The organism is Caballeronia udeis (genome assembly GCF_001544555.2).
Classification (GTDB): domain Bacteria; phylum Pseudomonadota; class Gammaproteobacteria; order Burkholderiales; family Burkholderiaceae; genus Caballeronia; species Caballeronia udeis.
The window spans coordinates 1-57,671 of sequence record NZ_FCOK02000016.1 but is presented as its reverse complement, the minus strand read 5'-3'; the positions used below and the strand labels follow the sequence as shown (position 1 = coordinate 57,671).

Here is a 57,671-nt window from a genome sequence, read left to right as displayed (position 1 = left end):
GCCGTAGTCAGCGCGCTCACCCACCCCGATGGCGTGGTGGTCGTGACCATGGCGGACAGAGAGGCGAAGAACATGTTCTCGCCCGCCCTGGTCGACGGTCTGAAGGAAGTCTTCACACACATCGAGCAAAATCCGTCGTGCAAGGTGGTCGTGCTGAGCGGCTATGACAGCTACTTCGCCACCGGCGGCACTCGCGAAACGCTTTTGGCGATTCAGGAAGGCCAGGCGCAATTCACCGACGAAAAGGTCTTCCAGCTGCCGATGGACTGCCCGGTGCCGGTGATCGCAGCGCTGCAAGGGCATGGCATCGGCGGCGGCTGGTCGTTCGGCATGTTTGCCGACGTGGTCATGCTCAGCGAGGAAAGCCGCTATCTGAGCCCCTACATGGGTTACGGCTTCACGCCGGGAGCTGGCTCGACGCTGGTGTTCCCCCACAAGATCGGCCATGACCTGGCACGTGAAACGCTCATCAGCGCACGCGAAATGTCGGGTCACGAGCTGCAGATGCGCGGGCTGCGGTGGCCCGTGCTGCCGCGGCGCGAGCTGGTCGCTGCTGCGATCGGGCTGGCCCATCGCATGGCGCGCCAGCCGCGTGAACGCCTCAGCAATCTCAAGCGCCAATGGACGCATGGATTGCGCGCGGCGCGCGAGGACGTGTATCAGCGCGAAATCGGGATGCACGAGCAGACCTTCGTTCGCAACGCCGGCACGTTGGAGCGGATTCAGGCCAGGTTCGGTGACGAACCGGTACAGCCGACGCCCAGCATGCCGACGGCATCGGCATCGGCATCGGCATCGGCCGTGAGGCAGTCGGCATCCATCATCGAGCAGATCAGGCAGATGCTCGCGCAGGAGCTGTTCCTGCAGCCCGGGGAGATCGACGACGACGCGCAGTTCATCGACCTCGGCCTGGACTCGATCACCGGCGTGACATGGATTCGAAGAATCAACGCGCACTTCGGGACGGATATCGAGGCCACCAAGGTCTACAGCCATTCGAACCTGAGCGCGCTTGGCAGTTACGTCGCCAGCGTGGCGAACATCGCAAACGAGACGAGCACGCCTGCGCAGGCCGACAATCCGGTGCCTGCGGTTGCATCGGTTGTTTCCGTTGCTGCCGTTGCGTCGACTACCGCCAGCGATACGCGCGCTGAGGTCATCGAGACGCTCAAGCGGTTGCTCGCGAGCGAGCTGCATTTGCACCCGGACGAGATCGACGAGTCGGCGCAATTCATGGACGTTGGCCTTGACTCGATCACCGGCGTGACTTGGGTGCGCAAGATCAACGAGCGCTACGGCATCAATATTGAAGCCACCAAGGTCTACAGCCATCCGAACCTGGTCGAGATCAGCGCCGTGGTGCGGCAGGAGGCCGATCGTGCTGGAACGCTTGCGCCGGCAGCGGCGATGCAAGCGGCCATGGTGCCTCCCGCAGCCGGGCCGGTTGCGAGCGCGCCAATAGCAATGTTGGCAGCGCCGGCGGCAAGCCGCACCACGCTTTCGCGGCCGGTGCTGAAATCCCTGCGCGGCGCGCACACGGCCAAGCTTCGCCTCGCATCACAGCCGGGCACCGATAAATCGTTGCAGCCGATCGCCGTGATCGGCATGGCCGGACAGTTCCCGAAAGCGCGCGACATCGAGGAGTTCTGGCGCAACCTGGAGTCGGGCCGCGACTGCATCGACGAGATCCCGGATGCCCGCTGGCGCTTGCGCGACTTTTACCAGGAAGGTGCCGCGGTGCCGGGCCGCACCAATAGCCGCTGGCTCGGTGCATTGGACGAGTACGACCTTTTCGATCCGCTCTTTTTCAACATCTCGCCGACCGAAGCTGAGTGCATGGATCCGCAGCAGCGCGTGTTCCTCCAGTCGAGCTGGCATTGCATCGAGAACGCTAGCTACAGCGCACAGACGCTGTCGGGCAGCCAGTGCGGTGTATTCGTTGGCTGCGGCCCGAGCGACTATCACGTGTCGGCAACCGAAGAACGGCTCAGCGCGCAGGGCTTCACCGGCGCGGCGACGTCGATCCTCGCTGCCCGTATCTCCTATCTTCTCAATTTGCGCGGCCCGTGTTTGTCCATCGATACCGCGTGCTCGTCTTCGCTCGTCGCCATCGCGACGGCCTGCGACAACCTCAACGCCGGCAACTGCGACCTGGCGCTCGCGGGCGGCGTCTATGTGATGGCCGGGCCATCCATGCACATCATGACCGCGCAGGCCGGCATGCTGTCCCCGGACGGGCGCTGTTTCAGCTTCGATCAGCGCGCCAACGGCTTCGTGCCGGGCGAAGGGGTGGGCGTGTTGATGCTCAAGCGCCTGGCGGACGCGGAGCGTGACGGCGACCGCATCCAGGCGGTGATCCACGGCTGGGGCGTGAATCAGGACGGCAAGACCAACGGCATCACGGCGCCGAACGAGGACGCGCAAAGCCGTCTGCTCAGCTCCGTCTATCGCAAGTTCGACATCGACCCGGCCGGCATCGGGCTGGTCGAGGCGCACGGCACGGGCACGAAGCTCGGCGACCCGATCGAGGTCGCGGGGCTGAAGGCGGCGTTCAAACCCTTTACTGCCGACACCGGCTTCTGCGCGCTCGGCACGGTCAAGAGCAACATCGGCCATTGCCTCACGGCGGCGGGCGCAGCCGGCATCATCAAGCTGGTTCTGGCGCTGCAACACAAGCAACTGCCGCCGACCATCAACTACCGTCAGTGCAACGAGCACATCCAGTTGAAGGGCAGCCCGTTCTACGTCAACGACCGGTTGAACGCCTGGAAGGTCGAGGGCGGGCGCCGCCGCCGCGCGGCAATCAGCTCGTTCGGCTTTGGCGGCACCAACGCGCACATCGTGCTCGGCGAATATGCCGCACCGGCCGCGGCGACACCTGCCGTGCCGGCGCTCGTGCAGGACGGGAAGATCATGGTGCCGCTGTCGGCACGCAACGAAGAGCAACTGCACCAGAAAGCGCATGATCTGCTCGCGTTCATTCGCCGGCGCAACGGCGCGATCGATCTGGCCGAGCTTGCCTACACGTTGCAGGTGGGACGCGTTGCGATGGGCGATCGTCTGTGCGTTTTGGCGGCCACGACCGAGGCGCTGGCGGACAGGCTTGACGCTTACCTCACGGGCGGGTTGGTTGCCGATGATGTCTATCAAGGCCAGCTGAAGCGTCACAAGGAGGCCATCAAGCTCATCGCGCAAGACGACGAGATGCGCTCGATGATCATCGGCAAGTGGGTCAAGGAGCGCAAGCTGACGAAGCTGGTCGATCTCTGGGTCAAGGGGCTCGATGTCGATTGGAACCTGCTGTACGGCGAAGCGAAGCCGCGGCGCATCGAGCTGCCCAACTATCCGTTCGCCAGGCAGCGTTTCTGGATTCAAGCGGCCAAGGCGCGTGCGCAAGACGTTTTGCATCCCTTGGTGCACCGCAACGTCTCCTTGCTGAGCCGGCAGCGCTATCTGTCGCTGTTTAGCGGCGACGAGTGTTTCTTCGATCAACGCGTCAACGGCGAGAAGGTGTTGTCGGCGATGGCCATGATGGAAATGGCGACGGCGGCCATCGAGGCGGCAACAGCCGACCTCGGCCACGCCAGGGTTGTCGAATTGCGGCAGATTCGCTGGGCTGACCTCGCGATCGTCGCGAGCGTCGAGGGCACGAGCAAGGTCGCGATCGACCTATACGCGAACGATGACGGCAGCGTAAGTTTCGACATCCAAAGTGCCGGTGTCGAGGGCGCTTTCCCGCCGCGCGTGTACGCGCAGGGTGAGGCCTGCCTGCTCGAGCCGCTTGCACCTGTGCGGGTCGATATTGCGGCGCTTATCGCGCACGGTACGCGCGAGCGCAGGGAGCCGGCTGCCGTTTATGCGGAGTTGGCGCGCGCGGGCATCGCTGTCGGCCCGGCGCTGCGGGGATTGAAAGCGCTTTATTGCGGCGATGACGGGCTGGTTGCCGAAATCGTCCTGCCGGCTGCCGCCGACCCCATCGAGGGCGGCTACGCGATGCATCCCGGTGTGATCGAAGGCGCGGTGCAGGCCGCCATGGTCTTCGCTGCCACCCGTGACTTGCCGATGCGTCCGATGTCTTTGGACTCGCTGACGGTAGCGTCGAGCTGTCGAGCGCAGATGTTCGCCTGGGTGCGCGATGCCGCTTCGGTATCGAACGGGCCACACACGCATCACTCGACGCTGGATGTCGATCTCGTCGACGCCGAGGGCTGCGTGTGCATCGCGATGCGCGGCTTGACGCTCGCGCCGGCCGTCGCGGGCGAGCCAGGCGAGGCTGGCGTCTTGTCGATGAAGGTGCCCGTCTGGAAGCGCGTCGCCGATATCAGCGTCGCGGCCGCTGACAAATCCGGCGAGCGGATTGTGGTCGTCGGCGCGAGCGCGGCGCACGCACCGGTTCTCGAACGCCAGTATCGTGATTCGGCGCTGCGCTTCGTGGACATCGGCGCGCACGACGCCGTGGCCGGCATTGCGGATAAATTGGCTGGCATCGAATTCGATCGGCTGATCTGGATCGCGCGTGCACACGATGCTCCGACCCTGACCGAGGAATCGATCATCACCGATCAGGACCGCGGGATCATGCAAGTGCTCACCATCGCACGCGCGCTCGTTGCGTTGGGTTTTGAGCAGCGCGCGATCGAGTGGGACCTGTTCACGCTCGACGCCTTGACGCTTGAAGGCGACGCCGCCGCTAATCCCGCCCATGCGGGCTTGCAGGGATTTAGCGGTGCCCTCGCCGAGACCTACCCGTTCTGGAAGGTACGCCTGCTCGATCTGCCCGGGCTGACCGACACGACAGCAGCGGCCTTGCGCCGCGCGCCCGTCAACGTGAGCGGCGCAAGCTATGCGCTGCGCGACGGCCAATGGTTCAATCAGCAACTCGTCGCGCTCGAGCCGCAGGCTGCGGGCCCATCGCCGTATCGCACGGGTGGCGTTTATGTCGTGATCGGCGGCGCCGGCGGCATCGGCGAGATCTGGAGCCGGCACGCCATCGAGCAAAGTCAGGCGAACGTCATCTGGATCGGGCGGCGTGTGCTCGACGAGTCAATCCAGCGCAAGATCGATCGCCTGGCGGCGCTCGGCAAGGCGCCGGAATACCTCCAGGCCGACGCCAGCCGTCCGGGCGAACTCGAAGCCGCCTACCGGTATATCAAGCATCACTACACGGCCATTCATGGCGTGGTCCACTCGGCGGTGGGCGCGTTCGACCAGAGCCTGAAGACGGTATCGGAGGCCGACTTCCGCTCGATCCTGTCGGTGAAGATCGATTTGAGCGTGAGAATCGCGCAGGTCTTCGCCAGCGAAGCGCTCGATTTCGCGTTGTTCTTCTCCTCGAATGCCTCGTTCGTACGAGGCGCGGGGATGAGCGGATACGCGGCCGGCTGTTCATTCAAGGACGCGTTCGCGACGCGCTTGGGGCAGTTGTGGCCGTGCGCCGTCAAGGTGGTCAACTGGGGTTATTGGAACGTGGGCGCCGGCGAGGCCATGTCCGACGAGATGAAGGACTACTTCCGGCAGACCGGCTACCGGCCGCTCACGCCGCAAGAAGGCATGCAGGCGCTGGACGCGTTCATCGTCAGCGACGTCCGGCAGATCTCGATCACGAAATCGGCTGATCCGGCCGCGAGCGACGAACCGATGACCCGCGCAACCGTTAGCCGGGCGCAAGCGCCTGACGCGGCTCCAGTGCGGTTTCCCGCATTGACGGAAGAACGCGGCGTCCGCCCTGCAAACGCGGACACGCTGCTGCACGAGCGGACAGTGCAGTTGTGCAAACAGTTGATCGGCCGGGCGCTGAAGATGCAGAGCCACCAGCTGGATGCGACGGAGCCGCTGGCGAGCTATGGCATCGACTCGATCGTCGTCGGCCTCGTCAACCAGCAGATGCAGCGGCATTTCGGTGAGATTGGCGCCACGTTGCTGTACCAATTCCGCACCATCGACGCGCTGTCGGATCATCTGGTCGAAACGCAGCGCGACAAGCTCGAGCGGTTGTTCGAACTCGATCGTCCCGGATCAGCCGGGGCCGTGCCTGCCGCCGCTCCATCCGCACTTGAGCGCGGCGCGGGGCTTGCCGTTCGCGCCGGCGCGCGTATCCCGTTGCCGGGCCACGCACCGAGCCGCAAGCAAGCGGATCGCCGCGCCGGGGAGACGCGCGGATCTATCGCTATCGTCGGTATCAGCGGGCTCTATCCCAACGCGTCGAACCTGCGCGAGTTCTGGGAGAACCTGAAGGCGGGCCGCAACTGCATCGGCGAAATTCCTGCCCGACGCTGGTCGCTGGACGGCTTCTACGTGCCCGATGAGCACAAGGCCGTCGAAGAGAGCAAGAGCTATTGCAAGTGGGGCGGTTTCGTTGACCAGTTTGCCCAGTTCGACACCCTGTTCTTCGGCATCCCGCCGCGCGAAGCGCTCAACATGGATCCGCAGGAGCGTATGTTCTTGCAAGCCGCGTGGTCCGCATTGGAAAGCGCCGGCTACACGCGTCGCACATTGCGCGAACAATTCGGCGGGCGAGTCGGTGTTTTCGCCGGCATCACACGGGCCGGGTACAACCTCTATCGGACCACCAGCGCCAGCTCGGAAAAGTTCTGGCCGCGCACGTCGTTTGCCTCCGTTGCCAACCGCCTGTCGTACTTCCTGGACATCAACGGCCCGAGTCTGCCCGTCGATACGATGTGCTCGTCTTCGCTGACGGCCATTCACGAGGCCTGCGAGCATATCGCCAATGGCGATTGCGATCTCGCCTTCGCAGGCGGCGCCAATTTGTATCTGCACCCGACGAGCTACGTGGACATGTCGTCCCAGCACATGCTGTCGCCCAACGGCAAGTGCAAGAGCTTCGGCGAAGGCGGCGACGGCTTTGTGCCTGGCGAGGGGGTGGGCGTGGTCTTGCTGAAGCCGCTCGAGCGCGCGATCGCAGACGGCGACATCATCCACGCTGTCATTCTCGCGACAAACGTGAACCACGGCGGCAAGACGAGCGGCTACACGGTGCCCAATCCCGTGGCCCAGGCGGAGCTGATTCGCCGTGCGATCGACAAGGCCGGCATCAGCGCCCGCGAGGTGAGCTACATCGAGGCGCACGGCACGGGAACCGAGCTTGGCGATCCGATCGAGATCTCCGGATTGCAGCAGGCGTTCGCGCCCGACACCGCCGAAACGGGCTACTGCGCGATCGGCTCGGTCAAATCGAACATCGGCCACCTGGAGGCGGCGGCCGGCGTGGCTGCGCTCACCAAGGTGCTACTGCAATTCAAGCACCGGCAGATTGCGCCGTCGCTGCATGCCCGTGCGCTGAACCCGCACATCAAGTTCGATGCGACCGCCTTTAGAGTCAGCCAGACGCTCTCATCGTGGGAGCCGCCGGTTGTCGACGGCGTAGCGCGACCGAGAATCGCCGGCATCTCGTCGTTCGGCGCGGGCGGTGCGAATGCGCACGTCATCGTGCGGGAATACCGGCCCGCGCACGTGGAATCGTCGTCCGCTTTTGATGCGCATGGCGGGTCGTTCGTGATTCCGCTGTCGGCCAGGACACCTGAACAACTGCTGCAAAAGGCGAGCGACCTGTTCGAGTTCCTGAGCCTGCCGGACAGTGAGACCGATCTCGCGGCAATCGCTTACACGCTGCAGATTGGACGCGAGCCGATGGAGGAACGGCTTGGCTTCGTGGTGAGCTCGGTCGGCGAGCTCACCCGGCAGCTTACCGCGTACGTGTGCGGTGACGACGGTGCGCATGGCGTCTATCGCGGGCAGCCTCAGCGCAGCAACGACGGGCTGAGCCTCTTCGTCCAGGACGGGGACGTGGCGGAAGCGATCGAGAAGTGGATTGCGCACGGCAAACACGCGAAGCTCGTCGAGCTCTGGGTGAAGGGCGTGGAGTTCGACTGGAACCGGCTCTACGGCGCTACCCGGCCTCGTCGCGTCGAGTTGCCGACGTATCCGTTCGCGAAGGACGAATACTGGATCGACAGCGTTACCCCGGCGGCGGAGCCTCGCGCGCCTGTCCGGCGCGACGTGCAGGCGGCCAGGGACTTCGGCCGCATCGAGGAGATCATCAGGATGATCGATGCCTCGGCGCTCGACGCGGGCGAGGGTGCGCGGCTACTCAAGAGTCTGGTGTGAAGGTTCCGCGCGGCCTGGCGTTCCGGCGACGGAAGGAGCGCGAGGCCGCGCGGCGGAAATCATCAATGCAAGCGCGAGCGCCCCGTGCAGATGGGTCTCGCGCCAATGAGAGCTGATACATGATGGATTTCATCGAGTATGTCGTGGCGGAGTTAAAGGTCGGGCGGTTGTCGAGGGACAACGTGCTCGATTTGATCAAGCAGTTCTCGCTGAACACGGACGCCGCGGGCACGCAACCGTCCGTGTTGCACCCGCTGCTGCATCGAAACGTGTCGGATATCTATCGCCAGTGCTACGGGTCGTCATTCGACGGCACCGAGTTCTTCCTCAATGATCATCAGGTGGTCGCCGACGGGCAGGCGAGCGTCAAGGTGCTGCCGGGCGTGGCTTATCTGGAGATGGTCCGGGCTGCTGCGGCCGATGCCATCCCGGAGCTCTCCGGCGCCGATGGGGTTCAGCTCGACGACGTGGTATGGCTCAAGCCCATCACGGTGAGCGAGCGCAAGGACGTGCTGATCGTCCTCTATGCGGCTGATGCGGTGTCCTCCGCCTCCGGTGCGCTTGCGATCGAGTTCGAGATTCTCGGAGTCGAACCAGGCGCCGATGACGAGGACGAAGAGGTTGTGCACTGCCGCGGCGTGCTCAAGCGGGCAACGCGCGACGTGCCTGAGCGCATCGATCTCGAGGCATTGCGCGCGCGCATGGGGGCGGGCCGGCTCGACGCGGGCGTTGTCTATCCGGCCTATCAGGCGATGGGCATGCGTTTCGGTCCCGCGCATCAGGCCGTGGAGTGCATTTTCCAGGGAAATGAGGAACTGCTCGCGCACCTGCGGCTGCCTGCGACTCTCGACGGCACGCAGGACGCCTACGTGCTTCATCCGAGCCTGACGGACGGTGCGCTGCAGGCCGCGATCGGGTTCCTGGGCGATTTGCGGCAACTGCCGAACCGGCCGTCGCTGCCGTTCGCGCTTGACGTGCTGCGTGTCGTTGCCGCTTGCCCGTCGCAGATGTACGCGTGGATACGGCGCTCGCCGGGCTCGCGCCCGGGAGACAAGGTCAGCAGGCTCGACATCGATCTGTGCGATGGAGAAGGCAACGTTTGCGTTGAGCTGCGCGGTTTCGCTTCGCGCACGCTTGGGGCCGACGCTGCGCTCGCGGCGCGCGAGAAAGGGCTTGTCCTTGTCGTCGCCGCGCCCGTATGGCGCCCGAGTGCGCTTGCCGCGCAGCAGACGACCTTCGCCGCCCGGCATCACGTGCTGTTGTGCGATCTGCCCGCAGTGTCAGCCGACGAGCTTCGGGCGGCGATGCCCGAGGTTGCGTGCCGCGATCTCGCGGCGCACGCCGCGAATGTAGCCGATCGCTACACTGCATCGGCGTTGGCCTTGTTCGATGCGATCCGCTCGATCATGTCCGACTTGCCGGAGGCGGGCGCATTCATCCATCTGGTGGTGGCCGACACGCTCGATGGCAGGCTGCTGGCCGGATTGTCGGGTTTGCTGAAATCGGCTGCGCTCGAGAACCCTGCGCTGCAAGCGCAACTGCTGCTTGTCGGCGAACGCAGCTCGGTGCAAGAACTGGCGGCTCATCTGCGCTGGGAAGCGCGTCAAGGGGCCGACGCAATGGTCCGTTATGCGCAGGGCGTGCGTCATGCGCTCGCCTGGGAAGAGCTTGATGACGATGGGAAAGAGGCGCCCATTGCCTACAAGGATCACGGCGTCTATCTGATCACGGGCGGCCTGGGCGGGCTGGGGATGCTGTTCGCGAAGGAGATCCTGCAGCAGACGGCGCATGCCAGGATCGTGCTGACGGGCCGCGCGGACTATTCGTTAGCCGTGGGCGACAAGCTCAGCGCGCTGGCGCCCGATGCCGCGAGTCGCGCACGGGTGTTCTACAGCAGCCTGAACCTGATGGATGCGGCCGATGTGTGTGAGGCAGTGGCCGGCATCGTGAAGACTCATGGTCGTCTCGACGGCATCTTGCATGGTGCGGGGATGATTCGCGACAGCCTGCTCGCGACGAAGAGCGCCGGGGATTTCGCGCATGTGCTGGCGCCGAAGGTATTGGGTACGGTCAACCTCGATCTGGCGAGCCAGCATGTGGAGCTCGATTTCCTCGCGCTCTTCTCGTCTGGCGCCTCGGTGGCGGGCAATGCCGGACAGGCTGACTACGCTGCCGCAAACGGCTTTCTCGATCAGTTCGCCAGCTATCGCAACGGGCTGGGCGAACGCGGCTTGCGCCGCGGCCGGACGTTGTCGATCAACTGGCCGTTGTGGCGCGACGGCGGTATGCGCATGCCCGAGCGCGATCAGCAAGTCATGCGCGAGGTGGGCGGGATGGAGGCCATGCAGACGAGCGTCGGCATGACTGCGTTTTACCGGGCTCTGGCGTCGTCGCAAGCGCAGACTGTCGTCATCGCGGGCGACCTTCGGAAGATCCGCGCGATTCTGCATGGCGAGCCGATCGCACCGGGCGTGCAGGTCGCCGAACAATCGGTTGATCCGGCTGTCCCCGCGCCTGCGCCTGTCGATCCGGCGGCGCGCGATCTGAGGGGTGAGACACAAGACTATCTGCGCAAGCAGTTCGCGGCACTCTTCAAGCTGCCGCGTCACAAGATCGATCCGCACGCGTCGCTCGACAAGTACGGCATCGATTCGATTCTGGCGATGGACCTGATTCGCCAGCTTGAGAAGACCTTCGGGCCGCTCTCCAAGACGCTCATGTTCGAATACCAGAGCGTGGATGAGCTGACCGACTACTTCATGCGCTCGCACGCTGCCAGGCTGGTCGAGTTGTTCGCGGCGCCGGCTGCGGCTGCAGTGGGCCCGCAGCAAGCCCGGATCGATTCGCAGGCACCGCAAACGGGCGCGCGGCGGCGTGCGCCGCGCGGCTTCGCCCCCGTCGCTGCCGCCAAGGCCCGCGCGGGTGTCGTGCACGATGAACCTATCGCCATCGTCGGCTTAAGCGGGCGCTACCCGAAAGCCGTCGATATCGACGCTTACTGGTTGAACCTGAGCAACGGCGAGGATTGCATCACGGAAGTCCCGCCTGAGCGCTGGGACTGGCGCGAGTACTACAGCGACGATCGCAGCACGCCCGGCGCCCATTACAGCAAGTGGGGCGGTTTTATCGAAGGCGTCGACGAGTTCGATCCGCTCTTTTTCAACATCCCGCCGGTGGACGCCGAGTTCATCGATCCACAAGAGCGCCTGTTCCTGCAGCATGCGTGGATGGCGATCGAAGACGCCGGCCAAGCGCGCGCGAGCCTGCAGATTCCGCACGAGTCCGGCCTTGCTGGACAAGTGGGTGTGTATGTCGGCGTGATGTACGGGGAATATCAGCTCTTCGGCGCCGAAGCCAGCCTGCGCGGCCGGCGCATTGGCGTGCCGGTCAGCTACGCCAGCATTGCGAACCGCGTGTCCTATCTGCTCAACCTGCACGGGCCGAGCATGACGGTAGACAGCATGTGCTCGTCGTCGCTCACCGCGATTCATCTGGCGTGCCAGGACTTGAAGCTCGGGCGCACGTCGCTTGCGATCGCGGGCGGCGTCAACGTCACGATCCATCCCAACAAGTACCTGATTCTCAGCGCCGGCCAATACATTTCGAGCGACGGCCACTGCCAGAGTTTCGGCGAGGGTGGGGACGGCTACATTCCGGGCGAGGGCGTCGGAGCAGTGGTGCTCAAGCGCTTGTCGGAGGCCGAGCGCGACGGCAACATCATCTATGGCGTGCTCAAGGGCAGTGCCTTGAACCACGGCGGCAAGACGAACGGGTACTCGGTTCCCAATCCGAAGGCGCAGGCCGGCGTCATTCGCCAGGCTTTGAAGGAAGCGGGTGTTGACGCCCGCCATGTCAGCTACATCGAAGCCCACGGCACCGGCACCCGGCTCGGAGATCCTATCGAGATCACCGCGCTCAATGACGTGTTCCGCGAATACACCGGCGAGCGGCAGTATTGCGCGATCGGGTCGATAAAATCGAACATCGGCCATTGCGAATCGGCAGCCGGCATCGCCGGACTGACCAAGGTGCTGCTGCAGATGAAGCACCAGATGCTCGTGCCGTCGCTGCATTCTTCGGCGCTGAACCCGCATATCGATTTTGCGTCTTCGCCTTTCGTGGTCAATCAGACGCTGCGCGCTTGGGAGCAGCCGGAAGTCGACGGGCGGCGGCAGCCGCGGATCGCGGGGCTTTCCTCGTTCGGTGCCGGTGGTTCGAACGCGCACCTGGTCATCGAGGAGTATTTGCCGCCTGCGCGCGATGACGGTGCCGCGCCGCTCGGGCAAATTTTGGTTCCGCTCTCGGCTAGAACGCCGGAGCGCCTGAAGCAAAAGGCGCGCGAGCTGCTCGCATGGATCGAGCGGCGCAAAGAGGCCGCTGGCGAGCCGGCAATCGATCTGCCGTCGCTCGCGTACACACTGCAAATCGGCCGCGAGGCGATGGATGCGCGTGCGGCTTTCATCGTCGATTCGGTTTCGCATCTGGCTGAAAAGCTTGGGGCGTATTGCCGCGACGAGCAGGACATCGAGGACTGCTTCAGCGCCCAGGTGGGAGAGGACCAGGACGGCTTGTCGGCGCTCAGCCACGATGAGGACATGATCGAGGCGGTTGACAAATGGATCGCCCGCGGCAAGCACTCGAGGCTCGCCGAGTTGTGGGTCAAGGGCTTTGCGCTGGATTGGCGCAAGCTGCACGGCGCACGCAAGCTGCGCTTCATTTCGCTGCCGACCTATCCGTTCGCCAAAAACCGTTACTGGATCGCGAACCAGGCCGGCACGGGCGCGCTGCAGGCCGCGGCGAGTGCGGCGCTGCATCCGCTGCTGCATACGAATATCTCGGATCTGTTCCAGCAGGGTTACGCGTCGCAGTTCAGCGGTCACGAGTTTTTCCTCGCCGATCACCAGATCGATACCGGCAGCGGCGCGAAGCGCAAGGTGCTGCCGGCGGTGGCCTACCTGGAAATGATGCGCGCGGCGGCCGATCTCGCCGTGCCGACGCAGGGCGAGCCGCGCGTGTGGGAAATCCGCGATGTGGTTTGGTCTCAGCCGGTTGTCGTGGACAAGCCGACGCGCGTATCGGTGCTGTTGTCGCCGGCGGGCGAGGGTGGCGTCGAATTTCGCGTGATCAGCGTCAACGAGGGCGCCGAGGAGCCCGTCGCGCATTGCAGCGGACAAGCCGTGCTCGCGCAATTGCCGGCTGAGGTACGCACGCACGACATCGAAGCGCTGAAGGCCCGGATGAGCCGCGGCACGCTTGACGCTCGCGCGCTCTACGGTGCCTACCGGACAATGGGTATCCATTACGGCCCCACGTTCCAGGGTGTCGCCGCGATCCATCGTGGAGAGGATGAGCTCATCGCCGAGCTCGCCTTGCCGGGCAGGCACGACGACGGCGCGTTCGTGCTGCCGCCGGGCCTGATGGATAGCGCATTGCAGTCATCGCTCGGCTTGATCGACGACCTGACTCACCTGCCTCGCGCGCCGTCCGTTCCGTTCGCGCTGGACGCGCTCGTCGTACTGTCTGCCTGCACGCCGCGCATGTTCGCCTGGGTTCGCCGCGTGAGTGGCACCGAGGCGCGCAATGGCATCGTCAAGATCGATATCGACCTGTGCGACGCAAACGGCAACGTCTGCGTTTGCCTGCGCGGCCTGACCTCGCGCGTGATGCAAGACGGCGCGGCACAGAGCCGGATCGGCGCGCTGATCGCGCAACCCGTATGGGAGGCCGTCGCTTCCGACGCCTCCGCTTTGCTGCCCGCCAATGAATATCGAACGCATCAGGTCGTGCTTTGCGATCTGCCGAATGTCGATGCGAATCGGCTGGTTGAGCGGATGCCCGGCGCGAAGGTCGTGCGTCTCGAGCTGGCCGATGCTGACGATATCGCCGGGCGTTATCGCGTCGCCGCGCTCGCTTGCTTCGACGAGCTGCAAGTCATCCTCAAGCAGCAGCCTCGGGACAAGGTGCTGTATCAACTCGTGATCGGTGGCGGCGAACATGCGTTGCTGGCCGGTCTCGCCGGCCTGATCGACACTGCGCGTCTGGAGCAGCCGAATTTGTGTGCGCAACTCGTGCTGACCGAGGCGTCGGCTGACGAGAGCATGATCGCTCACCAGCTACAGCGCGCCCGTCATAGTGCGGCCGAGTCGCTGCTCAAGTTCGATCGCGGCGCCCCGAGCGGCTTGCGCTGGCAAAACGAGACCGTACGTGAGGCGAACCCCGCAGCGTTCAAGGACCAGGGCGTCTACCTGATCACAGGTGGCCTGGGTGGCTTGGGGTTGCTGTTCGCACGGGAAATCCTGAGCCGCGCGCAAGGCGCAACGGTCATCCTCAGCGGGCGCTCGGAATTGAGCGAAGCGCAGCGCACGTCCCTGGCTGCACTGGCAAGCGAGCTCTCCGTCGCGCCCGAGTGCATTGTCTACCGCAAGCTGGACGTGGAGCGGCTCACCGAGCTGGAAGCGCTGGTCGCAGGCATCATCGCGCAGTTCGGTGCGCTCACCGGCGTGATCCACAGCGCCGGCATGGTCCGCGACGGTCTCATCGTCAACAAGACTGCCGAACAATTTACCCAGGTGCTGGCACCGAAAGTTGCCGGCACCGTGCACCTCGATCTGGCGACCCGGCATCTCGAACTGGACTTCCTCGCGTTGTTCTCTTCGCTCGCCGCGGTGCGCGGTAATGTCGGCCAGGCCGACTATGCGGCCGCGAACGGCTTCATGGACCGGTTTGCGGCGCACCGCAATCGCCTGGTCGAGGCGGGGCAGCGACACGGCCGCACGCTCGCGATCAATTGGCCGCTGTGGCGCGACGGCGGCATGCACATGGATGCGGATGCCCTGGCGATGCTGACGCGGGCGTCAGGCATGGTAGCCATGCAGACGGCGACGGGTATCGACGGTTTCCATCAAGCGCTGGCTTCGCAAGCGGGGCGGGTGTTGGTCGTGGAGGGCGACGTCGAGCGGCTCGCGCGATTGCTGAGCGGCCCCCGCGCGCCAGCGCCAACGCCTGCGAGCGCCGATGTTCCTGTGCCCGCTGAGCCGGGCATGGACACCCATAGTGACGAGCGCGCATTGCGGGAGGCCGCGCAACGCTATCTGATAGGCGAGTTCTCCGGCGTGCTGAAAGTGCCGGCGCATGAGCTGGACGCGCGCGCGCCGCTCGAGCGATACGGCATCGATTCGGTGCTGACGATGAAGCTGACACAGCAGATCGAAAACCGGTTCGGCGTGCTGTCCAAGACCTTGCTGTTCGAATACCAGACGATCGCCGCTCTTGCCGGCTATCTGGCGCGCACATTCCCGCAGGCTTTGCGCGACAGGGCAGACGCAGTGGCGCCGCGGACCCCGGCCGAACCATCGCGGCTGCCGCCAACGGCGCCGGGCGCACTGCGTCTTGCGCCCTCAGGCGTGGCGAAGGCTCGCTTCGCCGCGCCGACTGCAGAGCGCGGTGGCGACGTCGCCATCATCGGCATCGCGGGCAAGTATCCGCAGGCTGACAATCTGCGTGAGTTTTGGGAGAACTTGCGCAACGGCCGCGACTGCATCACGGAGGTGCCGCGCGAGCGCTGGGATCACGCGCGCATCTTCCATCCCGAGCGCAATCAGCCAGGCAAGACCTATGCGAAGTGGGGCGGCTTCATCGACGGGGTCGATCGATTCGATGCGCTCTTCTTCGGCATCTCGCCGAAAGAAGCCGAACTGATGGACCCGCAAGAGCGTTTGTTCATCGAAACCGTATGGGAGACCATCGAGGACGCGGGCTACGGCAAGGATGGCATGAAGGAGCACAACGTCGGCGTCTATGTCGGCGCGATGTGGGGGCAGTACGAGCTTTATGGCGTGAGCTCGGGGGACGCCGGCGTGCCGAGCTCGTCGTTCGCCTCGATCGCCAATCGCGTGTCGTACTTCTTCGATTTCCACGGGCCGAGCCTGGCCCTCGACACGATGTGCTCGTCCTCGCTCACGGCGATCCATCTGGCCTGCGAAGACATCCGCAAAGGCACCGTTGACGTGGCGGTCGCGGGCGGCGTGAATGTTTCGATCCACCCGAGCAAGTACGTGAGCTTGAGCCAGGGCAACTTCGTCTCGACCGACGGCCGCTGCCGCAGTTTTGGCGCAGGCGGCGACGGCTACGTGCCCGGCGAGGGTGTGGGCGCGGTGCTGCTCAAGTCGTTGGATCGGGCCATCGCCGACGGCGATCAGATCCACGCTGTCGTGAAAGCCGGTTCGATCAATCATGGCGGCAAGACCAACGGTTACACCGTACCGAACCCGGTTGCGCAGGCCTCGCTGATTCGCGAGACCTTCGAGAAAGCGCGGATCGCACCGCAGAGCATCGACTACATCGAAACGCACGGAACCGGCACTTCGTTGGGCGACCCCATCGAGATCACGGGACTGGTTCGGGCATTCGCTCACGCGTCGGGCGGCGCGCAGAACCGGCAGGAGAACTGTCCGATCGGCTCGGTCAAATCGAATATCGGCCATCTCGAGTCGGCGGCCGGCATCGCCGCGCTGACGAAGGTGGTGCTGCAGTTCAAGCACGAGCAACTGGTGCCGTCGCTTCATGCCGAGACGCTGAACCCGCATATCGATTTCGACGCCACGCCGTTTCGCGTGCAGACGGCGCTCGAGGACTGGAAGCGCCACGATGGCCAACCGCACCGCGCCTGCATCAGCTCGTTCGGCGCAGGCGGCTCGAACGCGCATCTGATCGTGGAAGCCTTTACCGACCCGCGTGTGTCCCCGCGCGCAGCCGGGCAGCCCGAGGCTTTCCTGATTTCGGCCAGGAGCCGGACGTCGCTTGTGGCTTATGTCGAGAAGATGCTGGCCTTTTTCGAAGAAGATCGCGACCTGTCATGGCGCGACATCGCCTACACGTCGCAAGTGGGTCGCACGCCCATGCAGGAGCGGCTCGTCGTGCTTGCCGCCAGCGCGCAAGACTTGCGCCAACAGCTGCTGCAATGGCTGCGCAATGCCAGCAGCAGCGCGAGCGCACAGGCGCTGGAGGATGTCTACGAAGGCAGCACGCGCGGCGCACAAGCCGGCGCGAGTGCGCTGATCGAAGGCGATGCCGGAGATGCCTTCCTGCGCCTCACGCTTCAAAAGCGCGACCTCGCCAAGCTCGCGAAGCTGTGGGTTTCGGGCGTTGAAATAGACTGGGCGCAGTTGCACCATGGAGCAGGTGCGAGGCGTGTTTCGCTGCCCGGTTATCCGTTCGTGAGGGAGCGGTACTGGATTGATGCGCAGCCTCATCTTCCGAGCGATGGCGCCAGCCACGCCGAGGCTGACGCGGTCCAGCCGCCTCAGCTGCTGCATTATCGAACCACCTGGCACGCGGCTCACCTGAGCGATCTGGACGCCGGGCGTCGCATGACGGGCGCGCTGCTCTTGCTGGATGTCGGCGACGAGCTGGCTGCCGAGATGGTGCGAGCCCGCGAGGGGCAGGCGGCGGTCGTGGTTCAGAGCACGGCAAGCTACGCTCAGACCGGACCTGACCGGTTCACTGTCGACCCGGCGAGCGAAGCCGATTTCGATCGGCTGATGGACGTTTTGCAACAGAGCGGCTTGGTACCGCAAGCCATTGTCCACCGCGCGCTTGACCACGGTGGCATCGATCGGCAACTGGACCAGGGCGTGGGCACGCTGCACGGCCTCGTCAAAGCGCTGATGCACCGCAAGCCGCAGCACACCGTGCATATCGTGTCGTTGCAATGGCGCACACGTGAGTCAGGCGATGGGGCGCTGCACGCCGCGTTGGGAGGCTACCTGCGCAGCCTGGCCCACGAGCACCCGAAGTTTGCCGGCAAGACGGTTGTCATCGGCGACGTCGTATCGGTTGCCGAGATTGCGCAACGGGTGTGGGCTGAACTCGGCGACACGCGCTGGCGTGACCGGGAGATCCGCTACCTTGCCGATGGCAAACCGGGTGGCTCGAGCGTACGCCGTCATGTCAGGCAGATCGAGCGCTACGTGCCCGCTCGTCGTGACGCCGCTGCAAACACGCTCATCAAGCACGGAGGCGTCTACCTCGTGACCGGCGGCCTCGGTGGCCTCGGCTATATCATCAGCACGCACCTGGCGAAGAGCTGCCGCGCCAAGCTGGTCCTTACCGGCCGCTCGGCGCTCGATGCCGAACAGGAACGCAAGTTGGCGAACCTGCGAGCACAAGGGGCGGACGCGATCTACCTGCAAGCCGACGTGTCGGCGCGCAGTGACGTCGATGCGGTGCTCGCCGGGACGCGACGCAAGTTCGGGCGGATCAACGGCGTTATTCATAGCGCGGGCGTGCATCGCGACGCGCTTGCGTTGAACAAGACGCGCGAGCAGATGGCATCCGTCTTCGCCGCCAAGATCACGGGCACGGTCCATCTCGATCTGGCGACGCGTGAAGAGCCGCTGGACCTGTTCGTGCTGTTTTCCTCGATCGCCGGCGTGTTCGGCAACGCGGGCCAGACCGACTACGCCTACGCGAACCGCTTCCTCGACGAGTACGCCGACGCTCGCCAGGCGCTGGTCGGCTTGGGGGAGCGCCACGGCAAGACGTTGTCGATCAGCTGGCCGTTCTGGGAAGACGGCGGCATGCGGATAGCGCCGGCTGAGCTCGACTTGATGCGTCGTCGCACCGGCACGAGCCCGTTGCCGACCGACCTCGGCCTTGAAGCCTGGGAGAGCGCACTGCGCTCGCCGCTCTCACATTGCATCGTGCTCTTTGGCGACGCGTCGCGAATCGATGCCTACGCTACGCCGGGGCCATCGGGCAAGGCAAGCGCGGCTGAGGCTGGGGCTGAGGCTCACGCTGATCGCGCGCTCGACGTGCCGTATCGCGCAGCGTCAGACGATCAGTCGCTGAAGGAGGCGACCGAGGGCTATCTGAAGGCGCTGCTGAGCAACGAGATCAAGCTGCCTGTCGATCGCATCGATGCCGAGGAGCCCTTCGATTCCTTCGGTGTGGATTCGATGATGATTGGCCGGATGAACAGCGCGCTCGAGCGCGACCTCGGCGAATTGCCGAAGACGCTGTTCTATCTATACGCGAGCATCGACGAACTGGCGAGCTACCTGAGCCGGGAGGCATCGCGTGCGCTGATTGCGCTATTGAAACCGGCGCCGCGCGAAGAGGCCAGCGTTCCGGCGGGGCGCCCCGCGGAGCAATCGAACCCGCGCGCCGCCATGGTCACGGCGCCGGACGAGAAGATCGCCATCATTGGCTTGCACGGCCAGTTCCCCGGCGCGGCCGATCCGGCTGCGTTCTGGGAGCATTTGAAGGAAGGTCGCGATCTGGTCAGTTTGGTGCCTGAGACGCGCTGGGACGCGCACGCGTTTTTTGATGAAGACCCGGACAGCGCGAAGAACGGCAAGATCTATAGCAAGTGGGGTGGCTTTCTCGACGACGTCGACAAATTCGATGCGCCGTTTTTCAGCATCGCGGCCGACGATGCACGCGTCATCGACCCGCAGGAGCGCTTATTCCTGCAATCGGTCTGGGCCGCTATCGAGGATGCGGGTTACACGCGCGAGAGCCTCAAGCAGCGCTTTCCCAAGAGCGAGAGCAAGAGTGCTGACGTAGGCGTGTTCTGCGGCGTCACGACCAACTCGTATAACGTGCTGGCCCCGCAAGAATGGCTGCGCGGCAACATGGCCGCGCCGGCCTCGATGCCCTGGTCGATCACGAACCGCGTGTCGTACGTGTTTGATTTCCAGGGGCCGAGCATGCCCGTCGACACCGCGTGCTCGTCGTCGCTGGTAGCAATGCATCTGGCTTGCGAAAGCCTCAGGCGCAGCGAGTGTCAGGTGGCGATCGCCGGCGGCGTGAACCTCTACTTGCATCCGTCCAAGTACCACGCGCTCTGCCACCGGCGCATGTTGGCGCGCGGGGCGCAGTGCCGAAGCTTCGGCGCTGGCGATGACGGTTTCGTGCCGGGCGAGGGCGTGGGTGCCGTGGTGCTCAAGCCGCTTTCCAGGGCGATCGTGGATGGGGATCGTATCTACGGCGTCATTGCCGCGAGCGCTTGCGAGCATAGCGGACGCTCCAACGGCTATTCGGCCCCGAACCCGAACTCGCAGGCGAGCCTGATCGCGCAGACCATGCGCAAGGCTGACCTGCATCCCGAGTCCATCAGCTATGTGGAAGGGCACGGCACGGGGACACAGCTTGGCGACAATCTCGAAGTGGCCTCGCTCAGCCGGGCGTTCCGCGCTCACACGGACAAGCAGCAATTTTGTGCCTTGGGCTCGGTGAAGTCGAATGTCGGCCACTCCGAGTCCGCAGCGGGCATCACCGGCGTGACGAAGATCCTGCTGCAATTCCTGCATCGGCAACTTGCGCCGACGCTGCATTCGCGCGAAGTCAACCCGAACATCGATTTCGATGGATCGCCGTTTCGATTGCAGCACGAGCTGACGGCTTGGGAGCCGGCGGCCGGCACGCCGCGGCGCGCAATGATCAACTCGTTCGGTGCCGGCGGCGTCAACGCCTGCCTGATTCTGGATGAGTACGTGCCGGCCGGACGCACCGTTGCGCCGAGTGACGGCGCATTGCACCTGATCGTGCTGTCGGCGAAGAACGAGCAGAAGCTGCGCGAAGTGGCCGGGCGTTTGCGTGCGCATCTCGCGAATGAGGCTGACGCCGATCTGGCGGCGCTGGCCTACACGTTGCAAACCGGACGCGAGTCGTTCGAAGAAAGACTTGCCATCGTCGTGTCACACCGGGATGGGTTACTTCGCGAGCTGGAGACCTTCTGCGAAGGCGCGCAATCGTCCGCGGCGCTGCTGCGGGGCCGGGTCGAGCCGCATCGACGCAAGAAGATTTCGCGCAAACCAGAGGAATACGATCGATTGAAATCGTTGCATGTGAATGGCGGGTGGCAAGCGCTCGCGAAGGAATGGATCGAGGGACAGGAGATCGACTGGAACGGTTTTCATGCCGAGCGCCCGGCCAAGCTGTCTTTACCGACTTATCCGTTTGCGAAGGAGCGCTACTGGGTATCCGACGCAGCGCCGCGGCCAATTCCGGCGGCACGCCCGCAGGCCGTGCTGATCCAGACCCAACTGCATCCCTTGGTATCGGAAAACGCTTCGACACTGAAAGAGGTGTGCTTCTCGTCGTGGCTGTCCGGCGACGCCTACTACGCGCGGGACCATCGTGTGAACGGCAAGATGATTTTCCCCGGTGCAGGGTATCTGGAAATGGCATGCGCGGCCGGCACCATCGCGGGTGAACAAGCGGTCGTGGTTATCGAGGACATCGTGTGGAACCAGCCGTTGCCGCTTGCCGCTGGCCGGCAACTGGTCAAGACCGTGCTGAAGCTCAACGGAGACAACGCCGGGTACGTGATCGTCTCGTTCGACGAGGACGACGAGCGCATCGTGCATTCGGAAGGGCGGCTCGAGTTTGGTGCGAGAAGCCGGCGCGGTGACGAGGCGCCCATGGCGATTGCCGCGTTGAAGGCGAAATGCAGCAAGACGTTGCAAGGCGCGGTTTGCTATCAACAACTGGAGCAGTTCGGCTTCCGATATGGGCCGAGCTTCCAAACCATAGATGAGCTGCATCTGGGTGCTGGTTTTGCGTTATCCAAACTGCGGGTGGCTGATGCGCTCGTGGCCGACTTCGAGCAGTACCACCTGCATCCGACGCTGATCGACGGAGCACTGCAGACGGTGCTCGGCGTGGCCGGCGAGGGGCGCCCGGACGTACCGCATCTGCCTTTCGCGTTGGGCAGGGTGGAAATTTTTCGACCGCTCTCGCCGAGTTGCTACGCGTACGTCGAGCCAACGCCCGGCACCGAAGCGCATCCATCTGGCATCAGGCAATTCGATATTCGGCTCATGAACGAAAGCGGCGAGGTGCTCGTGAAGCTGAACAAGCTTTATGTCAGGGCGCTTCTCAAGGGACCGGCAGGTCGTTCCGACGAATTCGACAACGCACTGATGATCGATTGAATGACGAAGGATACGAAAGACAAGCGAATGGAGAAGCCATGTATCGAGACTTGACCGGCGGCTGCGAAGTGCCGGCGACCGTGGTCGTACTGCACGTCGCGCACGAGCGCATGAAGAACAACAATTACCTCGTGGTCGATCCGGTCACGCGCCAGGCAGTGCTCGTCGATCCGGCTTGGGAGATCGGCAAGATCGAGGCGGCGCTCGCGGCCGAGCAAGCCGTGCTGTGCGGGATCTTGATCACGCATTCGCATCCCGACCATATCAATCTTGCGAAGCCGTTGTCGGAGCTGTACGGCTGCCCGATCTGGATGTCGAAGCGTGAGATCGAGGTGTCCGGATTCAGGGCTGAACGCCTGGTCGGCATCGACGAGACGCCGTGGGTCGTCGGCAATTTGACGATCACCCCGCTCCTCACGCCGGGGCATACACCCGGATGCGTCTGCTACCAGATCGGTGAGGAGCTTTTCACGGGCGACGTGCTGTTCGTCGAAGGGTGCGGGATCTGCCAGGACGTCGCGTCCGCGCATGCGATGTTCGACAGCCTGAGCATGCTGAAGAGGCGGCTTTCGCCGCTGACGCGGATCTATCCCGGCCATACCTACGACAAGCCGCCGGGCCTGACATTCGACGAGGTGTTCAAGCGCAACATTTATTTGCAGTTCCGCGACAAGGACAGCTTTGCCGCGTATCGCCTGCGAAAAGGGCAAAGCGCGAAGCAGCTGTTCGCGTTTCGTTAGCTATCGGTGCTGTAATCAAGACTATGAGAGGAAGATCGTGAGCCTAGTTGGAATCGAAGCGATGAATGTGTTTGGCGGCACGACCTGCCTGAATGTGTCCAAGCTCGCGCAGCATCGCGGCCTGGACATGAGCCGGTTCGAGAACCTGCTGATGAAGGAAAAGTCGGTCGCCCTGCCGTACGAGGACCCCATCACCTTTGCCGTCAATGCGGCGAAGCCACTGATCGATGCGCTGTCGCCCGAGGAGCGGGACCGCATTGAGATGGTCATCACCTGCACGGAATCGGCGTTCGATTTTGGCAAGTCGATGAGCACCTATTGCCACGATCTGCTCGGCTTGAATCGCAACTGCCGCCTCTTCGAGCTGAAGAACGCCTGCTACTCGGGCGTGGCCGGCTTGCAGATGGCGGTCAACTTCGTGCTGTCGCAAACGTCGCCCGGCGGCAAAGTGCTGGTGCTTGCCACGGACGTCTCGCGCTTCATGGTCGAGGAGGGCGGTGAAGCGCTGTCGGCGGACTGGTCCTTCGCCGAGCCGAGTGGTGGATCGGGCGCGGTGGCGATGCTCGTGAGCGATCGGCCTTACGTGTTCCAGATTGACGTTGGCGCCAACGGCTACTACGGCTACGAAGTGATGGACACGTGCCGCCCGTCGGCCGATACGGACGCAGGCGATACGGACTTGTCGTTACTGTCCTATCTGAACTGTTGCGAGAACGCCTACCTCGAATACCAGAAGCGCGTGCCGGGTGCCGAGTTCGCCAAGACGTTCACCTATATCGCGTATCACACACCATTCGGCGGTATGGTCAAAGGTGCGCATCGCAACATGATGCGCAAGCTGGCGGCGGCCAAACCTGCTGACATCGAAAGCGATTTTCAGCTTCGCGTCACGCCGGGCCTGACGCATTGCCAGCGCGTGGGCAACATCATGGGGGCGACGGCGGCGCTCTCCCTGGCGAGCACGATCGACACCGGTACTTTCGACACGCCGCAGCGAATCGGCGTGTTTTCGTACGGCTCGGGCTGCTGCTCAGAGTTCTTCAGCGGCATCGCGACCGACGAAGGCCAGCAACGCCTGCGCGAGCTCAAGATCCGCGAGCGCCTGGATAAGCGCTACGAGCTGACTATGGCGGAGTACGACAGCCTGCTTGAGCGCAGCCGGAAGCTGAAATTCGGCACGCGTAACCTGACTTCGGACATCGAGTTCGTGCCCGAGGCTCGTCGCGCGCTCGGTACGCCGGTCCTGTTCCTGAAAGAGATCAAGGAATTTCACCGGGAGTACGAATGGATCTCCTGAACCGCGTGTACGAGACCGTCCGCGTTCGCTTCGATGAAGAGATCTGTTTCTTGCAGATCCATCGTCCCGAAGCGAACAATGCGATCGACGCTCGCCTGGTCAGTGAGCTGACTGACGCGCTTATCGCGTGCGAAGCATCGGCCAAGATCGTTGTGCTCGAAGGGCTGCCTGAGGTGTTTTGCAGCGGCGCCGACTTCAAGCAGATCCAGGGACGATTCGACGGTGCCGGAGATTATGAAGAGCAGGATCCGGGGCTGCTCTACGACCTGTGGCATCGGCTTGCCACGGGACCTTACATCAGCGTGGCCCACGTTCAAGGTCGCGCCAACGCAGGTGGCATCGGATTCGTCGCTGCCTGCGACCTGGTGCTGAGCGACGACAAGGCCAGCTTCAGTCTGTCGGAGTTGCTGTTCGGATTGATGCCGGCTTGCGTGCTGCCGTTCCTGATCCGGCGCATTGGATTGGCGAAGGCCAACTATATGACGCTGACGACCCAGCCGGTTTCGGCCAGGCAGGCGAAGGAGTGGGGCCTCGTCGACGCTTGTGAGGAGAACATCGCCGGCCTGCTGCGCACGCATTTGCTGCGCTTGCGGCGCTTGAACAAGCAGGCCATCGTTCGCTACAAGCGCTATGCCTGCGGACTCGCCGATGCGCTGGAGGCAGCCAGGCCGATGGCGCTGGCTGCCAACGTGGAGGTTTTCTCCGATCCGGCCAATCTCGAGAAAATCTCGCGCTTCGTGACGGCAGGAAAATTTCCCTGGGAGGGGCAATGATGTCGGAGCCCGTCGTCGGAATCGAGGAGCTCGAAGCGGGGATCGTGCTGGTCCGGATGCAGGACCGGATCAACAAGAACACGTTTACGAGCGAGCTGATCGACGGGCTGACCCAAGCGTTCGCGCGCATCAGCGAGCGCACCGATTGCAAGGTCGTGGTGCTAAGCGGCTACGACAGCTACTTTTCGAGTGGCGGGACGAAAGAGGGCTTGCGCGATCTGTTCGAAGGCAAGTTCAAGTTTACCGACAAGGACCTTTACAGCCTGGCGTTGAAGTGTCCCGTGCCCGTGGTCGCTGCGATGCAGGGGCATGGTATCGGTGGCGGCTTCGTGCTGGGGATGTTCGCCGATCTCGTGATCCTGGCGCGCGAGAGCATTTACACGGCCAACTTCATGAAATACGGGTTCACGCCCGGCATGGGGGCGACGTTCATCCTGCCCATCAAGCTCGGCATTGCGCTCGCACAGGAAATGATGCTGAGCGCGGCGAACTACCGGGGTGAGGAACTGCAAAAGCGCGGCGTTCCGTTCTCCGTGCTACCGCGCGAACAGGTGCTGCCACATGCGGTGGCGCTGGCGAGGAGTCTCGCCGAGAAGCCGCGGGCGTCCCTGGTTGCGCTCAAGACTCACCTGGCCGCGCCGCTGCGGGAGCAGTTGCCCAGGTTTATCGACGAAGAGCTGGCGTTGCACGAGCTGACATTTCATCAGCCCGAAGTCAAGGAGCGCATCGAAGCGCTATTTGGAAAGTAGTGTTCCACCGTGTTGTCAACCATTAGAGAAAATCGGAGAGCCATACCATGAGTCAAGACCAAGTTTTCGACATCATCGTTAAACATACGCGTGAAGTGCTTCCGAATCTGGAAAATCACACGTTTCAATCCAGTGACTCGCTGCGCTCGCTCGGCGCCAATTCAGTGGACCGTGCCGACATCATCATGATGACGCTCGAATCTCTGTCGCTGAATATCCCGCTGATCGAGGTAGCCAAGGCGGAGAATATCGGCGATCTGGCGGGGATTATCCATGCCAGGGCCTGATCGGGCCGATCTGGTCGTAAGCGGCGTCGGTGTCGTCTCGGCGATCGGGCAGGGGCAGGCGGCGTTCATCGCCGCGCTGCTCGAGGGCCGGCACCGCTTTGCAGTGATGCAGCGGCCCGGCCGGCAGCTGCCGGCGACGGGTGACGAGCCGCCGACGTCGTTTCTCGGCGCCGAGATCGACGCGCTCGAGATGCCCGAATCGATGCCCACGGCGCTGTGGCGAACCGCTTCGCTCTCGGGCCAAGCGGCGTTGGCGGCATTGCACGAGGCTTGGCACGATGCGAACCTTGGCCTGATCGCACCGGAGCGCGTCGGTCTTGTGATTGGCGGTTCGAACTTCCAGCAGCGCGAACTTGTGCAAATCCACGATGCCTACCGCGAGCGAGCACGGTATTTGCGCCCCACCTATGCGCGTTCGTTCATGGACAGCGACGTGTGCGGCATGTGCACGGAGGCGTTCGGCATTCGCGGCATGGCGTACACAGTGGGTGGCGCATCGGCCAGTGGGCAACTGGCGGTGCTCGAAGCCATCGAAGCGGTACGTGGCGGCCGCGTCGATGCGTGTATCGCGATCGGCGCGCTCATGGATATTTCCTCTTGGGAGTGCCAAGGATTTCGCTCATTGGGCGCGATGGGCTCCGACCGTTTCGCGGAGCACCCCGAGTTGGCTTGCCGGTCGTTCGATCGTGATCGCGACGGGTTCATCTTCGGCGAATCGTGTGGCGCGCTCGTGGTGGAGCGTGGCGACATGCCGAAGCGCGAGGGCGTGAAGCCTTACGCGCGGCTTGCCGGCTGGGCCATGCGGATGGACGGCAACCGCAATCCGAATCCCTCTCTCGAAGGCGAAATCGCGGTCATTGAGGGTGCGCTCGAACGAGCCGGGCTGACATCGCGGGATATCGACTATGTCAACCCGCACGGAACGGGCTCGACGATCGGCGACATCATTGAATTGCAGGCTTTGGGCGCGTGCGGCCTGGACCACTCCTATCTCAACGCAACCAAAACGTTGACGGGACACGGGCTGAGCGCTGCCGGCGCGGTTGAGCTGATCGCGGTCTTGCTGCAGATGCGCGCGGGCGCGCTGCATCCCACGCGCAATCTCGATAACCCCATCGAGCCGGGCTTGAACTGGGTGCGCCAGCAGGCCATACCCCATACGATTGAGAACGCGCTGAACCTGAGCATGGGTTTCGGCGGTATCAACACCGCGGTTTGCGTGCAGAAGTACTGATCAATTACCGACCATTCAACTAGCGGAGAGAGAAGTGATGAAAGCGTTTATTTTCCCCGGCCAAGGTTCGCAGTCCAAGGGAATGGGCGAGCAGCTGTTCGACCGGTTCAAGGATCTGACCGGAAAGGCGGACGAAGTGCTCGGCTATTCAGTCAAGGAGCTGTGCCTCGAGGATCCGCGCGACGAGCTGAATAACACGCGATTTACGCAGCCGGCACTTTATGTCGTGAACGCGCTGTCGTATTTCAGGAAGGTTGAAGATACCGGCGAGACGCCCGACTTCCTGGCAGGGCACAGCCTCGGCGAATTCAACGCGCTGATGGCGGCGGGATGCTTCGATTTCGAAACGGGCCTGAAGCTCGTCAAGAAGCGCGGCGAGTTGATGGGAGAGGTGTCCAATGGTGCGATGGCGGCTATCCTCAACGCGAGCAAGGAGGAGATCGATCGCATCCTGAGCGAGAATGGATTGACGAGCGTGAGCGTAGCGAACTACAACACGCCGTCGCAGCTTGTGATCTCTGGCCTTGTCGAAGAAATCACGCGGGCTGAGCCGCTCTTCCAGCACGGCACGATGCGCTACTACCCGCTCAACACGAGTGGCGCATTCCACTCCAGGTTTATGGAGCCGGCGCAAGAAACGTTCGCGGCATTCCTGGCGTCGTTCGAATTCGCTACACCGAAGATTCCCGTGATATCGAACTTCTCGGCGCGGCCTTACGAGGGCGGCCAGGTTATCGAGTGCTTGTCCAAGCAAATCACCAGCACCGTGCGCTGGTGCGAGAGCATTCAATACTTGCTGGCGCTAGCTGCCGAGCGCGGCAACGAGATCGAGTTCGAGGAGCTGGGAAATGGCGACGTCCTGACCCGCCTCGTGTACACGATCAAACTGCAAACGCCGCCCGCTCGCGCTGCGGAAGTGGAACCGCAGAAAAGCACGCAGGCCGACACCACAGCGGATGCCGCGGGCGACAAGACGGCGCCGGCCGGGCGGACGAGCGCAGCCGAGAAAGTCGCGGCATGGAACCAGTGCCATCGGATCGGCGTGAAGGTGAAATCGTCGCTGGCGGACTACCCGGATTTGGAGACGCGTACTGAAGCGGTGGTGTTGTTCGGCCACCGTGCCGCGGTCTACATGAAGGGCTACAACGGCTACTTTGACCTGGACGAAGTTGTTGCGGCTTGAGCGCGGGCATCGTGGACGCGCCCAATGACGCATGCGAGCTTGGCCTCGATATCGACGTATGGCTCACGTTTTACGATGAGATCACCGACGAGGCGCTGCTCGCGCGGCTACGCAGCCTGTTGAGTGAGGACGAGCGGCGGCAGGAGGCGCGCTACCATTTTGCCGATGATCGGAAACGCCATGTCGTGACGCGCTCGCTCGTCCGCAGCGTGCTGTCGCACTATGCGGACGTAAGCCCTGCAGATTGGACGTTTTCGGCCAACGCGTTTGGGCGCCCGCAGATCGCAGGCGCGCAAGCGGGTAAGGAGGCGCTGCGCTTTAACGTGTCGCACACGCGCGGCCTCATTGCGTTGGGCGTAACACGCGGCCGCGAGCTGGGCGTCGATGTGGAGCACGTGAGCGCCCGCCGGATCGGTACCGGTATCGCGGAGCATTTCTTCTCGCCGCGGGAAGCGGCTGCACTGACGCAGGTCGCTCCCGAGCGCCGTCAGGAGCGTTTCTTCGAATACTGGACGCTCAAGGAGTCGTACATCAAGGCGCGCGGCATGGGCATGTCGATTTCGCTCGACCAGTTCAGCTTCCACTTCCCGCATCCGGGCGCGGTGCGCCTCGAGATGCAGCCCGAACTGGGTGACAACCAAGCTCGCTGGAGCTTCTGGCAATACCGTCCCGCGCGCGACTACCTGCTTGCGATTTGCGCCGAGCGTCTGGGCGGCCAAGCGCCCAGAGTGCGCATTCACAAGACGGTGCCAACCGTCGCTGTCGAGTCCTTGACGCTTGCGTTGCTGAAATCGACTGAACCGATAGCAGAGTGAAAGATCAGCGCGCTTGAAGCAACGCCGCGAGGTGCTTCCGATCCTGCCCGAAGGGGGTCAGGATGGCATGCGCCGTCGATGCGCTTGCGGGAGGCAGCGCGTATTTGACGAACGTCGCCATGGTCCCGGACGGACCGACGTCAATGTATCGATAGGTGCCCTGGCTTTCGAGCTGCGCGATCGTCTCGCGCAAGCGAATCTGATTGCGAACCGCGCGCCAAAAGAAATCTGGCGGCAATTCGGAGAGCACCGCGGCTTGATCGCAGCACACGAGCGGTAAGGTCAAGGTGCCCTTCACGCATGGAATGGAGCGCATGAATGTCGTGAACGGCGCTTGCGCTTGATCGATCCAGCGCGAGTGGAAGGCAAAGGAGACCGCGAGCCGTTGATGCATGATTTCGCGAGTGCGCAATTCGCTCTCGATCGCATGCAGATGCGCTTGCCGCGCCGCGACCGCGAAATGCGTGGCGAAATTGTCGGCGGCGAGTTCGCTCGTTGCCGCGAGTGTGCTATTCGAATACAGGGCCCGGTCGGCAAGTACGGCAATCATGCCACCGCGCTCACACGTGTCTTCGAACGTAATAGCCTGCTGGATCACAGCCGCCAATGCATCTTCGACGCTCATACAGCCGGCCAGCGTCGCGGCCGCGAACGAGCCCAGGCTTGCCCCGAGGGTCAGGTCGGGCGCTATTCCCTCGCCGAGGAGGCACTGTGCGAGCGAATACTCGATCATGAAGATCGCGGGGTGAGTGAGCAGGGTGCGGTCGAAGATTTCGTCCTTGCCTGCCGAATAGATCGCGTCAATGATGGGCCCGCCGGCCATTTCCTGAGCAAGCCGGTCGAGTCGCGTCATCCAGTGGCGGAAAACGTGATGGGTATCGAACAATTCTCGCCCCATCTGGAAGTAATGCGATCCTTGACCCGAAAACATGAACACGGTCTTCAGGACCGACATTGAATGCTCCTTATCTTTGTCTGTGAAGCGTGAGCGCTGCCAGCTTGGCACGCTCGCGAAGAGTGCCGGAGACGTTTGGCAGCCGAAGCGATGGCCGGGGCCTTGTGGATCAGCTCGTTGTTCTCGAGCGCCTCGATCATGAAGAGGGCGAAGTCGACGCGGCACGTGATGTTGCTCGCGAGGATGAGGTCGCCTACATGGCCACTCCAGGCGGGCAGGCCTTGGCTTTCGCCTTCTTCGAGGTTGCTGCCGCGCACGACGGTCCAGCGCGCTTCGCTCGCGAATACGCGCTTGCAAGCCTCGATTTGGTCGTCGACGTCGCCGATGTGCATCATCCGGCCGATCCAGCCACGGATTACCACGAGCGCGGTGAATAAGCGTGAGTGGACCTCCTTGCCGTCCGCGCGGATGTGCCAGCCACAGGAAAATACGAGGCGCGCACCGGGCTTGGCGAGATCGAGTACGGCTTGAGCTGTTCCCGCCGAGTACTGCTGGACGTCCCAAGGCACGAGGACGGTCAGCACGGCGTCACACCCATCGACCGCCTTTGCGATAACCTTACGGTCATTCGTGGCACCGGGAACGATCGTGATGCGCTCCTTGAACTTGTCGAGTTTCGGAATGCTGACTTCACGGCAAACACCGACTACTTCATCGCCTCGATCGAGCGCGTGCTGCACCAGGCATTGGCCGAGTTTCCCGGATGCGCCAACAATGCAAATCTTTTTCATGGAGATCCTTATTGCTTGGGTGCGTAGGTCCGGCAGACCGGTTCATGCCACAACGGCGTTCGGACAATGAGCCGTTCGATCGACTCGAGAACACTCTGAGCCGCTAATGTAGCGTTGGTGTTTTCGCCGCTTGTTTCCCACACGAAACGGAGCGCGAACAGGCGAAGTTCCCTCTGTTCGCATCAAGCCGCGATGCTTCGCGCAGGGCGCGTGCAGGCGAAAACCGTTTGATATCGTCTCACCTGTGATCTGAAACGGGGCACAGCAAAAAGGGGGGCCAAGCATGCGGCACGCTTGGTTGCTCTTAAGCTGCGTTCGATGCCTGTGTTCCGAACCTGATCCTTCGGCGCGATAGCAAAGTGGTTATGCACCGGCTTGCAAAGCCGTCGACGCTGGTTCGACTCCAGCTCGTGCCTCCAGATGTCTTTGTGCCACGTGAGGATGAGTCATGCAGCTTTTCGATGACGCCGCTCGCTTTCACATCTTCGGCGTGCACTGTTGCCGGGAGTTCAGTCTGCTGGTCGACTACATTATTGACGATCCCGACCAGCATAAATCGGCCGTCCTGCAACACGTTCAGCGTTCGTCGGATAGCGGGTTGCTGAGTTGGAACGCACGCGAATCGTTGCAGGAAGACGACGTGTTCGGAATCGAATGTGTGGGTGGACGGCAAGCAGCCGAGAAGGCGGTCGAATTCTGGCGTGCGTACTTTCGCGCGCTGGGTGAAATCGTCATCGACGCCGGTCACCTCTGTGATTCGCTCATCTGAGCGCTTCTCTTCGGAATAGAAAACTCGGCGCCAATACGTGCTGTGGTGCCGTCGTGCCTCATATAAGCACTGAGTCTATTAAAGGAGCCTGTAATGGGTCGAGTGAATGGCAAGGTGGTGATCGTGACAGGTGCGGCGCGGGGAATGGGCGCCGCGCACGCGCGCCGTTTGGTAGAGGAAGGTGCAAAAGTCATGCTGACTGACGTGCTCGATGCAGAAGGGGAAGCGACTGCTTCCTCGCTAGGCGAGAGCGCACGCTATCTTCACCACGACGTGACTAAAGAAGGCGAATGGCAGCGTGTCATCGACGAGACCGAGGAAGCGTTCGGCCCTGTCTCTGTACTGGTCAACAACGCCGGCATTGCCGCCTACACTCCGATCGAACTGATGGAAGAAAGTGACTATCGGCGCATCATCGATGTTAATCAGATCTCCGTCTTTCTCGGCATGAAATCCGTCATTTCGTCAATGAAGCGCGCTGGCGGCGGCTCTATCATCAACATGTCGTCAGTCTCCGGCCTGGTGGGCACGGGCTACGCGGTCGCCTACACGGCATCAAAATTCGCGGTGCGCGGCATGAGCAAATCCGCTGCTATCGAGCTTGCTCCCCATAACATCAGGGTCAATTCAGTCCATCCCGGTCTGATCAATACACCGATGACTGCCCAGACGCCGGAATCTGAAGCGGCTATCGGCCGTTTTATTGCAGGAACTCCCGTTCGTCGAGCGGGCGAACCCGATGAAGTTGCCAACATAGTTCTTCTTCTTGCGAGTGATGAGTCGCGTTTTTCAACAGGCGCTGAGTTCGTCGTCGATGGCGGTGTCAGTTGTCAGTGAATCGTCAAAAGGGCCAGTATATTTCGTGGTTTGCTACAAATATCCGTAAGCGGTCAGCGAAGCACGTTCCTCCCGCCGACTTGCGTTATTGTTTTTCCAGAAACGGCTTTGCTTGATTTCGATTGCAGGTCGCTACAAGTTGCGGCGTCAATTTTCCCGATACGCGGGCAGACTATCCCGTTTAAGCCGCAGCCTGAAGTGGATTATGAGCTGACGTCGCGCAGCTCATAATCCGAGCGTCGTATCTCCCCGTGATGGCTTCTCGGGGCAGCCGAGGAAGTAGTGACACCTTTCGCGAAGCTCTATGAGGGCTCGCGTTCATCGCGGTGGTTCATGAGGCGCTCTTGCTCAACGCAAGAGCGCCACCACAAAGCTTGTCGCGGCTAAACACATTCTCCATGACCGGGATTTGCGGGTTAAAGGTCTCGATCGGGGCGCTCAAGCTTGAAAATCTCGAAGGTTTCGGTTTCACGACGGTCTGTAGTGACCTCGATGAAAATGGCGATTTTCATGTCCACCCTTGCGATCGAATTCTGGCGTGCCTGTTTTCGCGCCCTGGGAGAAATTGTCCTCGAAGCAGACCATCCCCGGGACGGGAGTGTCAAAACCATGGGGTATTGGCGGAGAACGTCTAAATTTGCGAAATCAGGGTCGCTGGAGGCTGAGACGCTGATGACGGTCTGTACAGCATCTGGGGGCGGGCTGGAGTCGAACCAGCATGCATAGCTTTACAAGCCGCTCCATGACCGCTTTGCTATCGCGCCGTTGAACCGGGACAGGCGGCACGCTTCGAATTACAGCGTACGGTCCGGATTGAATCTTCCGTCCGATAGAGAGTGCGGAACAAGGCACTTCTATCCATCCCCATTTTATCAAACGCATTCGCAAAATCGATGGCGAGGCGCGAAGTGTGGCGGACGCCAGCGAATTTCACCATGTTCGTGCTCCCGGCAGAGGCTTCGCTCGCGCTTTAAAAAATTATTCGGCTGACGCTATATTGACCAAACCGCCGCCGGACGGAGCGGCTGGAAGCTTTGATGGAGGATTGGTTTCCGTTGCCGCGCGAACGCAGCGCGTTCTCCGGGATGCGCTGGTCCCTTCAAACCCCGATGGGAAGACGATGAAGAAGATCTGCATTATCGGTGCGTCCGGCAAGCTCGGACAACACATGGTTCAACATGCACTGGACCGTCGTTATGAGGTGGTCACCGTATGTCGCGAAAAAAGTGTCGCAAAGCTCGATCGCTTCAAAGATCGCATTGCCATTGTGCCGGGCGCGACTGACGACCGCGACGTCATCAAACAGGCTGTTGCCGGATGCGACGGCGTGCTGACCGTATTGGTGCCGTGGGGGATGGATCATTATTCTTCGAACACCGCGCAGGCCGTGCTTGACCTGGCGCCAGAGCACGCGCGCCTCGTCTTTTCGTGCGGCTGGCACATCACGCGGGATGGCCGTGACGTCTATCCGCTGTCGATAACGCTGGCGGTGAACGTCGGTGGCTGGTTCGGCCGCTTGCTCCGCGTGGGAGACGTCAACGACCAGGTGGAGGCGTGCCGCCGTATCTTCTCAAGCAACAGGCCCTGGACGGTTGTACGAGCGAGCAATCTGGAGGAGGGCGAGAGCCAGGGTTTGCCGGTTTGGAGCCAGCATGTCGGCGACCCTAAGCTAAGCAGCAACATGACGCGCCGCGTTGATTTCGGGCTGTTCATGGTCGAGGCGCTGGAGAGTGATGGACTGATTCAGCAGGCGCCCGCGATCGTCGGCCGGCGCACGCCGTCCGCGCTCGCGGCGGCGGCCAGCGTGTAGCGGTGATTATGTCTGGCAACGGTATTTTTTTTATTCACGATTCCATCTGAAATTCCGGATGCACCACCTGACGCAATTGATTGATCTTCCGGGAATAATTCAGGGTGGGTGATCGTTGCAAGCTGATGTCACGGCCGCAACTTCTTATGATTTTCGTTTGGTTTATTAACTACACGATTTTTATGTTTTGTAAGCGACTGCTAGCCAAGTTGTCCAATAGCAGATAAAGATAAAAACGCTTGGCAATAGTGATGCCGTGACGTACATTGGTATGGCGAATTAAAATATCCTTAATTCTGACTTATTTGCCATTGATAATTCGCAGGTGAACAGATTTAATTTGTTCTGCATTGCCCGCCAGCAACCCGCCAGCAGGAAGAAAAATTGACTCAGTTTATTCTGTATTGCTCACCAGCAGGAAGCAAAATTGACTCACTGTCGTTCTACGTCTGGGCTTAAGCATGATGCCGAGGACATTACCGCCCGCATAGTCCGATACATGCAAAGCATGATCGCTTTATAAATTCCGTCCGGCAGTGCGGGTAATTAGATTTTCCATTCCCTTACGTTTACGGAATTTGAATGTTTAGCGACTTCTATTTCCCACTGATTTCCTGTCTCGCCTCTCCCTCGAAGCCACCTGGTATTTGGCCGAAAATTCGGGATGGGAGAATCCTGTCCGCATCGGCGGACCTTGGACGCGTGGTACAGGACTGCGGCGTTGAGAACGGCGCGGCTTATTGCGTGCAATTGCATGCGGATCTGGAACTGGTTATGGGGATGGATTCCGATGCGGAAGAGTCGTATCGCCAGGCACGCAAGATCAGTCAGGCGTCGAAAAGCGAGATCCGCGTGTTGTCGGCGCGAAACACCGGTTGGCAGGCACTCTACCGCAGGCGCTTCGGCACCGCGATGGCATGTTTCCTGCGGGTAGCGAAGGAACCGGGTGTTGATCTGCCGCGCCGCATCGAAGCGCTGTTTGGGACGATGAGCGTGTTGTTTGAACTAGGCCATCTGAACCAGGTCGGCTGCATGCTCGACGAGATCGAACTTGAGGTAGACAAGTTGCGCGAGCTGGAAGATACCAGGAGCGCGTGGTGTGAAACCGTACAAACGATGCGCGCGGACCTGACACTTCAGTGTTCGCTGCGCCATGCGCCGCAACTGTCCGATCATGTGTATTGGCACTCGGGGCAGTTGTGTGATCCAGGGCCGCTCCATGCGAAGCCCGGGCTCGTTGCCGAGCGTCTCCTGCTCGAGCACGACATCCGCTTGCCGGTGCTGTGCGGCCGGCTCGAATACAAGGAGTCGCTGGGCCGGCTCGTCCGCGGGCAGGGAGATGCGATCACTCCGCTGCTCGCGCATCTCGACTGGGCGGACGCGAACAGCCTGACGATTTACCAGCGCACCGTGCGCTTCGAGATCGCACTCGCGAGCCTGATCGCCGATTTGCCGCAGGTGGCCCAGATGGTGCTCGGGTCGATAGCCAATGAGAGTCATATCGGGTTCGATCATCGGCACCTGGAAGCTCTTTACTGCCTGGCAAAGATAAATCAGGCGCAAGGCCGCGTTCACCATTCGCGACAGCTCTATATCAAGTATGCGATGGTCGCGATCCACTGCGCGCGCGAGGGCGCAGCCGAACTGGCACGCGGAAGCCATCAGCGGCGGGGCGTGGCAGTCGCCGATGACGTTACCGCGCGCCTGCCGGCCAAGTACCGGCGAGCGTATCAATACCTCCTGAACAATCTGGAGCGTAGTGATCTGTCGATCCACGAAATTGCTGCAGAGATCGGCGTGACTGTGCGGGCGCTGCAAAACACGTTCAAAGCGCATCTTGGTGCGACGCCGAGCGAGATCATCCGGCAGCAGAGGATGAAGCGGATTCAGCAGGAACTGGAGGACGATCGCGGCGGAGCTGGACAAAAGGTGCACGACGCAGGGAACCGCTGGGGCGTGCCGAATCGTTCGACGCTGCTCAACGCATACAAGCGGCAGTTCAACGAGGCTCCGTCCGATACGTTGAATCGCAGGGAACCCGCCAGCTTGACCATTGATTCGTCATCGACGTTGACGGAGCTCTGCGATTCGATGAAGGATTCTGACGCGATCAGATCATCTTGATGAGCGGACCTGATTTGATAAGGATTACATATATAAATAATGAATGATACTGCTTGGCGATCGACGATCGGGTTTCATTCCCCGGTTTTCATCTAAGCCTTCCTGATCGTACGCATTTATTATTTGGTTGTTTCGGGTTGTTTCGTTTACGCGAGGCGCTTCAGGGCACGGTCATACCCGGAGCCAGCGTCTTTCGCGGCGTTTGCGCTTTCTTGGTCGGGCAGCCTAACTATATTGTTCGCCGCGAATACTAATTCCCCCGCCCTGGCGCGACACAATCACCACGATCCCCTTCATTCGAATTCCTTCTGAGTGTTCGCGCCCTACAGCCCGATCTGAATCGAAAGCGACGCGACTCCTTCCATGGACACATGAACTGAGTCATTGATTTGCAGTGGTCCCACGCCCGCAGGCGTGCCGGTCATAACGAGATCTCCCGGATGCAACGTGTATTGAGTCGAAAGGTCCTGGATGATCTCGGCTGGGGACCCTATCATCTGCCCAGGATCTCCCTGCTGGCGAGTTTCGTCGTTGACGCGTAATTCGACCGTGCAGCGTCGGGGTACGTCGCCACCGCTGATTGGAACCACAACGCCGCGGCCCCGCTGATTTCGGGCACGATTTCAATCTCGGACACGCGCCGAAGAAGGTGTCGCGGTAAGGTGGATGGACGAGAAAACGCTATTGCTATGTATTGCTTATGAAATGAGCGAGTAGAACTGCTGCGCGGTGGACAGTGGGATTTTTCGCAAATCAACGACGGGGTTGTCGTACCTTCCGTGAAAAATCTGGCGGTAACCGCGCGAAGAGCCGCTTGCGGCACGGCTCGGCAGTTCGATAACTTTCGCGCAATCAGCGATTGCGCGAGCTCTTGATCAATATGGATTTTCAGGATCAAGGCGCCAGATTATGCACGGAAAGTACGATAATTCCGTCATGCTAACCAAACCGTTCTCGATCAACGGTGCACAACTCAACCCTCTACGCACAGGCTTGCAACGATTCCCGGTGCTCGAAATCGTATGAGAGAAAAGACGTTTTGTCAGGCGCCGTCTTGCTGAACCGATAGTCTGTCGGCGTGATCGACAAGTGTTTCTTCAGAAGCTTGGCGAGCTGGCCACCGCTCCCGATCCCGCAACGCCGAGCGATCTTGTCCACGGGAAGTTGCGATTCAATGAGCATCCGGCAACTCAACTCGAGCCGTATGCGCTGCAGATAGTCCGACGGGGTCATGCCGATCTCCGCCTTGAAGCGACGAAGGAAATTACGCTCGCTCATTGCCGCCGCTTCAGCGGCCAATTCAATGGTGATCGGACGGTCGGCATTCTCCTCGAGCCAGCGCGCAGACACCCTGATCTTGTCGCTCATACGTGGCGTCGATAGTCTGCGTGCGAGAGCCGCATCCGGCAAGTCGCGCGTCGATGGCGTGAGAGCGCGAGCAAAGTGCTTCGCCATTTCAGCGTCGAGCTCCTCTTTGGGAATCTGTAGCGCGGTGCGAATGGCACTCGCTGCAGTCCGCGAATGGTCCTGCCAGGGCATGTCGCCTGCGATGCCTGGGTTCATCAGCGCCACGTCGTATCGGCCCGATAACCCGTTTGCAGCCAGTATCAACTCACCTTCTGAAACCGGACATACGACGGTGCTCATCGGATGGCGCTGGCGCAGCCATTTGCAAAGCGGGCCGTTGGATGCCGCCTGTTTCGCGCCGGTACCGCCCGCAATGAAAAGCAGGATCGTGGAACTCGTGGCTTGATGAAGCGTCGTTTTTTCCGTTCCCACAGCAACCGACGATGAACTAACGATCGTTCCACCCGTTGCAGACAGAAGTGAAACGTTAAAATGCGATCCATTTCCGGATTGCGCTCCAGTTAATGCATTGGCGCGCTGAAAGATCTCGATGATTGCCGCGATTTCCGGTAATGAAAATCCATCGAATAATACAATCTCGACGTCCGAAACGGGGCGCTTTACGAAGCTGGTAATATCAGCGGATTGTTGATTTAACACCGAACGCATTTCAATCTCCAGGCTCACCGCAAACGTTTATTTGCCACGGCTATAACAAGCAGGTACTAATGCGAACGGGCCTTCTACTGTAAAGCGAAAGGCCCCGAGTCGCCGGTCCGTTTATTGCGTGGTCGAACAGGCGTGTCATCCCGCGCTGCCCGGTCAATCGGCGGTAAGTTCTTAAGCGGATGAAACTAAGATGCGCGGTTCAAACGGGTGTTGTCCAGACACATGAATCAAATATTAAGCTTATATTTAATATATTACGTGGCATCGTTTGAGGATGCCAACCCTTCTGTACAAGGGTGTGGCATCGCTATTCGGTTGGCCCCATTAGATTTCTTGCAATAATTCCGCTCTGTGCGGCAACGCACACTTTCGAGGAGTATGGGGCGCAAACAGTCGGGAAACTCTTTTTCATTGATAAGACGGAATCGTGTCAGTGGCTTTATATTATTAATAGCAGTTGCAATGCCGATTAAGCCGATCCTCGCATTGTCGATATTCATATGGTATTGATAATAAGGACAGCGGCGATTGGGAATTACTCAGCCTGTGCATTTTTCTTCGCATTAATGTTGCACGCAAACGTTGCAAGCGCGCGCGATTGGCTCCGCACACCACGATAAATAGCGAAGTCGGCTCGCATTCGCTCGAACACATAACGCTGGACGAGGTGTCCGCCGAAGCCCGCGAGGAACTGAAGTATCCCCGCTGTGGAAACGCCGTCGAAGTCGATCTCGAGCTTTCGTTCACGGGCGAGTTTCATCGCCTGCCAAACGAGCAGCGCAACAGCGCCGCTATGTGCTGTGGCCTGGCGCGTCGTCAGAAAGTAGTAGGCGTTGGAGCGGTCCCATACGAGCGCCGTAGCGGCAACGAGGGTGCCGTCGTTATCAAAGGAACCGAGGATCGTGCCGGCATTGCGCCTCAACACTTCGGTCAGTAGTCGCCGCATGATGGTCGAGCCATAGACATTGGCGAGGTCGCGGTCGGCAAGATTCGAATCGTAGAAGTTGACGAAGGTTTCGACGCTCGAGATCTGCTGTACGATAAATCGCTCGGCCGAGCGCCGGACCCGATTGCGCGTGTTCGATCGGAGTCCGTTCCAGGCGGTTTCTTCGTCCACGCCACTGAGGATCTTGAGCGTGAACTGCACCGAGACCTTGAAGCCGGCCAGCATGAACGCGGCGGCTTCCGCTTCCGATACGAGTGGATCGGCCACTTGCTGAAAGTGCGCGCACTTGGGCAACTGGGCAATCAACTTGCGTGTCACCTCCAGACGATGAGACCACTCGGGACCACTGGCATCCGCGGCCTGGCGCTTGATCACAGGCCCGAGTGTGCGGGTGAGTGGCGGCAGATACGACAGACTCCACAAGCCTTTTTTGGTCAGCGTGTAAGGCATTTCGCCAATGATCTCATTGCCGACTTCGATGACGGCCATGTGCCAGTTCTCGCCGATAGTGGCATTCAGCCACCAGGGTTCGTGAAAGATCGATCTCTCCGTTAGCCCTCCATATGAACTCGCCGGAGGAACAGGCCTCAGTTTATTGTCGGATTTTGACTTGATCGTATGAGGTTTTAAGGACGCAGGCACGACTACCGCCGAAACGTTCTCTATCGACATAGCGGTTGATCCCTCTCATTTGGCTACACGATATTATGGAAGCCTATCGATCTGTTTCCGTCAAACCTGTGGCTTTAAACGACAATGTCTGCACACAGGGAGTCATGACCGCGAGCGGCAGACCTCTATTTCTTTCATTCTGCAAGAAAGACTCAACGTTGGCGGATTTGCTCACAATAGTGACCGAATTCGCCATGTTGCCTGCCATAGGCTTAAGTCCTACGACACTTGTCCGTCTCAGCAACACGACTTCAACGTTGAGGTTGATCGATATGGCAGAAAAGCGGCTGTCCATAATGGGAATCCGGGGTATTCCGGCGCAGCACGGCGGCTTCGAGACATTCGCTGAGCGACTTGCGCTCTATCTGACGAAGCGCGGATGGAGCGTGACCGTCTATTGCCAGGGACAGAATAGCGACGCTGACGTGGCCGAAGATAGTTGGTGCGGGATCAGGCGCATTTTTGTACCGGTCCAGCGCGATGGCGCGATGGGAACCGTCGAGTTCGACTGGAAATCGGTTCGAATAGCCGCGAAGCGGGACACTGGGCTGGTGCTGACGTTGGGCTACAACACCGCTATCTTCTGTAGTTATCTGCGTTGGCGCGGCATCAGAAACCTGATCAACATGGACGGCCTGGAATGGCGTCGTACGAAATGGCGCTGGTATGAGCGCACGTGGTTATATATCAACGAACGCATCGGTTGCTGGACTGGCAATCATCTGATAGCCGATCATCCGTCCATCGCCGTGCATCTCGCGACGCGCGTGAATCAGCGGAAGATCACGATGATTCCCTACGGCGCAGACCGGATCGATGAATATAGGGGCCTCGTACCCAAGGAACTCGGCCTCGGTGATTCGCCTTATGCGCTGGCCATTGCGCGTCCTGAACCCGAGAATTCGATTGTCGAGATCGTGACTGCCTTCTCACGCCGACCTCGGGGCGCCAAACTTGTCGTACTGGGGAAGTACGATCCGGTTGGTAATCCGTATCATCGCGAAGTCGTCGATGCGGCGGGTCCGGAGGTCGTATTCCCCGGGGCTATCTACGACCAGAACACTGTACAGGCGCTGAGACGCCATGCACTGTTTTATCTGCACGGGCATCAGGTCGGCGGCACCAATCCTTCACTCGTGGAAGCGTTGGGAGCCAGTTCCGCCGTTATCGCTCATGAGAATGAGTTCAACCGTTGGGTAGCCGGCCCCGACGCACGCTTCTTCTCGAACGAATCCGACTGCGATCTGCATATCTCGGCGCTGCTGGCCGATCACGCCACAGTGCGTGCGATGCGCGAAGCGAGCGGCCGTCGTTTCGACAGCGCCTTTCGGTGGGACAGCGTGTTGGCTCAGTATGAGGCGCTGCTCGAGCGCAATCTGCGAGACGAGAAGAAGCCAAAAGTTTCACCTGTACACGCGCCAGCCGAGCCGGCATCGCTCGGCGCGGTACTCGAATCGGTCGCAACGACAGCGGGTCCACTCGAAGCGACGGGCATGCTCGCTCCGGCAGCAGATTTCGAGGCAGAAGGGATCTTCGCGGAGCAGGAGATAGCCAGCCATCAGTAGGCGTTGGCGAGACCGGCATTCATACCCGGCCACGCTACCGCACGATCCCGTAAGGCAGCGAGATGTCAGCAAAACCCGGAACGAATTTTCGACTATGAACAACCGCAATCCTCCGCCGTCAGATCGCGTGGAAGAGTCTGACGAATACGGACTGGTCCGGCTCATCGACATAGCCATCGAGCAGCGCCGGATGATCATCCTCGTCACGCTTGCCTTTCTCCTGGCCGGGGCGTCATATGCATTTCTGGCTCCGCCGGTGTATCAGGCCGACATCATGTTGCAGGTCGAGGATAATCCCGACACGTCGGCAAGCAGAAGTACGCTTGCTGACGTGTCGGCACTCTTCGACGTGAAGTCGAACGCTTCCGCTGAAGCGCAAATACTCGGATCGCGTCTGATCGTGACTCGCGCAGTGGACGCGGTTCATGCCTATATCAGCGCGTCGCCGAAGCAGTTTCCACTGGTTGGGCGCCTGTTCGCGCGCGAAGCAACCGACATATCGAATCCCGGCTTCTTCGGTTGGGGCGGCTATACATGGGGCACCGAGGAGATCCACGTTCCGCTCTTCGACGTACCGGATCGAAGCGAGGAAAAAAGTTTCGATTTGACGCTGCTGGGCGAGGGACGCTATGCGTTGTCCGGGCCGGGACTTGAACCGCCAGTGCAGGGGCGCATTGGACAGCGCGAAGTGTTTCATGCTCGCAATGGCGACATCTCCCTCACTGTAAAATCGGCAACGGGAAAGCCCGGCGCCACATTCGTCCTCATGCGCCACTCGAGAGCCACGACGATCCACGACGTCCAGGCCGGGCTGAATATCCAGGAAAAGATCAAGCAATCGGGTGTGGTCATCGCTACGCTTCAGGGTAACAATGCAGTGTACCTGCACGATTTGATGACGCAGATAGGCAACGAATACATCAAGCAGAATGTCGACCGGAAGACAGAAGATGCGGCTTTGTCGATGAATTTCCTCGACGCCCAGTTGCCGGTACTCAAGCAGCGGCTCCTGGCATCGCAGCAGCACCTGACGGCACTCCGCGATACGAACGGGACGTTCGATCTGGGCGAGGAGGCGAAGATCACGCTCGGACAGGCAGCGGACGTCCAGACCCGATTGATCCAGTTCGTGCAGAAGAAGCAGGAGTTATCCGCTCACTTCGGTGCCAACGCCAAAGAGGTTATGGCAACCAATCAGCAAATCGATACCTTGCAGCAACGGGCCGCCGTACTCGACGACAAAATCAAGCGGCTCCCGGGCTTGGAACAGGAACTAGCCAAGGCGCTGCTGGATGTCAAAGTGAATACGGATCTCTATGCCTCGCTCGTGACCAACGCGCAGCAACTTTTATTGGTCAAGGCAGGAAAGCTCGGCAATGTAAGACTTGTCGATACCCCCGACTTGCCTCGGGAATCGGTCAAGCCAAAGAAATCCCTGGTGCTGGCGGCGTCTGTGATATTCGGGCTTATCGTAGCCAGTGCGGCAGCTTACGCGCGTAGCGTCCTGTTCGGCGGCTTTAGTTCGCCGTCCCAGATTGAAAAGAACATTGGTCTCAGCGTGTATGCGACCATTCCATATAGCAAGATTCAAAAGGGCATCACGCGGGCAGAGACCGATGGTCAACCGCGCATGAATTTGCTCGCATCCGAAGCACCACATGATGCAGCAGTAGAAAGCCTGCGCGCGTTGCGCACCGCCTTGCAGTTTGTGCTCTTCGAAGCCAAGAACGGCGTGGTGCTGGTGACCGGCCCGACACCGGGCGTCGGCAAATCATTCGTGTCCGCCAACCTTGCAGCACTGCTCGCTGCGGCGGGGAAGCGCGTGCTGCTTCTGGACTGCGATATTCGCCAAGGACATTTGCATCGTTGCTTCGACGGCCAGGTGAACGCTGGCTTTACCGAACTGATCACCGGGCACGCCTCGTTTGAATCAGCGATCAGAAAGGTCGCTCCTAATCTCGATTTCATTTCCAGAGGCTCTATTGTGTCGAATCCGTCAGAACTGTTGATGAGGGATCGCGTACACGACGTCATCAAAGAACTATCGAATGCATACGACGTTCTGCTCATCGATTCGGCGCCGATCCTCACCGTTACCGATGCAACCGTCATGGCACCAGCCGCGGGAACAGTATTCATCGTCGCACGGGCGGGAGCGACCAAGGCGGGCGAAGTGAAAGAGTCGATAAAGCGGCTATCGCAGAATGGCGCGATACCGACCGGCGTACTCTTTAATGGCGCCAATCCGGATCTCGGTCGATACGGCCTCGGTTCCATGTACGGAAGTTACCGGTACTCCCCGTACTCTTACCCGGAGCCTCCCAGAGTTCCCAGATAGCGCACTCGACATCCAAGTTTATTCGCGGTATCGCGCCAGTCACCACAACCTGATGATCTGGCGGTATCAGGCTCACATTACGTTTGTGATCGAAACATGCCAGAACTAAAGATATCCGTGTTGATGCCGGTGCATAACGGCGCTCGATTTATCGAGGAGGCCGTCAACTCGATCTTGCAACAGGACTATCGAAACTTCGAGTTATTGATCGTCGACGATGGGTCGGACGATGACACTCCGATGATCGCGAGTCGGATGAGCCGCAGTGACAAGCGCATTCACGTTCTTCGGCAAGACAAGAGCGGCATCGTCGCGGCGCTGAACCATGGGATAAACCGGGCGGCCGGAAGGTATCTGGCGAGAATGGATGCAGACGACATCGCACATCCCAAGCGGCTCGGACTCCAACTGGCAAAGATGGAAGCGGAACCCCGTCTTGTTGCTTGTGGCACCGATATCGTCAAATTCGGAGAGGTGGATCAATATGTCGCCACTCCGCCTACCGATGAAGCGTGCAAGGCACTCCTGATGATCGAGAGTTGTTTTGCGCATCCTACGGTCATGATGCGTGCTCAGGTGATTAGGCAGAAAGGTATCGAGTACCGCGCCGACGCTGAATACGTCGAAGATTACCGGTTGTGGACTGACCTCGTTCCGTACGGGGAGTTCGCCAACATTTCGCTGCCGTTGCTCCGTTACCGAATCCATGGCGGCCAGGTTGGATCGCGACGAATTGCACGTCAGAGGGATGCCCACGTTGGAATAGCGAAAGACGTTCTGAAGCGACACGGTTGCACGGTTCAAACGGGTGAACTCAGCGAGTTCCTCTGGCCGTCGGACTCCGGCGTGCAGAAGGCGATTGCGTATTTCCTCGGCACGGGCGATCTGGCAAGGAACATCAACGCGACCGCTCCTACATGTAGCTGGCTGCATAAACGTACCAGAAGAATTCGGGTGCGCAACACCGTGAAGATGGCGGCTCGTAAAGACATATAGGCAAGCTGGGATGAAGACGGTTCAGGAGTCGTGCATGCAGACGAGAGCGACAGTAGATGTCAGCATGGTAGTGGCCAATTTTAATAACGGTCGCTACCTCGAAGACTTTTTCCATTCGATACTAAATTCGACGTCTCAGCCGCGCGAGGTCATTTTCGTCGACGACGGCTCGACTGACAACTCGCTGATCATTGCGCAACGAGCGTCGGATGCGCTGGACCATGTGAAGATCATCGCGCTATCGAAGAACGTCGGCTTTGCGAATGCATTGAACATCGGTATAGCGAACTGTTCTTCTACCTATATCATGCGAATGGATCCCGACGATGTTCTTCTTCCGGAGCGCATTGAGCGTCAGTACGAATACATCACCAGAGACGCGCTGGATGTAGTCGGAAGCAACGCGGTGATCTTTCACGACTCGACCAATCTGCCGATAGGAAGGACGAATTTTCCTGCACGGCACGCGGACATCGAAACAACGATTCTGAGGGGCGAGCACGGAGTGCTCCATCCTACCGTTCTAGGGCGCGCTTCTTTCTTCAAGAATGTCCCCTACATTCAGGAAAACGTTCCCGCGGAAGATTACGATATCTTTGCCCGTTTTCTCAAAGCCGGCGCAAGATTTGGCAACGTCGCGGAACCGCTGATCCATTACCGGATACACGACAAGAGTGCATCCAGCCGGCTTCGATACGCGACGATCGCGAGGACATTTCGACTTCGCGACACCATTTTCGGGGGATACACATCGCGTTGGAAGATAGTTTCCTATTACTGCTTCATCAAGTCGTATCGAAACTATCTGGGTTCACGATCGGTAGTCTCGAAATCGCTATGGGGCGCGCTGTCCTCCCTCTGCTATCCCCAAAAGCTGGTGCGTAAGATCGCAACGCGTACTGTTTACCGTCCGGGAAGATGACCATGACAGAACAAATCCATGAACAGGCGACGGTGACGACAAGGACATTGCACGATGGGCTTCTCGAGCTTGAGGACCGGCCTCCCCGAGTCTCTCTGTTCTCCATGATCAGGGAGGATTGGCGCGTCAATTCGCATATGAAGTCGCGATTCGTTCTCGTACTTTTCAGGTGCGCCCATGCTTCGTACAACGATCGTAGGCGATTGACGCGAGCGCTGACGGCGCCGTACCGATTCGTGTACCGATTGATCGTGGACTGGGTGATGGGCATCGACATCCCGTGTCGGGTCACGCTTGGCAGAGGCGTAGTGCTGTATCACTCTGTCGGTATCGTGATCAATGAGGCCGTGAAGATGGGCGATGGCTGCATCATCCGCCACGGCGTCACGATAGGAAACAAGCTAGGCGATGATGGTGAAAGTTATCCGCCGACCATCGGGAATCGGGTCGAGTTTGGTGCGGGTGCGATCGTGATCGGCGATATTCTTATTGGCGATGAGGCGATCATTGGCGCGGGATCCGTGGTGACCCGCGATGTGGCACCCGGTGCGGTCGTGGCCGGCAATCCTGCCCGGGAGATCGCTCGCCATGCGCCACGAGTCCGATGACCTGATCATCTACTACATTGTCGGGGCGTTCGCCCTGGATAACGTCGTCAATTACTTTTCAGCAATACCGGTCTTCGTGGCATCGATCCCCGTATCGATACTACTGATGTTCCGTTTCACGCGTGACAAGATCGACCGGTTCTGGTTTATCGCATGCATCTTGTGTCTCCTGACATCGGCGCTGATCAACTTTCTGCGCTTCTCCATGACGATAGAAGATGTATCTGACATCCTGTTTCTCATGCAGTTCTTTGCCGCATTTTTCTACGCTAAAAACACCCGTATTAGTCCGTCTGCGATCAGCCACGCGACCTACGTGTTCGCGGCGCTTTTTCTGCCAGCGTTCATCGGTATCAACGGAAGCGACTATGGCGGCGAAGCCGATGTCTTCACGTCGGGATCGAACGACATCGAGTTCCTGAGAATTTACAACCAGGGCTTGTATCGACTCCCTCACGTGGCGTCCTATTTGCTCGCGTTCGGAAGCCTCTGGTGGATCTACGTTGCCTCGTTCAGCCGGAAGAAACGGCACTTCATGCTTGCCGCCCTGTTTCTCTATTTCACGCTGTACACAGGATCGCGCACGCCGATTATCGTGATTGTGGCGGCCTATCTCGTCGCGAACATCCGGCTCCAGGCGCGGCAGTTGTTGATAACGGCAAGCATCTTCATGCTCGCCGGATTGTTTGTCGTGCACATAAGAGAGGTTCTCGACTTTTTGTTCGGAAGCTTTCTGTACCAGTACCTTTCTTTCTTCGAGACAGTACTGGACAATTTCGACCGCTTGAGCCGCGTGATCATATGGGACAGTTGGCTCTCGGCGATCGCCTCGTTCAACGGACTCGATTTCTTCATTGGTCGTAATTTCTCGAGTTCGTACGACTTCAACATGCGCCAAATAGGTCTTTACATATGGTTCCATAACGACTTTCTTAGCGCGTTTTATTCATACGGAATGCCGGTTCTCATTGCGTACGCTATTCCGCACCTGATGGCGGTAAAGATCGCTATTCAACGGCGCTCATCGGCAATCCTGCTGTCGGTGCTGGGATTCTTCATCTTCGCAACCGCATTCGTGAACGGCTTCTATAAGTACTTGCCGGTGATGTTCTTCGTGCTGCTATTTTCTGATCGTGCGGCTGTGGCCGCATACGCGAGGGGTATCACCTCTGCCGGTGGCTCGACGCAGGGCCGCCTTCAACTCGATGAAGGCAACCGCGCGGCGGAGGCGCAATGAAGGAGTCGGCGCGTGCGTACGTTCTGGCATGGATGGCCACGCTCTTGGTCATCTCGGCATTCGCCGGCGAGGCACCCACGAAAGCCTATTCTGTCGGCGTGTACTACTTTCCCGGCTGGAAATTTGCTCCCCCGTTCGCCAAAAGTCCGCCGTGGGACGCCATTCGTCAGTACGGTGGTCGCAAGCCGCTTCTGGGTTTCTACGATGACAGCCGGATCGACATCGCTACGCAACACATTCGCTGGATGCACGACTATGGCATCGACTTTGTTGTTTACGACTGGTACTGGATCAACGATGGCGGTGCGGTTCTCACGCAGGCCATTGACGCCTATCTGGCATCGCCGGCCCGATCGGCCGTCAAGTTTTCGATACTGTGGGCCAACCATACCGATACACCGTCTTCGCTGGCGCAATTCGATGCTATCGTCGACTATTGGATCCGTCACTATTTTTTGCAGGAGTCCTATTACCGCATTGACGGTTTGCCGGTCGTCTTCATCTTTGCGCCCGAGGACCTCGATCGCAAGGCCAGCTCGTTCGGTATGAATGTCGCGCAGCTTTTTGAACGGGCGCGCAAAGAGGCGGCTGCAGCTGGCATACCCGGAATCTATTTCGTCGCCACGAGCCAGGCGGTTGCGGAACCTGTCGAACATGGCCTTCCAGCGGCCGGGTATTCGGCCATCAGTGCCTACAACTATCACATGGGGCTGTCGGGGAATTATTCACCGGACATGCCGCAATCGCACTCGTATTCCGAGTTGAGCAATGGATACCGCCAGAGCTGGACATGGATTCTCACACATTCCCGACTACCTTACTTCGTACCCGTTACCTCTGGCTGGGACAAGCGTCCCTGGGGCGGAAGTCCGGACAAATTGCACGACCTGTCCTTTAGCGTGCCACACGAATTTGAAGAACATTTGAAGCAGGCAAGATCGATACTCGATCAATATCCAGACAAAACGCATCGCACCGTGGTCATCTGTTGCTGGAACGAGTTCGGTGAAGGTTCATTCATCGAGCCGACAGAGAAGTGGAGGTTCGACTATCTGCAACAAGTAAAGGATGTATTTGGCAGTCCCGTGCAGTAACCGGAAAAGACTTTGTCTTGTCGTCCGCGCCGAACCAAGCCAGAATCCATGGATGCTTGGATCCCCGAATGATCAGTTCGATTCCCGTGTACGTTGATCGAAAAAATTTGAGAGGCTAGTCCGATGCTTCGCCAACAGCGTGCAACCCTCACGAATCCAAGGGATTCGGTGGTCTCGCTCTGCGGCGTCATCGTCGGTCAGCTTGCGATGTTCGTTTGCGTGTATCTTCTGGGCCACTGGCACGGACCCGCGACGCTTGGGCGATTCAACTACTGGCTCGCGATAGGCTCTTTTACCAGTTCCATACTGGCCTTTCGCTATGAACTCGCCTGCGTCGATGACCAGCCTGCAAACTCCTTCAATGCTTTCGTCAACGCGGGCGTGTTGGCGGTTGTTGTCGCTCTGACTGCTCTATTCATCACGCTTTTGCTTGGTCATTCGGAGTTCTGGGTCGTCGAAGTCTTCTCGCTGGTGTCGTTCATGCAAATGGCCGCATCGCTGTACTACAACAGCTTGCGCTTGTACGGCGTTATTGCGCTCTCGCGGATTGCGATCAACGCACTGTTCGTCGGCTATCTCCTGCTCGATCATTCCCGCACGCACGCCGATGGTTCGGACCCGTTCGTCTGGTACACATGGATCACCACAGGCGTTGCCCTCGCAATGGTATTCGACATCTTGAGGCAAGGGCGCAAAGCGGGTTTTCCATTTCGGATTTCGAAGCGCTTCTTCGTCGACAATCGTCGCTTCGCGATCTATATCCTTCCGTCGACACTGTGTAATTCGGTATCCAACTATGCGCTCGCGATCGTCATCCCGAGATGGTATGGCGTGGAGAGTGCCGGTTACTTCGCCGCGGCTTTTCGTTTAGGTTTCTTCCCCGTCTCGTTGATCGGGCAGAGCCTGGGCGGCGTATTCAGACGGGACGCGATTGCAGCCGTATCGGAGGATGATCAGGGTATGGGCTTGCGACGTGTCTATGTCGCCTACGCACGCACGTTGATTTTGCTTGGCGTGCTCTATGCGCTTGGAGGCGGTGTACTATTCGCGCCACTTGTCAAACTGAGTCTGGGTCCGAACTGGCAGGAAACGATCGATCTGTTCTACCGTCTCATTCCAATGTTCACGCTGCAACTCATTTTTCTTCCGTTGGCCCAAGTCTTCCTTGCGGCCAAGGCGCAGCGCACCGATTTCCTTTTTCAGCTTACGTCGTGCATAGGGCTTTTAGCAACTTTGTATTTGACGAAGCTGGCAGGTCTTTCGGTTCAGCAAAGCGTCCAGGCTTTTTCCCTGTCAGGTGCGGTACTCACGGCCTTGGGGATTGTGCTGACGTATCGAGCGTCGTTTGGGAAAAGTCTGCTGTCTGGTAAGGCGGCTTAGTAGCCGGACTCTCGCTGTTCTGACAAAGCGCGGAATCTTGGCGGGTGCGCGGCGTGGAACTCCAGATGCTCACCTGCTGACAGGTTCCCTCGTCATAGCCGATTTCATCGTCGGCATAGGGTACCGTCCCGCAGTAGCGACGCTCCAGCAAAGGCGATGAATCGAAGACTTCTGCACAAACGGGATTCAGGTAGATGACGGCGAACGCCTCGATCGTACCGCGCTCATGTGCAGTGACGAGTTTGGCGAGAAGGCGCGTCATCGTCTGGTTGCCGAATGGATTGAAAAGGTACACGACAAGCTTGCCTGACGGAAAATCGACCGCGAGCGCATCGGTCGCGAACGCACGCATTGGCACGCGCTCGGGATAACGGCGCCCTACGATCTGCGCATTGTGATTGGCGATATCCACCAGACGCGGCGCTAAATCAAAGCCTGTGACCTCGAGAAACGAAAATTCGGTCGCGACGATCATCGGCCGCCCTTTGCCGCAGCCGATATCGATGAATGTGTGGTCGTGCAAGTCGCCGAGTTGCTGCAGCGCGAAGCGGATCGTGCTTGGCTGCGAGCCCATATAGGGGAGATTGCCCGCGTCGTTGTCATCGCCGAAAATGGATTCGGGCGGCTCGATACCGCCGGTATCCGTGCCGAGTGCCGTGTCAATGGGATGCGTGCGATAGCAACCGGTATAGACGACCTTCAGAACCGGCACATGTCGCGCGAATTTCCGGATGTGCGGAATGAAAAGCATGGTTTGTACGGGATCGGGTAGAGACGCCACCGCACGAATTAACGGCCACTTGATGCGTCGCCTCAGACGCTGCTTTACACTGCCGATATTCATTGTCCCCATCAGTAAAGACCCTCATGCTTGATCGAGTAAATACAACCGATATCGATAAGTAACTACTTGTACTACACGCGGTTCAACGTATTATAGCTATGAGGTTCTCGATCTACTCATGTAATTTTGCAATGCGAAATATAAGTGCGTGGCTAGCGGGGGGCCGAAAAGGGCCGGGTTTTCTTCCTCTCCTGATGCGCTTTGCGCACTCAGGACGGACTACTCCCATGACAGGCCAACAACGATTTTTTGGCCAGCATCAAATTTTCCAGAGCAAACAGGCTCAACAACTGCGCCGTGTTCTTCGCCAGACCTTTGTGGCGTACCTTGCTAGTTCGAGCGATACCGCCAACACCAGCTCCCCGGTACCCGTGTAAGCCTGATCTGTACGCATGGTCTCTCCTGAAAGCCAAGCTCGGCAAACCGGTTTTATGCGTCGGCTTGTCGACGTCCTGCGCTTCATAGGATCTAAACAATATCGGTCGATCGCCAGGAGTGAAAGTCAGTAAGCTCCCAATCAAGGATTTGACGGAAAATTGTTTGGAGACCTCGGGTAGATGTTATGTATGGGCTTCGCGGCGAATGCTTGCCCGCGCGCTACGCGCTTCGCAAGCGACTTTGTGCGTCAGCGCACGTTGCGTAAATCACTCTGCGATGCAATATATCTAGCCAGCCCGGCAGCGAGATAAAGCGTGTGTACGCCGCGTGACGCATTAGTTCAATGAACAGATAAGACGAAAAAATCTTGGGAAAGCACATGAATGCACCGGTCGAAGACATCGATGTAATCAAGATACCTGAGGGATTCGAGGCCCTGCGCAGTGAATGGCGCGAACTATGGGTCCGTGCGAAAGGCCTCCATCATGAGTCGTTCGACGTTTGCTGGATCGGCTGGAATTGTGTTGCGAAACGAACAGGGAAATCGCTTCGGATCGTCACTGCACGCCGCAATGGAAAGCTCATTGCGGTCTGGCCACTGGTGCGTTCGCGCAATCGCCTGTGGACCATGCTGCGGCCATTGGGTCCGGATTCGGCAGACTATACGACGATACTCGTCGATCCCGAGCATTCCTCAGATAAACTAATCGAATCGATATGGTTCGCCACACGGAAGCAATGCGCATCAGACATCATTCTGCTTCCTTTTCTCGACTGCGAGAGTCATCTTTATCGGCTGGCCATGGAGCACGATGGCCTGGTGACGCATAAGGAAGATTCCTGTGCAGTTGCGCGATTGTCGCGTGAAGTGAACTGGGAAAGTTTCGCTGCGTCGCTCGGTACGCTGTCGGGAAGAAAGGCGGGCGCGCTGCGCAGACGTCTCGAACGGCAAGGCAAGGTTGACGTACGCGTGCTTGGCCCCGAAGACGGCGATAGCAATGTGTGCATGATCGACTGGATGCTTGCCAGCAAGCGCGACTGGGCGGAACGCGTGGACAAGAAGGGACAGTGGCTCTATTCGAGCATATATCGCGATTACCTCATTGCGCTCGCAAATCAGAAGAGCGAGGGTGACGAAGAGGCTTGCGCAAGAATACTGATCCTATCGATGAACGATGCACCCATCGCGGTGTGCATGGTCGGCATGGGAAAGCAGAGCCTCCTGGGAATCATGAACAGCTTCGACCGCCAGCATGCCAAACTCGCGCCCGGTGCGATCGCGATGGAAGCGTGGGTGCGCTGGGCAATTGAACATGGCAACGACTTCGATCTCGGTGTCGGCTCCGAAACCTTCAAACCTTATTGGAGCAAGGGAAACATCTCCAGGGTTTCCAGCATCGAGATCGCTCATTCGGCATGGGGCCGGGTGGCGTATGCGATGCGCGATGGCGCGAGCAGACTGTCCGCGATTCGTGCCGATATGCGTCGTGGAAAAATCGCCGCGGGGCTGGCGAAAACACATCATGCCCACGGCGCCGCGTCGAACGCCAACCGCGGTGAAAGCGATGAACGCCCGGACGAAGCTTCATCGCCGGAGCGCACCGGGGCGGAGCGAGAGTCATAGGCATGTGAAGCCTCGCGGCGGCACGACGGCGTGGCGACGATCAACCAAGTGCGTCCGGCGCGGGGCTGATGCTAACCGGAGGAGGTGCTTTACTGGATGGTCTCGATGACAGGCTTCGGGAGGAAACAGGAGTGCCCGTGGTCGTGGCGGAGGAATCCATGACCTGCGTAGTGCGTGGCGCAGCCATGGCTATTGAAACGCTCGAAGCGCATTTCTTCCAATAACATAAATGTGGGTTTTTCGGGCGCGGCAACGTCGGCTGACGTTTTTCAGCTCGAGGCAGAACATACATGCGACAAATAAAAATGAAAGCGACGCTACTCAAAACGACGATCGTAATTGGAGTTCAAATTATTTCGGTTGCCCACGCTCAAGGCTCAGGTTCCCCTGACGTGATCGCGTACTGAATTAATCCGAAGAGCAAATTTGCTCGAAGCAGACCTTGATGCGCGGATGTCAGATCGCTAGCCGCGCGGGCAGCAACATTCGTGGACTTAGCCATGACTCATCTCCGCGCGGGATTGCAGCGTGCGGGCGATATGGACGATGTGGACGGCGCATTTAACGTCCTATGCCCGCCAGGAATAGATGTTATTTGCCTCGAGAGTCTTCTGCCAGCGCGACGCCGCGCGCATCATCTGCATAACACGAATTTCCCGTTTGGAAAAGAACGTGAGCATGTTCCCGTCGTACACGATCGCGACCGCACTGGCCGCTTTGAAACCCGACCCGGGCCAGAACGTGCTTGAAGTGGTACCCGGAGTTGCCACGAAGGGCAGAGCAACTATACGAACCACCTCGTACATACGCAATACGACCCGTTCATGAAGGGCAACGAGTAGGACATGACGGTAAAGTCCGCCGTCTGACCCGTGCGCATGGTGCGCCGATATCTTATGGAGGTCTCCTAACATGACCAACACAACCGCAGAAAAACCTGATGAACTTGCTATCGCTTATCAGCTGCCTCAACCCCCTGACATGTCACCCGACATCGTGCATCCGGGCGTACTCGACAAATGGCTGGAGGACGATAACCTTTGGGTGCCGATGACGCCGACTGTTTCGTTCAAGCCGCTGCTTCTCAGCGCCAGCCAGGGCTACTACGTCAATCTGCTTAGAGTGCGCCAGTCCGGCGTGCTCTCGCGCCACCGGCATACCGGGCCTGTGCACGCGATCGTTCTGAGAGGCAGATGGTATTACCTCGAGCACAACTGGGTTGCGGAGCAGGGTGGCTACGCACACGAGCCGGCAGGCGAGACGCACACCTTGTACGTGCCCGAGGACGTAACAGAGATGATCACGTGGTTCCACGTCACGGGAGGGTACACCTACGTCGATCCCCAAGGCACAGCAGTGGGATACGAAGATGTGTTCACGAAAATCGAAGCGGCTCGCAAGCATTATGAAGAGATCGGCCTCGGAGCCGACCACGTAAAGCAGTTCATTCGCTAAGCGTATTCGCTACGTACGAACTTTCGCATGCCGCGAAAGCAGAAAGGAAGATGTGCCCTATGCGCGGCGACGGCCGGGCACCTCGATCGCCCGGCACCACGGGCCGCAACGGAGGATTTTTCACCATGGAACGACGAACTGTTGACGTGGCTGGCGTACCGGTCAGCTACCTGAGCGCCGGTGACCCGGCAGGCCCCGTCTTGCTGTTGCTGCACGGCACCTATTGGAGCCGGGTATGGCAGCCGGTGCTCGACGACCTGGCCGCGGCCGGATTACGCCCCATCGCGGTAGATTTCCCTGGCTCCGGTCGCTCGGGTGGCGAGCTGGCCATTGCGGATGCCTCGATTCCCGCTTTGGCGGATTGGCTGCCGCGCCTCCTGGAAGCGCTCGGTATCGTGGGACCGGTGGGCGTCGCGGGGCACGACATTGGGGGCATTGCGCAGCAGGTGCTCGTCGATGGGAAGATAGAGGTCAGCAAGCTCGCACTCGTCAACGCAGTGATGTTCGATTCATGGCCGGTGCCCGGCGTTGCCCGGTTTCGCGATCCGGCGGTGGCCGCTGCGACGACGACGGAGGATATCCTTGCGGCCCGTCGCAAGTCAGTCCTCACGGCACTGGCCAGGCCAACAACGGAAAGCGAAGTGGCCGAGTATCTCGAACCCTGGACGGACCCGCGCGTCGCACGGTCGTGGATCGCCTTGGCCGGTGCGGCGGACAATCGTTACACGATGGAGCTGTTGCCGCGCCTTCGCGCGTCGCAGACGCCAAAGTTGCTCGTCTGGGGCGAAGACGACAGCTTCCAGCTCGTCGAGCACGCGGAGCGCTTCGCCAAAGAGATCCCGAACACGCAGCTTGTCCGGATTCCCAAGGCGGGCCACATCCCCATGGAAAATGACGCTGTCGCAGTGGCTCGCGCGTTGGCTGGGTTCTTCATCTGACGCAGAGCAGCAGGCGCGAGCGGTTGTCGCTCGCCGGTCCTTTCCCCGCTCGCGTATGGGAGTCATGCAAGGTTCGGCAAGGTACTTGCCAGCCAGGCGTCCGGTCAATTGCGTGCGGGTTTCGAAAGCGAGGCTGCGAGCCCTCGTGTTTCTCCAAGGGGCTTGGCAAGAAGCCCTTCCAAAGTATCTGGTGACGCCGGCCCGCTGCAGACTGGCAGCGGCTAATGCAGTCCGTTCGGACATAGGAGAGCATCATGCAAACGAATCTGGAAAACTATTTCACTGCCTACAGCAACCTGAAGTTGATGCGGGACGAGGACGGCGTGCTGGTCGTGCAATTCCATAGCAATGGCGGCCCGCTCACTTTCACGGCGGAGGTCCACACGGAGGTTGTCGATGCGTTCTACCGGATTTCGCAGGACCGGGCGAACAAGATCGTCATCCTCACGGGCACAGGCGGGGACTTCATGACCGGGGTTGACTGGGCATCTTTCAAGGATGTCTCCGATCCCGACGTTTGGAGCCAGATCCATGACGAAGGCGTTCAGGTCCTGGAAAACATTGCCAATATTGCGTATTCCGGTGATCGTGACCACTCATTCCGGCTGAACGTGACCGCTGCGCACAAGATGGTGTTACGCGATTAGATCGTAATATCCGCGGTCACGATGGGTCGATAGTTTGCTCCTTTTTGCTGGTTGTTGGTCGTTCCGTTCGCAGCGAGTCGCCGGTCAGCGTAAAGCGATGATGGCGCTGCATGATCCGGTCGAGAATGGCGTCGGCAATGGTGGCGTCGCCGATCCAGGCATGCCAATGCTCAACTGGTAATTGACTCGTAATGATCGTGGCTTTGTTGGCAGCGCGATCGTCAATGACTTCCAGGAGATCGGATCGGGTCGTGCTGTCGATTGCGCCCATGCCCCAGTCGTCCAGGACCAGCACATCAGTTTTGGCCAACTGGAGTAGCCATTTGCCGAAGGCCCCGCTACCGTGCCGAATGCGTAGTTCTTCCTGCAGGCGGGGTACACGCTGATAGATGGCGGAGTACCCTCGACGACAGGCGTGTTGCGCCAATGCGCAAGCGAGCCAGGATTTTCCGGCGCCAGTCGGACCGGTGACCAAGACACTGTGGCCGGCACTAACCCAGTCTCCCAATGCCAGGCTCATTACCTCGCGCCGGTCGATCCCGCGGCCCGAGCGAGCGTCGATGTCCTCGATGGCCGCCTGCGCATATTTCAGATGCGCGTTCTTCAGCAGACGCAGCAACTTGCGGTCGTTGCGGCAATGTACTTCGCGGTCAACTAGCAACGCCACGCGTTCCTCGAAGCTCATCGCAGCCATGCCGGGCTGGGTCAGTTGTTCTTCCAGGCCCGTCGCCAAGCCGTCCAGTTTCAATGTACGCAGTTGCGCCAAAGTGGTGTGCATCATCATTGCAGAATTCCTCATTGGTAGTAGCCGGGGCCGCGGACGTGGGCATGATTGGGACTGACCCAGTCGCTGGCTGTTGCTGGCGCGCTTTGGTCACGGTTGTTGACCAGGATGTCGCGTACGTGGCGGTACTGGCAGGCGCCGATCTGCAATGCCAGGGTGCAGCCCGCTTCAAGCCTGGGCTTGCCGAAGCGCTTAGCCAGCGACAGCAAACCCAGGCAGGCGCGGTAGCCGTGCTCGGGATGCTTGTTCTCCTGCATCAGTCGCGTCACCGCCTCGGCGGTGGCCGGGCCGATACTTTGTCCCCAGTGGATCAGTCGCTGCGGCGTCCACTCCATGTGGGCGCGATGCGCGGCCGGCATGTGCGCGGCGGTGGTGGTGAAGCCACCGTGCCGGCTGCTGCGCGCATGGCTGGCCACCCGCTGCCCGCGGTGCATGAGCTCGATCACCGCGATCGTAATACGCGCTTCCAGCACTTGCCCGACCAGTGCATGCGGCACACTGTAGCGATGCTGCTCGACTTCGACGTGATAGTCGATGTGGGCCTTGACGGTCTTGAAGTGCGCCATCTCATAGCGCTGCAACGGCAAAGGCAGCAAGGCCGGCGCGTCGAGCGCGGCAAAGGTGCTTGCACGGCTACCGGGCAGCTTCTGGAACGGCTTCTCGTTGAGCCGCGTCAGCAACGGCGCGACAGCCTGGTTCACCTCATGCACGCTGGCGAACTGCTGATGACGCAGGCGCGCCATGATCCAGCGTTCGACGATCTGTACCGCCGACTCCGCCTTCGCCTTCTCGTAAGTCAGCAACTGTCTGTCATGAGGAACAACGCGTAGTCAAAGGCGGGTTGTTCGAGATCACCCATCCG

33 protein-coding genes, 1 tRNA gene and 3 pseudogenes (1 of these 37 running past the window's edge) are annotated in these 57,671 nt (G+C 60.2%); 28 read left to right on the top strand and 9 right to left on the bottom strand.

The annotated features are described in order from the left end of the window. The 10 genes from AWB69_RS14080 to AWB69_RS14035 all read left to right on the top strand — a co-directional run. Positions 1-8,124 carry the 3' portion of an SDR family NAD(P)-dependent oxidoreductase gene (locus AWB69_RS14080; protein WP_062085604.1) on the top strand. Its footprint begins 6,156 nt before the window's first position, so the window shows 8,124 of its 14,280 coding nt (coding positions 6,157-14,280); its start codon lies off the left edge, out of view; it ends in the stop codon at positions 8,122-8,124. Between the two features lie 119 nt (positions 8,125-8,243). Next, positions 8,244-22,061, top strand: a complete 13,818-nt coding sequence (locus tag AWB69_RS47680; RefSeq protein WP_062085602.1) for an SDR family NAD(P)-dependent oxidoreductase — start codon at positions 8,244-8,246, stop codon at positions 22,059-22,061. 38 nt (positions 22,062-22,099) lie between these two features. Further along, a complete protein-coding gene (locus tag AWB69_RS14070) occupies positions 22,100-22,801 on the top strand; it encodes an MBL fold metallo-hydrolase (protein WP_062085600.1) in 702 nt (233 codons plus the stop codon). A gap of 37 nt (positions 22,802-22,838) precedes the next feature. Continuing rightward, positions 22,839-24,098, top strand: coding sequence for a hydroxymethylglutaryl-CoA synthase family protein (locus AWB69_RS14065; RefSeq protein ID WP_062085598.1), 1,260 nt, complete (start codon positions 22,839-22,841; stop codon positions 24,096-24,098). Beyond that, a complete protein-coding gene (locus AWB69_RS14060) occupies positions 24,086-24,871 on the top strand; it encodes an enoyl-CoA hydratase/isomerase (RefSeq protein WP_062085596.1) in 786 nt (261 codons plus the stop codon). The genes AWB69_RS14065 and AWB69_RS14060 overlap by 13 nt, the downstream gene beginning before the upstream one ends. After that, entirely contained in the window at positions 24,871-25,620 is a 750-nt protein-coding gene (locus tag AWB69_RS14055) for a polyketide synthase (RefSeq protein WP_062085683.1), read from the top strand. The genes AWB69_RS14060 and AWB69_RS14055 overlap by 1 nt, the downstream gene beginning before the upstream one ends. 47 nt (positions 25,621-25,667) lie before the next feature. Then, positions 25,668-25,907 (top strand): acyl carrier protein, encoded by a 240-nt coding sequence (locus tag AWB69_RS14050; RefSeq protein WP_062085595.1) that lies wholly within the window; start codon positions 25,668-25,670, stop codon positions 25,905-25,907. Further along, the gene (locus tag AWB69_RS14045) at positions 25,894-27,141 is read left to right on the top strand and encodes a beta-ketoacyl synthase N-terminal-like domain-containing protein (protein WP_062085593.1); all 1,248 of its coding nucleotides are present in this window, start codon (positions 25,894-25,896) and stop codon (positions 27,139-27,141) included. Before AWB69_RS14050 ends, AWB69_RS14045 begins: the two co-directional genes overlap by 14 nt. A 34-nt stretch (positions 27,142-27,175) precedes the next feature. After that, the gene (fabD, locus tag AWB69_RS14040; protein WP_062085591.1) at positions 27,176-28,324 is read left to right on the top strand and encodes an ACP S-malonyltransferase; all 1,149 of its coding nucleotides are present in this window, start codon (positions 27,176-27,178) and stop codon (positions 28,322-28,324) included. Positions 28,325-28,335: 11 nt separating this feature from the next. Further along, entirely contained in the window at positions 28,336-29,139 is an 804-nt protein-coding gene (locus AWB69_RS14035; RefSeq protein ID WP_062085681.1) for a 4'-phosphopantetheinyl transferase family protein, read from the top strand. A gap of 4 nt (positions 29,140-29,143) precedes the next feature. Here the strand turns inward: AWB69_RS14035 and AWB69_RS14030 are convergent, their stop codons facing one another. Beyond that, complete coding sequence (locus AWB69_RS14030) at positions 29,144-30,094, bottom strand: acyltransferase domain-containing protein (RefSeq protein WP_062085589.1); 951 nt, start codon at positions 30,092-30,094, stop codon at positions 29,144-29,146. Beyond that, entirely contained in the window at positions 30,082-30,825 is a 744-nt protein-coding gene (locus tag AWB69_RS14025; protein WP_063977806.1) for an NAD(P)-dependent oxidoreductase, read from the bottom strand. Before AWB69_RS14025 ends, AWB69_RS14030 begins: the two co-directional genes overlap by 13 nt. Positions 30,826-31,170: 345 nt before the next feature. Between AWB69_RS14025 and AWB69_RS14020 the strand changes: the two genes are divergently transcribed. From AWB69_RS14020 to AWB69_RS13995, 5 genes are all read left to right on the top strand, one after another. Beyond that, positions 31,171-31,244 (top strand) — tRNA-Cys (locus AWB69_RS14020). Positions 31,245-31,273: 29 nt separating this feature from the next. Further along, positions 31,274-31,594, top strand: a complete 321-nt coding sequence (locus AWB69_RS14015) for a hypothetical protein (RefSeq protein WP_062085587.1) — start codon at positions 31,274-31,276, stop codon at positions 31,592-31,594. Positions 31,595-31,687: 93 nt separating this feature from the next. Next, the gene (locus AWB69_RS14010) at positions 31,688-32,431 is read left to right on the top strand and encodes a glucose 1-dehydrogenase (protein WP_062085585.1); all 744 of its coding nucleotides are present in this window, start codon (positions 31,688-31,690) and stop codon (positions 32,429-32,431) included. Positions 32,432-33,551: 1,120 nt separating this feature from the next. Continuing rightward, positions 33,552-34,241 (top strand): NAD(P)-dependent oxidoreductase, encoded by a 690-nt coding sequence (locus AWB69_RS14000; RefSeq protein WP_062085679.1) that lies wholly within the window; start codon positions 33,552-33,554, stop codon positions 34,239-34,241. Between the two features lie 582 nt (positions 34,242-34,823). Continuing rightward, positions 34,824-36,365 carry a helix-turn-helix transcriptional regulator gene (locus AWB69_RS13995; protein WP_082913388.1) on the top strand — a complete coding sequence of 514 codons (1,542 nt, stop codon included), beginning with the start codon at positions 34,824-34,826 and terminating at the stop codon, positions 36,363-36,365. A gap of 323 nt (positions 36,366-36,688) precedes the next feature. Here the strand turns inward: AWB69_RS13995 and AWB69_RS45745 are convergent, their stop codons facing one another. The 3 genes from AWB69_RS45745 to AWB69_RS13985 all read right to left on the bottom strand — a co-directional run bounded on the left by AWB69_RS45745 (position 36,689) and on the right by AWB69_RS13985 (position 39,816). After that, complete coding sequence (locus tag AWB69_RS45745) at positions 36,689-36,955, bottom strand: fumarylacetoacetate hydrolase family protein (protein ID WP_075643914.1); 267 nt, start codon at positions 36,953-36,955, stop codon at positions 36,689-36,691. A 391-nt stretch (positions 36,956-37,346) separates the two neighbouring features. Then, positions 37,347-38,012, bottom strand: a complete 666-nt coding sequence (locus tag AWB69_RS49320; protein ID WP_231937100.1) for a helix-turn-helix domain-containing protein — start codon at positions 38,010-38,012, stop codon at positions 37,347-37,349. Positions 38,013-38,916: 904 nt separating this feature from the next. Then, positions 38,917-39,816: a GNAT family N-acetyltransferase gene (locus AWB69_RS13985; RefSeq protein WP_062085579.1), complete on the bottom strand. Its 900-nt coding sequence runs from the start codon at positions 39,814-39,816 to the stop codon at positions 38,917-38,919. 455 nt (positions 39,817-40,271) lie between these two features. Here AWB69_RS13985 and AWB69_RS13975 point away from each other — a divergent pair, with 455 nt between their 5' ends. The 8 genes from AWB69_RS13975 to AWB69_RS13940 all read left to right on the top strand — a co-directional run bounded on the left by AWB69_RS13975 (position 40,272) and on the right by AWB69_RS13940 (position 50,139). Then, positions 40,272-41,564, top strand: coding sequence for a DUF1972 domain-containing protein (locus AWB69_RS13975; RefSeq protein WP_075643913.1), 1,293 nt, complete (start codon positions 40,272-40,274; stop codon positions 41,562-41,564). Between the two features lie 94 nt (positions 41,565-41,658). Beyond that, positions 41,659-43,902 carry a polysaccharide biosynthesis tyrosine autokinase gene (locus AWB69_RS13970; protein WP_062085577.1) on the top strand — a complete coding sequence of 748 codons (2,244 nt, stop codon included), beginning with the start codon at positions 41,659-41,661 and terminating at the stop codon, positions 43,900-43,902. Between the two features lie 123 nt (positions 43,903-44,025). Continuing rightward, positions 44,026-44,898, top strand: a complete 873-nt coding sequence (locus tag AWB69_RS13965; protein WP_197500231.1) for a glycosyltransferase family 2 protein — start codon at positions 44,026-44,028, stop codon at positions 44,896-44,898. 34 nt (positions 44,899-44,932) lie between these two features. Further along, the gene (locus tag AWB69_RS13960; protein ID WP_062085572.1) at positions 44,933-45,820 is read left to right on the top strand and encodes a glycosyltransferase family 2 protein; all 888 of its coding nucleotides are present in this window, start codon (positions 44,933-44,935) and stop codon (positions 45,818-45,820) included. Positions 45,821-46,056: 236 nt separating this feature from the next. Then, the gene (locus AWB69_RS50335) at positions 46,057-46,428 is read left to right on the top strand and encodes a serine O-acetyltransferase (protein ID WP_269447481.1); all 372 of its coding nucleotides are present in this window, start codon (positions 46,057-46,059) and stop codon (positions 46,426-46,428) included. Further along, complete coding sequence (locus tag AWB69_RS13950) at positions 46,409-47,665, top strand: O-antigen ligase family protein (protein WP_062085568.1); 1,257 nt, start codon at positions 46,409-46,411, stop codon at positions 47,663-47,665. Before AWB69_RS50335 ends, AWB69_RS13950 begins: the two co-directional genes overlap by 20 nt. Continuing rightward, the gene (locus AWB69_RS13945; RefSeq protein ID WP_197500230.1) at positions 47,662-48,759 is read left to right on the top strand and encodes a glycoside hydrolase family 99-like domain-containing protein; all 1,098 of its coding nucleotides are present in this window, start codon (positions 47,662-47,664) and stop codon (positions 48,757-48,759) included. Before AWB69_RS13950 ends, AWB69_RS13945 begins: the two co-directional genes overlap by 4 nt. Before the next feature lie 123 nt (positions 48,760-48,882). Next, positions 48,883-50,139, top strand: a complete 1,257-nt coding sequence (locus AWB69_RS13940) for a lipopolysaccharide biosynthesis protein (RefSeq protein ID WP_062085566.1) — start codon at positions 48,883-48,885, stop codon at positions 50,137-50,139. Here AWB69_RS13940 and AWB69_RS13935 read toward each other — a convergent pair. Together AWB69_RS13935 and AWB69_RS47675 are read right to left on the bottom strand one after the other, a co-directional pair. After that, a complete protein-coding gene (locus AWB69_RS13935) occupies positions 50,066-50,890 on the bottom strand; it encodes a class I SAM-dependent methyltransferase (protein WP_156528846.1) in 825 nt (274 codons plus the stop codon). The genes AWB69_RS13940 and AWB69_RS13935 overlap by 74 nt on opposite strands. Before the next feature lie 302 nt (positions 50,891-51,192). Continuing rightward, positions 51,193-51,312: pseudogene (locus AWB69_RS47675) on the bottom strand (IS5/IS1182 family transposase); the annotation flags it as partial. A gap of 428 nt (positions 51,313-51,740) precedes the next feature. Between AWB69_RS47675 and AWB69_RS13930 the strand changes: the two are divergent. The 5 genes and pseudogenes from AWB69_RS13930 (at position 51,741) to AWB69_RS13910 (ending at position 56,025) form a co-directional block, all read left to right on the top strand. Next, a complete protein-coding gene (locus tag AWB69_RS13930; RefSeq protein WP_062085562.1) occupies positions 51,741-52,985 on the top strand; it encodes a GNAT family N-acetyltransferase in 1,245 nt (414 codons plus the stop codon). Positions 52,986-53,047: 62 nt separating this feature from the next. After that, a pseudogene (locus AWB69_RS45735) lies at positions 53,048-53,209 on the top strand (rod shape-determining protein); the annotation flags it as partial. A 688-nt stretch (positions 53,210-53,897) separates the two neighbouring features. Then, a complete protein-coding gene (locus tag AWB69_RS13920; RefSeq protein WP_062085558.1) occupies positions 53,898-54,440 on the top strand; it encodes a 2,4'-dihydroxyacetophenone dioxygenase family protein in 543 nt (180 codons plus the stop codon). Between the two features lie 125 nt (positions 54,441-54,565). Beyond that, positions 54,566-55,378 (top strand): alpha/beta fold hydrolase, encoded by an 813-nt coding sequence (locus AWB69_RS13915; RefSeq protein ID WP_062085676.1) that lies wholly within the window; start codon positions 54,566-54,568, stop codon positions 55,376-55,378. Between the two features lie 254 nt (positions 55,379-55,632). Then, positions 55,633-56,025, top strand: a complete 393-nt coding sequence (locus AWB69_RS13910; protein ID WP_062085556.1) for a Clp protease/crotonase-like domain-containing protein — start codon at positions 55,633-55,635, stop codon at positions 56,023-56,025. A 16-nt stretch (positions 56,026-56,041) separates the two neighbouring features. On the opposite strand, the gene istB is transcribed toward AWB69_RS13910, so the two are convergent. After that, positions 56,042-56,809: an IS21-like element helper ATPase IstB gene (istB, locus tag AWB69_RS13905; RefSeq protein ID WP_062085554.1), complete on the bottom strand. Its 768-nt coding sequence runs from the start codon at positions 56,807-56,809 to the stop codon at positions 56,042-56,044. A gap of 11 nt (positions 56,810-56,820) precedes the next feature. After that, positions 56,821-57,600, bottom strand: a pseudogene (locus tag AWB69_RS13900) (Mu transposase domain-containing protein); the annotation flags it as partial. Between the last annotated feature and the right edge of the window lie 71 nt (positions 57,601-57,671).

What these genes read in the sequence shown, in the direction of transcription:
- AWB69_RS47680 (WP_062085602.1), top strand. Translation starts at nt 8,244, where the DNA reads ATGATGGATTTCATCGAGTATGTCGTGGCGGAGTTAAAGGTCGGGCGG.
- AWB69_RS14070 (WP_062085600.1), top strand. Translation starts at nt 22,100, where the DNA reads ATGTATCGAGACTTGACCGGCGGCTGCGAAGTGCCGGCGACCGTGGTC.
- AWB69_RS14060 (WP_062085596.1), top strand. Translation starts at nt 24,086, where the DNA reads ATGGATCTCCTGAACCGCGTGTACGAGACCGTCCGCGTTCGCTTCGAT.
- AWB69_RS14055 (WP_062085683.1), top strand. Translation starts at nt 24,871, where the DNA reads ATGTCGGAGCCCGTCGTCGGAATCGAGGAGCTCGAAGCGGGGATCGTG.
- AWB69_RS14050 (WP_062085595.1), top strand. Translation starts at nt 25,668, where the DNA reads ATGAGTCAAGACCAAGTTTTCGACATCATCGTTAAACATACGCGTGAA.
- AWB69_RS14045 (WP_062085593.1), top strand. Translation starts at nt 25,894, where the DNA reads ATGCCAGGGCCTGATCGGGCCGATCTGGTCGTAAGCGGCGTCGGTGTC.
- AWB69_RS14030 (WP_062085589.1), bottom strand. Translation starts at nt 30,094, where the DNA reads ATGTCGGTCCTGAAGACCGTGTTCATGTTTTCGGGTCAAGGATCGCAT.
- AWB69_RS14025 (WP_063977806.1), bottom strand. Translation starts at nt 30,825, where the DNA reads ATGAAAAAGATTTGCATTGTTGGCGCATCCGGGAAACTCGGCCAATGC.
- AWB69_RS14015 (WP_062085587.1), top strand. Translation starts at nt 31,274, where the DNA reads ATGCAGCTTTTCGATGACGCCGCTCGCTTTCACATCTTCGGCGTGCAC.
- AWB69_RS14010 (WP_062085585.1), top strand. Translation starts at nt 31,688, where the DNA reads ATGGGTCGAGTGAATGGCAAGGTGGTGATCGTGACAGGTGCGGCGCGG.
- AWB69_RS14000 (WP_062085679.1), top strand. Translation starts at nt 33,552, where the DNA reads ATGAAGAAGATCTGCATTATCGGTGCGTCCGGCAAGCTCGGACAACAC.
- AWB69_RS13995 (WP_082913388.1), top strand. Translation starts at nt 34,824, where the DNA reads ATGTTTAGCGACTTCTATTTCCCACTGATTTCCTGTCTCGCCTCTCCC.
- AWB69_RS49320 (WP_231937100.1), bottom strand. Translation starts at nt 38,012, where the DNA reads ATGAGCACCGTCGTATGTCCGGTTTCAGAAGGTGAGTTGATACTGGCT.
- AWB69_RS13985 (WP_062085579.1), bottom strand. Translation starts at nt 39,816, where the DNA reads ATGGCCGTCATCGAAGTCGGCAATGAGATCATTGGCGAAATGCCTTAC.
- AWB69_RS13975 (WP_075643913.1), top strand. Translation starts at nt 40,272, where the DNA reads ATGGCAGAAAAGCGGCTGTCCATAATGGGAATCCGGGGTATTCCGGCG.
- AWB69_RS13970 (WP_062085577.1), top strand. Translation starts at nt 41,659, where the DNA reads ATGAACAACCGCAATCCTCCGCCGTCAGATCGCGTGGAAGAGTCTGAC.
- AWB69_RS13965 (WP_197500231.1), top strand. Translation starts at nt 44,026, where the DNA reads ATGCCGGTGCATAACGGCGCTCGATTTATCGAGGAGGCCGTCAACTCG.
- AWB69_RS13960 (WP_062085572.1), top strand. Translation starts at nt 44,933, where the DNA reads ATGCAGACGAGAGCGACAGTAGATGTCAGCATGGTAGTGGCCAATTTT.
- AWB69_RS13950 (WP_062085568.1), top strand. Translation starts at nt 46,409, where the DNA reads ATGCGCCACGAGTCCGATGACCTGATCATCTACTACATTGTCGGGGCG.
- AWB69_RS13945 (WP_197500230.1), top strand. Translation starts at nt 47,662, where the DNA reads ATGAAGGAGTCGGCGCGTGCGTACGTTCTGGCATGGATGGCCACGCTC.
- AWB69_RS13940 (WP_062085566.1), top strand. Translation starts at nt 48,883, where the DNA reads ATGCTTCGCCAACAGCGTGCAACCCTCACGAATCCAAGGGATTCGGTG.
- AWB69_RS13935 (WP_156528846.1), bottom strand. Translation starts at nt 50,890, where the DNA reads ATGCTTTTCATTCCGCACATCCGGAAATTCGCGCGACATGTGCCGGTT.
- AWB69_RS13930 (WP_062085562.1), top strand. Translation starts at nt 51,741, where the DNA reads ATGAATGCACCGGTCGAAGACATCGATGTAATCAAGATACCTGAGGGA.
- AWB69_RS13920 (WP_062085558.1), top strand. Translation starts at nt 53,898, where the DNA reads ATGACCAACACAACCGCAGAAAAACCTGATGAACTTGCTATCGCTTAT.
- AWB69_RS13915 (WP_062085676.1), top strand. Translation starts at nt 54,566, where the DNA reads ATGGAACGACGAACTGTTGACGTGGCTGGCGTACCGGTCAGCTACCTG.
- AWB69_RS13910 (WP_062085556.1), top strand. Translation starts at nt 55,633, where the DNA reads ATGCAAACGAATCTGGAAAACTATTTCACTGCCTACAGCAACCTGAAG.
- istB (WP_062085554.1), bottom strand. Translation starts at nt 56,809, where the DNA reads ATGATGATGCACACCACTTTGGCGCAACTGCGTACATTGAAACTGGAC.